We start from the raw sequence: 57,671 nt of genomic DNA, 5'->3' as shown, positions 1-57,671 counted from the left end.
CCAACCTCTCTTCCCCCCTCTCGTCATACAAGAGCGCACCTGAGCTCATCGCTGAGTTTCAGCAAGCCGCGACTCGTATTGCCGATCACTATGAAGGCCGCGAGTTCGGCAAGGCCATGCGAGAGATCATGGCGCTGGCAGACAAAGCCAATGCCTGGATTGATGAAGTGAAGCCATGGGTCGTTGCCAAAGAAGCAGGCAGCTCGGCTGAAAAACGACAGGAACTTCACGATATCTGCAGTACCGGCATCAATCTGTTCCGTTTGCTGATGATCTACCTCAAGCCTGTACTGCCAGCCATGGCAGTTAAAGCTGAGGCATTCCTCAATGTTGCCCCACTGACATGGCAGGATAGCCAGACACTGCTTCTGGATCACAATGTCAATCCATTTGCACCATTGATGACTCGCGTAGAAGCCGATAAAGTGGCGTCTATGATTGAAGCCAGCAAGGAGGTGCTAGCCCAGATGGAATCATCCAGTAAGCAATCTGAGACTGCTCCCGTCTCCTCTGGAGAGTGGTTGGAAAAAGACCCCATTGCTAACGAAATCACCTTTGATGACTTCGCCAAAGTTGATCTGCGTATCGCCAGAATCGTCAATGCCGAACTGGTGGAAGGGGCTGGCAAGTTGCTGCGTCTGTCCCTGGATATTGGTGAATCTGAGCTGCGCAATGTATTTGCCGGTATCAAGTCCGCCTATGCACCAGAAGCCCTGGTTGGCAAATATACCGTTATGGTGGCCAACCTGGCACCACGCAAAATGAAATTTGGTGTGAGCGAAGGTATGGTGCTGGCCGCTGGCCCGGGTGGTAAGGATCTGTGGATTCTGGAGCCACATGAAGGTGCTCAGCCCGGTATGCGGGTGATGTAAGCACATCATCCGGAGAACGTTTACCTTGGGTTATGATCTGATCCGGGTAAACATTCCCTGTATTCGCCTGTCCAGAAGTTCAAAACGGCGGCGCAGCTCATGCTTAGAAGATGGAGTTGGTGTCAGACTGACTCCACTTCGACCCGGGTTAAATAACGCCATTCTCCGGGCCTCAGCAGCGGGTCAAGTGTAATCATCCCCACCTGTTCTCTGTGCAACCCAACCACCTTATTACCGATGGCGGCAAACATACGTTTCACCTGGTGATACTTGCCTTCGGTTATGGTCAGTAAAACTTCTGAAGGTGAGAGAACCTCAAGCAAGGCAGGCTTTGTTAGACCCTTTTCTCCTTTCAACGTAATACCACGGGCAAACTGTGCAACTAGCTCTGCCCTCTGGTCTTCTGGCAGCGCGTCGGCTAATTGAACGCGATAGCGCTTGCCACACTCTTTCACTGGCGAGGTTAGCCGATGAGACCATTGTCCATCATCGGTAATCAGTACCAGCCCTGTAGTATCTGCATCCAGGCGGCCGGCAATATGGAGTGAATAGGCCTTGGGAATATCCAGCAACGAGAGAACCGATGGATAGACCTCGTCCACATTGGAGCAGAGCGTATCTCCGGGTTTATTGAGCATGATATAGCGAAGTCCACGCACCTTCACCAGCTCACCCAGAAGACGGACTTCACAGTCATCCGCTACTTTGAAGGCACTGTTTTTTACCACAATACCATCACAGGTCACTTCCCCTCGATGCAGACACTTTTTCGCACTGGCACGGGAAAGTTCAGTACTTTCACAGAGGTATTTATCTAAACGCATGGAGAGAGCTTGGTTTGGAAATGCCAGATAGTAATAGCAAAATAGAAAAATCGCTATACCAGTAAAAGTTAGTTCATTCAGGAGCCTTCCATCCCACCTTAAGCAAAACGACGCTTGCAAATAAAGAATGAGCTCCCCGAATAGGTTGGCTTTTCACGTCATCGGTCATAGAATACGGTACTATTTATCCCCCTTCTGTAAAACCGTACTTCCCGTATGGTCGAGGAACTCCCCATTGCTATTTTCTGAGCTGGCTCTTCATGAACGGGTGCAAAAGGCACTCTCTGAACTCGGGTTTGAACAGGCTACCCCGGTTCAGGAACAAACCCTGCCCCTGGCCATGACCGGCAAAGACCTGATGGTCAGCGCAGAAACCGGCAGTGGTAAAACCGCAGCGTTTCTGCTGCCCATGCTCAACCATATGCACACCACCCCTTCGCCCAAAACCAGCACCCGGGCACTGGTGCTCGTGCCTACCCGGGAGCTGGGCCTGCAGGTGTTAAAAGAGTGCGAAGCACTGGCTCGCTATACCTACATCAAGTCAGGACTCATCGTTGGTGGTGAGGACTACCGCCACCAGGTGAACACACTGCGGAAAAACCCCGAAATCATTATTGCCACCCCCGGTCGCCTGATTGAGCATATGAAAAACGGCAACCACGATTTCAGTGACCTGGAATACCTGGTACTGGATGAAGCGGACCGCATGCTGGATATGGGCTTCGGTCCCGACGTATTGAGCATCGTGGAAGAGTGCCACGGCGAACGCCAGACGTTCCTGTTCTCAGCAACCCTGGAAGCCCGTGGCCTGGGTGAAATGGCCTACCAGGTATTGAACGATCCTACCCGTCTGAAGCTGAATTCTGTCCGGGAAAAGCATGCCAATATCCACCAGCAGATTATTCTTTCGGACGATACCGCCCATAAAGAGAAACAGCTGATCTGGCTGCTCCAGAATGAAACCTATGACAAAGCCCTGGTGTTCACCAATACCAAAGCCCGGGCTGAGGAATTTGTCGGCAAAATCCGGGTTAAAGGCCTGAAAGTCGGCGTACTCCACGGGGATATGGACCAGCGGGAACGTAAGCACGTTATGCGCCTGCTGCAGGATGGCAAGATCAACATTCTGATTGCTACCGATGTCGCGGCCCGGGGCCTGGATATCAAAGGTGTGGAACTGGTTATCAACCTGGAAATGGCCCGCAATGGTGATGACTATGTCCACCGCATTGGCCGTACCGGGCGTGCCGGGGAACAAGGGCTGGCCATCTCCCTGATTGGACCGGACGAATGGAACCGGATGTCAGGTATTGAACGCTACCTCCGGCTGCGTTTTGAGAAACGTACCATCAAAGAACTGCCGGGCAGCTATAAAGGCCCCAAAAAGCTGAAAAGCTCCGGCAAAGCTGCCGGCAAGAAAAAACCGGCCGGTAAAAAAGGCGCTGGTAAAAAACAGTCGGCGGATAAACAACGTCACCGGGAGAAGAAGAACGTGGGCAAACGTCGTACACCGGCGGCTGAAGTCAAGCCCGCTTCTTCAACCACCACCTCAACCGATTCCGGTTTTGAACCACCCAGGCGCAGGAAGTAATACATCACATGAGCAATAACCTACCATTTTCCGCTCTTGGGCTGGATGAGTTGCTGATTCAGGCAGTCAACGAAGCGGGCTACCAGAATCCTACCCCGATTCAGGCCAAAGCGATTCCCATGGCCCTCACTGGTCGTGACCTGATGGCATCAGCCCAGACCGGTACCGGTAAAACCGCCGGTTTTACCTTGCCAATCCTGCACCGACTGGCGCAGATGAGAGCCAGTAAAGCGATCCGCGCCCTGGTGCTGGTCCCTACCCGGGAACTGGCCATTCAGGTTGACAATAGTTTCCAGACCTATGGCAAGCACACGGCTATCAAGACAGCTGCCGTCTACGGTGGCGTAGATATTGACGATCAGTTGCAGGTTCTGAAAGAAGGCGTTGATGTTCTGGTGGCGACGCCGGGTCGCCTGGTGGACATGATCAACCGGAAGCATATCCAACTGGACAGCTTGAGAATACTGGTGCTGGACGAAGCCGACCGGATGCTGGACCTGGGTTTCCGTGACGATATTCAACGCATTGTGCAAAACGCGCCGACAAAACGTCAGAACCTGTTGTTCTCCGCCACCTTTTCCAAAGACATCAAACAACTGGCCCATGAATTCATGCGCCATCCGGTCAGGATTGAACTGGAAAACCCCAACTCTGCCGCTAACACTGTGTCCCAGTCTTTCTACCCGGTAGACCAGCAGGACAAACCGGAGATCCTCAGCTATCTCATCCATGGTGGGCACTGGCAGAAAGTGCTGGTGTTTGTCCGCACCAAAAAAGCCGCCAACAAGGTTGCCGAGCTGCTGGCAGAAGACGGCATCAATGCCCAGGCCATTCACAGCGATAAAAGTCAGTACCTGCGTATCCGCACACTGGAAGATTTTAAAGATAACTATTTTGATGTCCTGGTAGCGACGGATGTGGCAGCCAGAGGCCTGGATATCGAACAACTGCCGCTGGTCATCAATTATGACCTTCCCAAAGTTCCCCAGGACTACGTTCATCGCATTGGCCGCACCGGTCGCGCTGGACAAAAAGGCAGGGCTATCTCTCTGGTTAACCCGGAAGAGAAAAAGTTATTGGCCGGTATCCAGCAGCTGATCAAAAAACCACTGGAAATAGAACCTCTTCCCTACTTTGAAGATGGTGAGGTTCGTCCCGCTGAGATTAATGAGCCCACCAGTAAAACACGCAACAAGCGAAGCAAACCTGAACTGAAAACAGGAAAGCCTGCGATAAAGCAGCGTTCGGGTAATAAATCACGGAATGGCAGCACCAGAAAACCTTCAGGTACTGCGCCAAAGAAAAGGCCTGCTGTTTTCTCCGGAAAAAAACGGAAGTCCTGACCAGAAGCGCTGATTCATTTCAGCCGGATGAAAAGCAATAAGCCGGGAATACCCTGCCTCTGCTGCCGGGTATTCCCACCGTAGAAAGCGGGAGAAAAAGGTCGCATACAATGGAAGATATTATTGAAGAACTGCGGGAATGCGCTCTGGATGTCTCAGTCCCACTGGAACTGCCGGATGAAGACCAGCTGGTGGAAGTGGAAGAACAGATTCTGATTCCCCTTCCCTACGAACTCCGGGAGTTTCTGCTGCAAGTCAGTGATGTCATATACGGTTCCATTGAACCGGTCACGGTCACCGATCCCCAATCCCATACCTATCTGCCGGAAGTTGCGGCCAATGCCTGGGCTGAAGGTCTGCCGAGAGAGCTGATCCCCATTTGTGAATGCAATGGTGAATATTATGGCATTTCCGAAGAAGGGGAAGTGGTGCGCTGGGCTGACGGTGAAGTGACTGACGACAGCTGGCCATCAATCTGGTTATGGGCCTGGGATATCTGGCTGGAGAGGTGACTGCTCCCCGCCCTATTGGGCGGGGCTTCTGATTTCTCAGGCAGCAACCGACAGTACGCCGGATTTACGCTTGCCTCCATCAACAGAAACGGACAGTCCTTCCGCTTTTAATTTCAAAATGCCCTGATTCTGGATGTTCTTCGCTGCATTCACATCCCGATCATGGGCTGCACCACACGGACAAACCCATGTTCGGATAGTCAACGGCATCGTTTCCTGTTTTAAACCACAACAAGAACAGGTTTTCGAGGATGCAAACCACTGATCTATCTTCACCAGATGTTTGCCCTCCTGCTTGGCCTTGTATTCCAGCTTGGTCAACAGGGAATGCCAGCCAGCATCAGCAATAGAACGGGCAAGACGCTTGTTCTTCAGCATGTTTTTGACCTTCAGCGTTTCCACAATCACCGCTTGGTTTTCGTCAATGAGTTGTCTGGAAAGTTTGTGCTGAAAGTCGCTACGGGCATTGGCTACACGTTCATGAGCCTTTGCCACCAGTAAACGGGCTTTAGCCCTGCCCTTGGAGCCTCTCTTGCATCGGGACAGGGCTTTTTGTTTACACTTCAGGTTACGTTGAGCATTCTTGAGGAAGCGGGGATTGCCGGTCTTATGGCCGGTACTGGTGATAGCCAGATCAGTAATCCCCATATCAATACCAACAACCTGTGATGCATTCAGATCGGTTAGTGGGTTTGGCTGCGCCAATCCATCATCGACCAGGATTGAGGCATAATACTTGCCGGTTGTTGTCTTGCTCAGGGTGATGGATTTCACCTTGCCGGTGATCTCTCTGTGTACTCTTGCCTTGAGGGGCAGACACTTGGGAACCTTGATCCAGTTTTCACCAACAGTGACAGACATGCAGTGATAGCTACTCTGCTTGCCTCTCTTTGATTTGAATCGGGGAAATCGGGCTTCCAGTTTTGGGTTAAAGAAGTTCTGGAAAGCGGTATCCAGGTTAATAATGGCCTGCTGCAAAGCAATGGAATCAGCATTCTTCAACCATGAGTACTTCCGGCTTTTCTTGGCCGTTGCCAGCAATGGCTTTAGGTGCTTCCTTGGTGAAAGGTTTTGATTCCGCACCCTGTAGTAGTGAGTCTTGATAGCCAGAGCCTTATTCCAGGCGAATCGGACAGCATCAAACTGACGGTTGAGAAAATCCGCCTGCTCTGCTGTTGGATAGATTCGTACTTTGGTGGCTCTCAGCATGGTTTGATATTTAAGTGCTCATTAATATAATCTTTATATTACTAGCTATTAATGGTCATTATAAAGTGAGTGCGCAAAACAAAGATTTGTTAAAAGACTACCTCCGACGCAGGCATAGTGTAACCAAGCTGGTTGTTCATTGTAACTGTTCAGCACCCCCACATAAATCTGGAATTTTCTGATTTTTATACCATCCTCTTAAGCACCATTTTTCCACAATATTCGCCAGCATGATTCCAGAACTACCCGCAACTATGTCGGCTGAGATTCTCTTGAAAGAGAATGCAGAGCTGCGGATGAGAGTTGCCTGTCTGGAAGAGCGATGTCGAGAATTGGAAGAAAAGGTTGGCAAGAACAGTCAAAACAGCAGCAAGCCGCCATCGTCTGATGGTTATCAAAAACCTTGTAAAAACAGTAATTCTCCAGATCATTCTGACGACCTTTCCGCAGATAAAGGTACCGATCCATCGGATGAAAAACCCAATCCTAAAAGTCTGAGACAGTCTTCTGGTAATAAAGCCGGTGGAAAGAAAGGGCATCAGGGCACTTGTCTTAAACAGGTCGATATCCCTGACTATATTGAGTACCTTCCGGTTAAAGAATGGTAACTGTTCAGCACCCCCACATAAATCTGGAATTTTCTGATTTTTATACCATCCTCTTAAGCACCATTTTTCCACAATATTCGCCAGCATGATTCCAGAACTACCCGCAACTATGTCGGCTGAGATTCTCTTGAAAGAGAATGCAGAGCTGCGGATGAGAGTTGCCTGTCTGGAAGAGCGATGTCGAGAATTGGAAGAAAAGGTTGGCAAGAACAGTCAAAACAGCAGCAAGCCGCCATCGTCTGATGGTTATCAAAAACCTTGTAAAAACAGTAATTCTCCAGATCATTCTGACGACCTTTCCGCAGATAAAGGTACCGATCCATCGGATGAAAAACCCAATCCTAAAAGTCTGAGACAGTCTTCTGGTAATAAAGCCGGTGGAAAGAAAGGGCATCAGGGCACTTGTCTTAAACAGGTCGATATCCCTGACTATATTGAGTACCTTCCGGTTAAAGAATGCAATAAATGTCAGGCGTCTCTTCTTGATAGTGAGCCGGTCAAATATATTGAACGACAGGTGTTTGAACCAGGGAGACCGGGTGAATTTGAAGTAACGGCCCATAGAGCTGAAGTAAAAATCTGCACTTGTGGTTGTCGGAATCAGGCTGAATTCCCGGAAGGTGTTACCGCTGCCGCACAATATGGCTCAGCCACACAGGCTATGGCCGTCTATCTTAACCAATACCATTTCCTGCCTTTTAAGCGCGTGTCAGAGTATTTTAATACTCTCTATAAAATGAGTGTAAGTGCAGGCACTGTCGCCAATTTTGTGGCCAGAACCTATGAAAATCTGGCTTCTACTGAAGAGGTTATTCGTGACGCCTTGCGGGAATCGTCTGTTGCCGGAGCCGATGAAACGGGTATGCGGGCCGAGGGCTCTTTGCACTGGCTACACGTTATGCGGGATGAACAATGGACGCTCTACTACTTGTCTGAAAAGCGAGGTCGTGAGGCCATGGACACGATGGGCATACTGCTAACATTTGCAGGCGTTCTGGTTCATGATCATTGGAAATCCTATTTTGCATATGCGGCAACTCACGTACTTTGCAATGCCCATCACCTGAGGGAGCTTTTGGGTGTTGTTGATAGGGACAGCAATCAACTGGCGTTGCGATTGATGAAGCTACTGAGGCTTTCCTGGCATTACTGCAAGGGCTTTAAGACCATAGGTATGCTACAGATGCCAAGTGTTGTCTGTGAACGAATCGAGAAGATTTATGACCGGTTGCTTCAGCGGGCTCTAATGAAAGAAGTCGTCTATATGGAGAAGCAACGAGAGGAGCTTAAGCGCAAGAAAGTCAAGAATACTAAAGCTTACAATCTCTTCAAACGACTCACTGAGTTCAAGGCTGAGACACTGCGCTTCATGTCAGATTTTACCATTCCCTTCGATAACAATGGCAGTGAGCGGGATGTTCGAATGGCCAAGTTAAAGCAGAAAATCTCAGGCTGCTTCAGGAGTGCAGACGGTGGTTCTATGTTTGCACGGATTCGCAGCTATTTGTCGTCTGCCAGAAAACAGGGAATGGACATATATCAATCACTTCATAGAGCTGTTCGGAATTACTGTAATATGCCTTTGCTCAGTGCTGAATAGTTACACTATATGAAAACCCGGTGCCCCCCGCCGCACAGAGGCAATCCATAAGCTGGAGGATGACATGATTCCTTGATGCGTCTCCGGGTGCTTCTGACAGCCTTTTCAGGGCCGCCAGTAACTCAACTACCAGGGTGTCGTATCTTTCCAGATCGGCCACATCCAGCGTTGATAGCACGTCTTCTCTGGCATGAGAAAGCGCTGCCATAACAGCAGTCAGCCTGGCTGATTCTGACACTGTATTCAGGCGTAAAAGGGCATCGTTGAAAAGCTCAACCACAGTGTGAGCATCTCTTGTCTCCCCCTCTGTGTAGACCGCACCTGGCAAGGCTCTGGTCAACAGGCGTGTAATCCCGGAATGCCCCCCGGAGCGAGCTTGCACGACAGGTGTTTTCCCAAACAGATCAGCGGCGTTTACCAGGGCAGCGATGGTATCTGGCGTTTGTGTTTTTGCCAGAGCAGCCAGCAACCGGGTAACAATCTTATCGTGACCAAATGCAGCAGCCATATAAAGCGGTGTTCTGCCGAATCGGTCTGCCGCGCCCAGTACCACCCTGATAGCCCCGGGCTTGTTCTCCTCCGGTAGTCCATTCAGGGCATCCAGAAACTGGTCTACAGCCTTTCTTTGTCCGAATTGTGCAGCCCAAAACAACTGAGTTCTACCGTCCGGGTCGGCTATATTCAGAACCAGTAGGATAGCCTCAGATTTGTCGGGTTCCTCGAGTATACTCAGGTTGGCTAATATCTCCGCCAGAACCTTGGTTTGTCCGCCCAGAGCAGCGTGCAGAAGCATGGTTTTCATTGCCTTGCTGGCAATCAACAGTTTTAAGCACTCCAGATGGCCGTTACGGGCAGCCACGTACAGCGCGGTGAGGCCAGCGGCATTGAGATCCGCCCCAGCATTGATCAGGGCTTCCAGGCAGTCGATGCACCCTTTCCGGGCAGCGATGTACAGCGGGGTGTCGCCATCTTCATTAGCGGCATTGAGATCCGCCCCAGCATTGATCAGGGCTTCCAGGCAGTCGATGCGCCCTTTCCGGGCAGCGATGTACAGCGGGGTGTCGCCATCTTCATTAGCGGCATTAAGATCCGCCCCGGCAGCGATCAGGGCTTGCAGGCAGTCGATGTACCCATTCTCGGCAGCAATGTACAGCGGGGTGACGCCATACTTAGTAGCAGCATTGAGATCTGCCCCGGCAGCGATCAGGGCTTGCAGGCAGTCGATGTGCCTTTCATAGGCAGCGATGCGCAGCGGGGTGCCGTAATGATCATTAGCGGCATTGAGATCCTCCCCGGCAGCGATCAGGGCTTGCAGGCAGTCGATGCGCCCTTTCCAGGCAGCGATGTACAGCGGGGTGACGTCATCATCATTAGCGACATTGAGATCCGCCCCGGCAGCAATCAGGGCTTGTAGGCAGTCGATGTGCCCTTTCCAGGCAGCGATGTGCAGCGGGGTGACGCCATTCTTATTAGCGGTATTGAGATCCGCCCCGGCATTGATCAGGGCTTGCAGGCAGCCGATGTGCCCTTTCCAGGCAGCGATGTGCAGCGGGGTGTCGCCATTCTTAGTAGCGGCATTGAGATCCGCCCCGGCATCGATCAGGGCTTGCAGGCAGTCGATGTACCCTTCCTGGGCAGCGATGAACAGTGCGGTGAAGCCATCCACACAAGCCGCATTGAGATCCGCCCCGGCATCGATCAGGGCTTGCAGGCAGTCGATATGCCCTTTCCAAGCAGCGATGTACAGCGGGGTGACGCCATTCTTAGTAGCGGCGTTGAGATCCGCCCCGGCATCGATCAGGGCTTGCAGGCAGTCGATGTGCCCTTCCTGGGCAGCGATGTGCAGCGGGTATACCCAATTCCCACGTGGCAAACCCGATGCCCGATAAGCTAACGCCGGGTCTCCCGCCAGTAACTCCTGTAACCAGGCAATCCGGTTGAAGCGACAGGCAGCCCGTATCGGTAGTTCATTCAGAGGGTTTGACCGATCCGGATGAACGTTGGTGTCAGAGACAGGCCGTGCTGTCAGCGGGCTTTGCAGTTTTTCGTGCGGGTGGGTGGTTGTCCGATTGGCCTGGTTATCCGGGGAGGTCATGGTACTTACGGTGTTGTTATGTTGCGATAATTCCCGGCCAAAAGTCTCTGCCACCGTCGCCCTTTGTACATTTCTTGTTAAGATCGATTGGCCAGCAACCGGGTCCATCCCCTCAATGGACCCGCTTATAACAGGGGTGGTTACTGGCCTTACAGGGCTTCCGTCGTCAGTTGAAACGGTACAGCCTGCACCGGTCAACCCGGTTTGATGAGCAGTGTAGGGTGGTATATCCATGGGTTGCAAGACAGGCCAGAGTGAATATCAGTTGCGGCTATATTAAGCGGAGTCGAAGTGCAGTGCTCCTGTCCTGCGACTCCGCTCAGGATGAACGGGCTGTATCGGTAGTAAAACTTTCCTCCACTGCTTGCACTGTCAGTTAGTAGCAACTGCATAGCCTTATCCGCCGATTCAGGACTGCGTACAACCCGATCGTTTTGCCACATTCTTCTGCTCCTGCTCTTGCTTCAGCCTTTGGTTCAGAACGTTGATCCGTGTGCGCATCTGGTCAATATTATCATTAAGCGATAGACGTTCATTTTCCAAAGCGGGTAGGCCAGAGAGTTTTTCAAACCTCAGTACTTTTGCTGTTTCGTAACTGTTCAGCACCCCCACATAAATCTGGAATTTTCTGATTTTTATACCATCCTCTTAAGCACCATTTTTCCACAATATTCGCCAGCATGATTCCAGAACTACCCGCAACTATGTCGGCTGAGATTCTCTTGAAAGAGAATGCAGAGCTGCGGATGAGAGTTGCCTGTCTGGAAGAGCGATGTCGAGAATTGGAAGAAAAGGTTGGCAAGAACAGTCAAAACAGCAGCAAGCCGCCATCGTCTGATGGTTATCAAAAACCTTGTAAAAACAGTAATTCTCCAGATCATTCTGACGACCTTTCCGCAGATAAAGGTACCGATCCATCGGATGAAAAACCCAATCCTAAAAGTCTGAGACAGTCTTCTGGTAATAAAGCCGGTGGAAAGAAAGGGCATCAGGGCACTTGTCTTAAACAGGTCGATATCCCTGACTATATTGAGTACCTTCCGGTTAAAGAATGCAATAAATGTCAGGCGTCTCTTCTTGATAGTGAGCCGGTCAAATATATTGAACGACAGGTGTTTGAACCAGGGAGACCGGGTGAATTTGAAGTAACGGCCCATAGAGCTGAAGTAAAAATCTGCACTTGTGGTTGTCGGAATCAGGCTGAATTCCCGGAAGGTGTTACCGCTGCCGCACAATATGGCTCAGCCACACAGGCTATGGCCGTCTATCTTAACCAATACCATTTCCTGCCTTTTAAGCGCGTGTCAGAGTATTTTAATACTCTCTATAAAATGAGTGTAAGTGCAGGCACTGTCGCCAATTTTGTGGCCAGAACCTATGAAAATCTGGCTTCTACTGAAGAGGTTATTCGTGACGCCTTGCGGGAATCGTCTGTTGCCGGAGCCGATGAAACGGGTATGCGGGCCGAGGGCTCTTTGCACTGGCTACACGTTATGCGGGATGAACAATGGACGCTCTACTACTTGTCTGAAAAGCGAGGTCGTGAGGCCATGGACACGATGGGCATACTGCTAACATTTGCAGGCGTTCTGGTTCATGATCATTGGAAATCCTATTTTGCATATGCGGCAACTCACGTACTTTGCAATGCCCATCACCTGAGGGAGCTTTTGGGTGTTGTTGATAGGGACAGCAATCAACTGGCGTTGCGATTGATGAAGCTACTGAGGCTTTCCTGGCATTACTGCAAGGGCTTTAAGACCATAGGTATGCTACAGATGCCAAGTGTTGTCTGTGAACGAATCGAGAAGATTTATGACCGGTTGCTTCAGCGGGCTCTAATGAAAGAAGTCGTCTATATGGAGAAGCAACGAGAGGAGCTTAAGCGCAAGAAAGTCAAGAATACTAAAGCTTACAATCTCTTCAAACGACTCACTGAGTTCAAGGCTGAGACACTGCGCTTCATGTCAGATTTTACCATTCCCTTCGATAACAATGGCAGTGAGCGGGATGTTCGAATGGCCAAGTTAAAGCAGAAAATCTCAGGCTGCTTCAGGAGTGCAGACGGTGGTTCTATGTTTGCACGGATTCGCAGCTATTTGTCGTCTGCCAGAAAACAGGGAATGGACATATATCAATCACTTCATAGAGCTGTTCGGAATTACTGTAATATGCCTTTGCTCAGTGCTGAATAGTTACGCTGTCCCTATCAACAACACCCAAAAGCTCCCTCAGGTGATGGGCATTGCAAAGTACGTGAGTTGCCGCATATGCAAAATAGGATTTCCAATGATCATGAACCAGAACGCCTGCAAATGTTAGCAGTATGCCCATCGTGTCCATGGCCTCACGACCTCGCTTTTCAGACAAGTAGTAGAGCGTCCATTGTTCATCCCGCATAACGTGTAGCCAGTGCAAAGAGCCCTCGGCCCGCATACCCGTTTCATCGGCTCCGGCAACAGACGATTCCCGCAAGGCGTCACGAATAACCTCTTCAGTAGAAGCCAGATTTTCATAGGTTCTGGCCACAAAATTGGCGACAGTGCCTGCACTTACACTCATTTTATAGAGAGTATTAAAATACTCTGACACGCGCTTAAAAGGCAGGAAATGGTATTGGTTAAGATAGACGGCCATAGCCTGTGTGGCTGAGCCATATTGTGCGGCAGCGGTAACACCTTCCGGGAATTCAGCCTGATTCCGACAACCACAAGTGCAGATTTTTACTTCAGCTCTATGGGCCGTTACTTCAAATTCACCCGGTCTCCCTGGTTCAAACACCTGTCGTTCAATATATTTGACCGGCTCACTATCAAGAAGACTCGACTTTAGAGTCTGTATAAAACGATAATTCGGTCAGCTTTTTATAGTGAAGCAAGCCGAAATCAGTGAACTGTTTTTCCAAGTTCGTTATTACTTCCGTTTTTTGCCTAAAAGCCTTTAGTTATGCTGCTTCTGAATTATCCGGTATTAACTGGTCGATCAGATCGCGAAAATTGAACTCATATTTTTGCTTATATCTGTTCCAGCCCTTGCGAATAGAGAACCTCGGAATAATTCCTGAAAGAGCAATTTTCATCATGCCTGCAGTGGTTGTATCCGGGCTTCTCCAGGGTATCCGAGAAATATTCAGACATGCCTGATTTTTACAAACGGTTAATAACTGCAATAATGCATAGCCTGCCATTTTCAAATGCATCCATCGAAGCAGTGTTCGCAATTTCTGCTGCCATAAATGGCAACAGCCAAAAGCATGTTTGAGTTGGTGAAACATTGGCTCTACCGGCCATCTCCGGGAATAGGCACGAAGCACCTCCAGTCCCTCAAGTTCCGGATTGGTCGAGATGAATATTCTGCTTTCGGTCAGACCTTTGTCATTTTCAAAGCGACTCCAGACGACGCGTACTTCACGACCTTTAAGGAATCTGGCGCGACAGATCAGGGTACGATAACGTATTTTGCGAAATTTGCCGTACATCCATACTGTTGCTTTTTCTTCCGGCAGTTTCTTAACCTGTTCTGTCGTCATCTTGATGCCGTACTTTTTTGGGCGCCCTCGCTTCTTTACGGTGGGTGCTGGCGGCAAAGCATAGAGGGCCCGATTTGAAGGTATCTGACCAACAACTTCTATGTTCATTTCCAGAGCTGGCTTTATCAGTGTCCAGTTCATATACCAGCAATCGGTTAGCAGGCGTAGCACTCGATCCTTCACTTCATTGCGTACCACCCTGAGCATGGCCACGGCAATTTTCAGTTTGCTGGTGTTACCTGAAGCTGGTGTCGGAAATGAGATCACCGGTATGGCGGTAAATACTTCATCTGCAGCCCGCTCAAATATGATGGCCAGGGAAACCCAACACTGCCCCCAGATGTACGTCGGCCGATTGCGTTTCTTGCTGTGTTGATGATGTGTACGACAAGCAGGGGCTTTGTCGGAAAACCGTTCGATTACCCAGTCATCAAGCCCCAGGACCACAGGTTGATTCTCAGGAGCTTTGGAGCAGACCAGACGGATCAAGTGGCGTGCCAAGTTCTTCCATTGCCACTTGCCCTGAGATAGCCAGTGGTGGTAGCTGCTCCACACACAATGAAAATCAATTGTTAACAACGCCTGTGTAACAAAGCCGTCGGCTGAAAGCATGCAACCGAACAGCAGTTCGCAGAACGTTGGTACTGCAGTTGATGATAGCGCTCCAGCAAGAAAGGTTGTATATGAAGCGAGCTCCCTGAGGATTACTTGATGATCTGAAGTGAGCATGGCAACCATCTCGAATTTCGTCATTGGGGATGGTTGCTTTTAGCAGATTATGCGCCGGAACTATTGTGCTCTTAAAACTCTAAAGTCGAGTATCAAGAAGAGACGCCTGACATTTATTGCATTCTTTAACCGGAAGGTACTCAATATAGTCAGGGATATCGACCTGTTTAAGACAAGTGCCCTGATGCCCTTTCTTTCCACCGGCTTTATTACCAGAAGACTGTCTCAGACTTTTAGGATTGGGTTTTTCATCCGATGGATCGGTATCTTTATCTGCGGAAAGGTCGTCAGAATGATCTGGAGAATTACTGTTTTTACAAGGTTTTTGATAACCATCAGACGATGGCGGCTTGCTGCTGTTTTGACTGTTCTTGCCAACCTTTTCTTCCAATTCTCGACATCGCTCTTCCAGACAGGCAACTCTCATCCGCAGCTCTGCATTCTCTTTCAAGAGAATCTCAGCCGACATAGTTGCGGGTAGTTCTGGAATCATGCTGGCGAATATTGTGGAAAAATGGTGCTTAAGAGGATGGTATAAAAATCAGAAAATTCCAGATTTATGTGGGGGTGCTGAACAGTTACGCTGTTTCTAATGATTTTTCATAAAATTTTCTGAGATCTTTCAATTTATCTATGCGCAGTTCCCCGGGGTGGGCTGATTGGGAACATTTCAGAACCTGTTCCTCCAGATCTTTAGACTGACGACCGTATTCTTTCCAGTAATCATTACACTCTTTTTTAACAAGTTCTCGTCCAAAAACTCTGCAGCCTATGCGTGCCAAGGCTTAGAGGGAAAAAATCAAGTTTTGTTTTGACGCCTTTTTCAACCAGTTTTCGGGGGCTACAGCGGAGTTGATGTGATTTTCCTGTAAATTCAGAGCACGTCAAATCTCTGTAGGCTACGTGGCCCAAGGGCTATAGTTTTTGGATGGGAACTAACAAGCTCTATCCTCTGATTAACCTCACTGTTGGTCGCAGTGGTTTGTTGACTGTCACTGATATTACCCTTGTAGGGTTGCAGCTTTTCCTTCAGTTCATTGAATTGGGAACGAAGCCCTGCCCGGACCGTGTCATAATGACTGCCGCTCAATGCTTTAAGCTCTATTCTTGCCTGCTCAAACAGCGCGTCCACTTCTGCTATCTCGTCTTGTCCCGGGTGACCGGAAAAAAAGTCCATGGTAGTGCGCGCTTTATCGAAGAGTTCTTTAACTTTTTTCTGAACAATCTCGCCTTTCTGTTCTGCTATTTTCTGCAGCCTGAGGCCCATATTCCGGTGTCTACCCAATAATTCCTGACGTTGCGCCCTGTCACGTATTGTTTCGCACCGGGCTACTGCCTCATCAAGATACCCCTTGGCTTGTGCTGCACGTTGTTCATTAAAGCCGTATGGGTCGCTTTCTGCAGTGTTAATCAACGCTTCAGCAGCATCCAGGTTTTCGATAATGTCGCTTACAGGGCCAGAGTTTGACAATGGTGCTTTTGATATTGCTGCCTGCCCATCAGCTCCCCGATTAGCCAGATTCAACACTGCTTTCTTGCCCCCGGAAATCGGCTCACTGGCAACATGACCGTTGACTTCATCAAGCAATTGCTGCATCCCTTCAGCAATGGTGCTCTCTGATTTTTTCATCAGCACGCAAAAACCGTGCCCCAAGGGCCGATCCGCAATACCACTGTTTGCTTCAGTCTGAAGCCTGAGGATCAGGCCAGTCACGATCCTGACCTTTTGCTCCTGGCTGCGCCCCTGACTATCATCCACCGGCAGCCCACAGGCATCAAAGTCTTTTTTCAGGTTACTCAAATTGAAGGACTTCGCACCTTGCTGGCGCTCTGCCCTTCGGCACATACGCTCGGCGATATTCTCAACCGCCTCACGCCCCATACCTCGTAAGAAACTGTCAATGGTGCTTAGACCGATAGTCCAGCGATCAAACTTTACCGGGGCTGTGCTGGCACTTCCGCCCTTATGACCGCCATGAAATTGGGGTTGGGACACCGCTGTGCTTTGGGCAGGCCTTCTTTCGGCAGGCATTGATGGCATATGCATGGCCAGTTTCTTCCCGACTCCAAGGTTCAATATTAGAGTTCAGAGTTTTGCCACAAGACAAAGTTCCAACATTGGATTAGACGATTTAATTATTGCCGGGGGAGGTTGATAGCCATTTTTTAAATCACTTAAACGACATTTATTAAATACTGAATAACTTCCGTATCGCCTTCAGTAGCAACGGCACAGCCTCATCATGCAGTTTTTCAGCAGCAATCATAAGCGGGGTTTTCCCAATGGCTCCACCCTCTTCTTCAACCCGGCAGGCAGAGTACAGCACTTCTCTCGCTTCTTTGCGCTTTCCATCGATCAGGAGCGTATCCACCGCGCCCAACAACAGCTTTATTACCTCAATATTTCCCAGGCTGGCTGCAATATACAACGGTGTTGCTCCCTCTGGCCGGGCTCTCTTAAGTACCGCTGTAATGGCAGAAGACCTTTTCGCTGCTGGTAATGCTTGCAACGCCCGCATGAACTGCCCCACGCTTTTATTATGCCCGCCTGCTACCGCACTCAGGAGTGGGAGGGCCTGAGTCAGCTGATTGGCAATTTGCCCGTAGCCGGAATCCATAGCTACTTTCAGTGGCGATCTATTGCGTGTATCGACTGCGCCCACCAGTGCTCCGAAGACAGCAACTTGTTCTGCTTCCGGGAAGCTTGCTAACTTATTCAGGATTTGCTCAACAACTTTGCTCTGGCCAAAGCCAGCCGCAACATGAAGCACAGTGGCCCCATTTTGGTCAGCGGCATTCACCACAGCAGTGAAAACTTCAAGCCTTTCGGTTTCCGGCAGTTTGCCCAACACATCCAGCAATAGCCCTGCAACCTCGTGATGCCCTTTGAAAGCAGCCCAATGCAGCGGTGTTGCTCGATGTGCGTCCACGGCAAGCATCACCGTTGGGATTGCATCACGCCTTTCAGATTTCGTTATTCTGTCCAGAGCTTCCAGAAAGTGTGCCACAACCGCCTGTTGATCGCTCCAGGCAGCCAGGTGAAGCGCTGTTCCCCCGTCGTTGCCGGAGAGCGTCATTACCGTGGTGACGGCCTGACACCGTTTAGATTCAGGCCAGGTCGCCAGAATTTTCAGTATCCGGTCGACAATATCGGTTTGCCCGTTCCGGGCAGCACTCAGGATGGGGAAAGCCTGCAGAAGTTCCGATACCTGTTCTTGCCTTTCGTTGACCACATAACTATATGAAAACCCGGTTTCCCCCGCCTCACAGAGGCAATCCATGAGCTGGAGGATGTCATGATTCCTTGATGCGTCTCCGAGTGCTTCTGGTAGCCTTTTCAGGGCCGCCAGTAACTCAACTACCAGTGTGTCGTATCTTTCCAGATCGGCCACATCCAGCGTTGAAAGCACGTTTTCTCTGGCATGATAAAGCACTGCCATAACAGCAGTCAGCCTCGCTGATTCTGACAATGTATTCAGGCGCAAAAGGGCATCGTTGAAAAGCTCAACAGCAGTGTGTGCATCTCTTGTTTCCCCCTCTGTGTAGACCGCACCTGGCAAGGCTCTGGTCAACAGGCGTGTAATCCTGGAATACCCCCCGGAGCGAGCTTGCGCGACAGGTGTTTTCCCAAACAGATCAGCGGCGTTTACCAGGGCAGCGATGGTATCTGGCGTTTGTGTTTTTGCCAGGGCAGCCAGCAGCCGGGTAACAATCTTATTGTGACCAAAAGCAGCAGCCATATAAAGCGGTGTTCTGCCGAATCGGTCTGCCGCGCTCAGTACCGCCCTGATAGCCCCGGGCTTGTTCTCCTCGGGTAATCCATTCAGGGCATCCAGAAACTGGTCTACAACTTTTATGTGTCCGAATTGTGCAGCCCAAAACAACTGAGTTCTACCGTTCGGGTCGGCCATATTCAGAACCAGCAGAATAACCTCAGATTTGTCGGGTTCCTCCAGTATACTCAGGTTGGCTACTGTCTCCGCCAGAACCTTGGTTTGTCCGCCCTGAGCAGCGGCCAGAAGCGTGGTTTTCATTGCCTTGTTAGCAATCAACAGTTTTAAGCACTCCACATGGCCGTTACGGGCAACCGTGTACAGCAAGGTAATAAGGTCAGCAGCATTGAGAACCGCCCCGGCATCAGTCAGGGCTTGCAGGCAGTCGATATGCCCTTTCCAGGCAGTGATGGACAGCGGGGTTTCGCCCCAATCAGTAGCGGCAGCGGCATTGAGATCCGCCCCGGCATCGATCAGGGCTTGCAGGCAGTCGATGTGTCCTTTATAGGCAGCTATGAACAGCGGGGTGACGCCATCAGCGGCATTAAGATCCGCCCCGGCATCGATCAGGACTTGCAGGCAGTCGATGTGCCCATACTCGGCAGCGATGGACAGCGGGGTGACGCCATCCTTAGTAGCGGCATTGAGATCTGCCCCGGCATCGATCAGGGCTTGCAGGCAGTCGATGTGCCCATTCTGGGCAGCCATGTACAGCGGGGTGTAGCCATTAGTAGCAGCATTGAGATCCGCCCCGGCAGCGATCAGGGCTTGCAGGCAGCCGATGTGCCCATTCTGGGCAGCGATGTAAAGCGGTGTGGCGCCATTCTTATAAGCAGCATTGAGATCCGCCCCAGCAGCGATCAGGGCTTGCAGGCAGCCGATGTGCCTATTCTGGGCAGCGATGAAAAGCGGTGTGGAGCCATTCTTATTAGCGGCATTGAGATTCGCCCCGGCAGCGATCAGGGCTTGCAGGCAGCCGATGTGCCCATTCTGGGCAGCCATGTACAGCGGGGTGACGCCATCCACCGTAGCGGCATTGAGATCCGCCCCGGCATCGATCAGGGCTTGCAGGCAGCCGATGTGCCCATTCTGGGCAGCGATGAAAAGCGGTGGTGTGGAGCCATTCTTATTAGCGGCATTGAGATCCGCCCCGGCAGCGATCAGGGCTTGCAGGCAGTCGATGTGCCCACTCTGGGTAGCGATGTGCAGCGGGGTTCTGCCATTCTTAGTAGCGGCATTGAGATTCGCCCCGGCAGCGATCAGGGCTTGCAGGCAGCCGATGTGCCCATTCTGGGCAGCGATGAAAAGCGGTGTGGAGCCATTCTTAGTAGCGGCATTGAGATTCGCCCCAGCAGCGATCAGGGCTTGCAGGCAGTCGATGTGCCCTTTCTCGGCAGCGATGTACAGCGGGGTGACGCCATACTTAGTAGCAGCATTGAGATCCGCCCCGGCAGCGATCAGGGCTTGCAGGCAGTCGATACGCCCTTTCCGGGCAGCGATGTACAGCGGGGTGTCGCCATCATCATTAGAGGCATTGAGATCCGCCCCGGCAGCGATCAGGGCTTCCAGGCAGTCGATGCGCCCTTTCCGGGCAGCGATGTACAGCGGGGTGTCGCCATCTTCATTAGCGGCATTAAGATCCGCCCCGGCAGTGATCAGGGCTTGCAGGCAGTTGATGTACCCATTCTCGGCAGCGATGTAAAGCGGAGTGCTACCAGTCCTGGTAACGACATTGAGATCCACGTCTCCGATGGAGAGTAGAGATATCAGCCGTTCTCTCTCGTTGTTCATGACGGCCCGATGCAGTGGATACCCCGACTCGTTAGTTTCTTCCACCTGTGCTGTTGGATTAACCAAACCGGCGGACTGAACTTCATTCAGTGCATCCTGCAGCAAAAGCGCAACGCTATTGTGGTTTTGTTGGCAGGCAAGCTGGAGCGGGGTATTCCCATCATTGTCAGTGGCATTCAATAACCTTTGAAAGGCTGTGGACCTTTTGGTTTCCGGCAGTCCGTCCACAGCTTTCAGCAACTGCTCCACCACCTTGTTATGCCCTTCGTGAGCAGCCAGGTGGAGCGGGGTTCTTCCCAGCCTGTCGGCCGCATTGATAACAGCCAGGTTAGAACCACCGGGCCTTTGTCCCTCAGGCAGTCGATCCAGGGCAGCCAGCAACTGCTCCACGGCTTGCTCATGCCCTTCCCGGGCAGCGACACAGAGCGGGTATACCCAACTCTCACCTGGCAAACCCGATACCGCTGCCCGATAAGCTAACGCCGGGTCTCCCGCCAGTAACTCCTGTAACCAGGCAATCCGGTTGTGGCGACAAGCGGCCAGTATCGGTGGTTCATTCAGAGGGTTTGACCGGTCTGGATGAATGCTGGTGTCAGAGACAGGTCGTGCTGTCAGCGGGCTTTGCAGTTTTTCGTGCGGGTGGGTGGTTGTCCGTTTGGCCTGGTTATCCGGGGAGGTCATGGTACTTACGGTGTTGTTATGTTGCGATGATTCCCGGCCAAAAGTCTCTGCCACCGTCGCCCTTTGTACATTTCTTGTTAAAATCGATTGGCCAGCAACCGGGTCCATCCCCTCAATGGACCCGCTTATAACAGGGAGGGTTACTGGCCTTACAGGGCTGCCGTCGTCAGTTGCAACGGTACAGCCTGCACCGGCCAACCCGGCTTGGTGGGCAGTGTAGGGTGGTATATTCATCGGTTGCAAGGCAGGCCAGAATAAATATCAATTGCGGCTGTATTAAGCGGAGTCGAAGTGCAGTACTCCTGTCCTGCGACTCCGCTCAGGATGAACGGGCTGTATGGGTAACAAAGCTTTCTTGCACTGCTTGCACTGTGAGTTAGTAGCAACTGCATAGCCTTATCCGCCGATTCAGGACTGCGTACAACCCGATCGTTTTGCCACATTCTCCTGCTCCTGCTCTTGCTTCAGCCTTTGGTTCAGAACGTTGATCCGTGTGCGCATCTGGTCAATATTATCATTAAGCGATAGACGTTCATTTTCCAAAGCGGGTAGGCCAGAGAGTTTTTCAAACCTCAGTACTTTTGCTGTTTCTAATGATTTTTCATAAAATTTTCTGAGATCTTTCAATTTATCTATGCGCAGTTCCCCGGGGTGGGCTGATTGGGAACATTTCAGAACCTGTTCCTCCAGATCTTTAGACTGACGACCGTATTCTTTCCAGTAATCATTACACTCTTTTTTAACAAGCTCTATCCTCTGATTAACCTCACTGTTGGTCGCAGTGGTTTGTTGACTGTCACTGATATCACCCTTGTAGGGTTGCAGCTTTTCCTTCAGTTCATTGAATTGGGAACGAAGCCCTGCCCGGACCGTGTCATAATGACTGCCGCTCAATGCTTTAAGCTCTATTCTTGCCTGCTCAAACAGCGCGTCCACTTCTGCTACCTCGTCTTGTCCCGGGTGACCGGAAAAAAAGTCCATGGTAGTGCGCGCTTTATCGAAGAGTTTCTTCGCGACTCCAAGGTTCAATATCAGAATTCAGAGTTTTGCCACAAGACAAAGTTCCAACATTGGATTAGACGATTTAATTATTGCCGAGGGATATTGATAGCCACTTTTTAAACGACTTAAACGACATTTATTAAATACTGAATAACTTCCGTATCGCCTCCAGTAACAACATCACAGCCTCATCATGCAGTTTTTCGGCAGCGATCATAAGCGGGGTTTTCCCAATGGCTCCACCCTCTTCTTCAACCCGGCAGGCAGAGTACAGCACTTCTCGCGCTTCTCTACGTTTTCCATCGGTCAGGAGCGTATCCACCGCGCCCAACAACAGCTTTATTACCTCAATATTTCCCAGGCTGGCTGCAATATACAACGGTGTTGCTCCCTCTGGCCGGGCTCTCTTGAGTACCGCTGTAATGGCAGAACACCTTATCGCTCCCTCTGGTAATGCTTGCAACGCCCGCATGAACTGCTCCACGCTTTTATTATGCCCGCCTGCTACCGCACTCAGGAGTGGGATGGCCTGAGTCAGCTGATTGACAATTTCCCCGTAGCCGGAATCCATAGCTACTTTCAGTGGCGATCTATTGCGTGTATCGACTGCGCCTACCAGTGCTCCGAAGACAGCAACTTGTTCTGCTTCCGGGAAGCTTGCTAACTTATTCAGGATTTGCTCAACAACTTTGCTCTGGCCAGAGCCAGCAGCCACATGAAGCGCTGTTCCCCCGTCGTTGCCGGAGAGAGTCATTGCCGTGGTGACGGCCTGACACCGTTTAGATTCAGGCCAGGTCGCCAGAATTTTCACTATCCGGTCGACAATATCGGTTTGCCCGTTCCGGGCAGCACTCAGGATGGGGAAAGCCTGCAGAAGTTCCGCCACCTGTTCTTGCCCCTGGTTGGCCACATAACTATATGAAAACCCGGTTTCCCCCGCCGCACAGAGGCAGTCCATAAGCTGGAGGATGGCATGATTCCTTGATGCGTCTCCGGGTGCTTCCGGGCACCTTTTCAGGGCCGCCAGTAACTCAACTACCAGGGTGTCGTATCGTTCCAGATCGGCCACATCTAGCGTTAACAGTACGTCTTCTCTGGCATGATAAAGCACTGCCATAACAGCAGTCAGCCTCGCTGATTCTGACACTGTATTCAGGCGCAAAAGGGTATCGTTGAAAAGCTCAACAGCAGTGTGTGCATCTCTTATTTCCCCCTCTGAGTAGACCGCACCTGACGAGGCTCTGATCAACAGGCTTGTAATCCCGGAATGCCCCCCGGAGCGAGCTTGCACGACAGGTGTTTTCCTAAACAGATCAGCGGCGTTTACCAGGGCAGCGATGGTATCTGGCGTTTGTGTTTTTGTCAGGGCAGCCAGCAACCGGGTGACAATCTTATCGTGACCAAAAGCAGCAGCCATATAAAGCGGTGTTCTGCCGAATCGGTCTGCCGCACCCAGTACCGCCCTGATAGAACCGGGCTTTTTCTCCTCCGGTAGACCATTCAGGGCATCCAGAAACTGGTCTACTACTTTTATGTGTCCGAATTGTGCAGCCCAAAACAACTGAGTTCTACCGTCCGGGTCGGCCATATTCAGAACCAGCAGGATAACCTCAGATTTGTCGGGTTCCTCCAGTATACTCAGGTTGGCTAATATCTCCGCCAGAACATTGGTTTGTCCGCCCTGAGCAGCGGCCAGAAGCGTGGTTTTCATTGCCTTGCTAGCAATCAACAGTTTTAAGCACTCCACATGGCCGTTACGGGCAGCCGCGTACAGTGCGGTGAAGCCATCCACTGGAGCGAGATTTAGATCCGCCCCAGCAACGATCAGGGCTTGCAGACAGTCGATGAGCCCTTGATCGGCAGCGGTGTGCAGCGGGGTCCAACCATTGCTGGTAGCGGCATTAAGATCCGCCCCGGCATCGATCAGGACTTGCAGGCAGTCGATGAGCCCTTCCTGGGCAGCCATGTACAGCGGGGTGCAGCCATTCTTAGTAGCGGCATTGAGATCCGCCCCGGCATCGATCAGGGCTTGCAGGCAGTCGATGTGCCCTTCCCGGGCAGCTGCGATGTACAGCGGGGTGAAGCCATATCTAGTAGCGGCATTGAGATCCGCCCCTGCAGCGATCAGGGCTTGCAGGCAGTCGATGTGCCTATTCTGGGCAGCGATGTAAAGCGGTGTGTCGCCATTCTTATTAGCAGCATTGAGATCCGCCCCGGCAGCGATCAGGGCTTGCAGGCAGTCGATGTGCCCTTTATAGGCAGCGACATACAGCGGGTATACCCAATTCTTGCCTGACAAACCGGATGCCGCTACCCGATAAGCTAACGCCGGGTCTCCCGCCAGCAACTCCTGTAACCAGGCAATCCGGTTGTAGCGACAGGCGGCCAGTATCGGTGGTTCATTCAGAGGGTTTGACCGGTCTGGATGAATGCTGGTGTCAGAGACAGGCAGTGCTGCCACCGTAGCCCTTTGTACATTTCTTGTTAAGATCGATTGACCAGCAACCGGGTCCATCCCCTCAATGGACCCGCTTATAACAGGGGGGGTTACTGGCCTTACAGGGCTTCCGTCGTCAGTTGAAACGGTAAAGCCTGCACCGGCCAACCCGGTTTGATGGGCAGTGTAGGGTGGTATATTCATGGGTTGCACGGCAGGCCAGAGTGAAATCAGTTGCAGCTATAGTTAAACGGAGTCGAAGTGCAGTGCTCCTGTCCTGCGACTTCGCTCAGGATCAACGGGCTGTATCGGTAGTAAAACTTTCCTGCACTGCTTGCACTGTCAGTTAGTAGCAACTGCATCGCCTTATCCTGCCGATTCAGGATTGCGTACAACCCGATCGTTTTGCCACCTGCTCCTGCTCCTGCTCTTGCTTCAGCCTTTGGTTCAGAACGTTGATCCGCGTGCGCATCTGGTCAATATTATCATTAAGCGATAGACGTTCATTTTCCAAAGCGGGTAGGCCAGAGAGTTTTTCAAACCTCAGTACTTTTGCTGTTTCTAATGATTTTTCATAAAATTTTCTGAGATCTTTCAATTTATCTATGCGCAGTTCCCCGGGGTGGGCTGATTGGGAACATTTCAGAACCTGTTCCTCCAGATCTTTAGATTGACGACCGTATTCTTTCCAGTAATCATTACACTCTTTTTTAACAAGCTCTATCCTCTGATTAACCTCACTGTTGGTCGCAGTGGTTTGTTGACTGTCACTGATATTACCCTTGTAGGGTTGCAGCTTTTCCTTCAGTTCATTGAATTGGGAACGAAGCCCTGCCCGAACCGTGTCATAATGACTACCGCTCAATGCTTTAAGCTCTATTCTTGCCTGCTCAAACAGCGCGTCCACTTCTGCTACCTCGTCTTGTCCCGGGTGACCGGAAAAAAAGTCCATGGTGGTGCGCGCTTTATCGAAGAGTTCTTTAACTTTTTTCTGAACAATCTCGCCTTTCTGTTCTGCTATTTTCTGCAGCCTGAGGCCCATATTCCGGTGTCTACCCAATAATTCCTGACGTTGCGCCCTGTCACGTATTGTTTCGCACCGGGCTACTGCCTCATCAAGATACCCCTTGGCTTGTTCTGCACGTTGTTCATTAAAGCCGTACGGGTCGCTTTCTGACGTGGTAATCAACGCTTCAGCAGCATCCAGGTTTTCGATAATGTCGCTTACAGGGCCAAAGTTTGACAACATTGCTTTTGATATTGCTGCCTGCCCGTCTGCTCCCTGACTAACCAGATTCAACGCTGCCAGCCTGCCCTTCAGGTCTTTGAACAATCCACCCTCTTGCTCCTCCATGGACAATCGGCTCATTAACACTTTGAGATCGTGTAATTGATCGTCAGCTTGCATCAGCACATCTTCATTCAGGGCTGCACCCTTCTCATTATTAAGCTCCTGGGTTTTTATTAACTGCTCGATATTATTAATCTTCTGTCGCTTAACTGCTTGTTTGCTGGTATTGAATAAATCCCTGAGCTGACTCTCTTGCTCTAGCAATTCAGTCCGTTGTAATCCCGCAGGCTGACTATCAATCAAGGTACTTATCTGGCTTAACCTGTCTTCTATATGGTTAAAAAAATCCATAATCTGGTCAGTATCGGGCAGCGCTTTGTGCTTACTGTATTTGAAATCATTAAGGTCGGTGGTCAACGCTTCAATATCATTGAGAATACCGAAATACGTTTTCATATCGCCCAGCTGGCGACTGAATGATTCCAGACGCTCCACCAGCTGCAGACGCTGTTCCTCACCGGCAAGCGCCAATTCACCGACGGACCGGGATAGCCTGGCAATGTCCCGCTCAATCGACTGTATATCCCTGCTGCTCCCTATATCAGCATCTTCCAGCTGATCCAGACGACGGTGAAAATCCTTAACCTGAAGCTCCTCAAATTGCTTGCCGACCTCGCTGAATTTTCCGGAATAATGTTTACGCCCCAACGGTTCCAGACTGGCCAGTTCTGCTTTGATCCACTGCATCTGATTTCGACACTCTGTTACCTGATCATCCGCCCAGGGTTCCCCCTGCAAACGGTCAATTTGAGCACCCAGATACGCCAGCTTTGTGCCGGTCTCAAGGGATAAGGCATCATAGGAGGGCGGCGGTGCCAGCGGTGGTGCTGCCGGATCGGGTTGACCGGCAGGAGACCCACTGAATGCCGGCAAGACACCGTCTTCTGCCACGATTTTGCCAGCACCATTACTGACACCCTCGCCAACACCTTCATGGGATGCCCCCCCGGTAACCGGCTCGCCGGCAATATGGCCGTTGACTTCATCAAGCAACTGCTGCATCCCCTCCGCGATAGAGCTTTCTGATTTTTTCATCAGCGCGCAAAAACTGTGCCCCAGGGGCCGATCCGCAATACCACTGTTTGCTTCAGTCTGGAGCCTGAGGATCAGGCCCGTCACAATCCTGACCTTTTGTTCCTGGCTGCGTCCCTGGGTACCATCCAACGGTAGCCCGAAGGTACCAAAATCTTTTTTCAGGTTACTCAAATTGAAGGATTTCTTACCCTGCTGGTGTTCTGCCCTTCGGCACATACGCTCGGCGATATTCTCAACTGCCTCACGCTCCTTGCCCCGCAGGAAAGTGTCGATTGCGCTTAAACTGATCGTCCAGCGATCATACTTGACCGGGGCTGCACTGGCACTGTCACCCTCTCCATGAAATTGCAGTGGGGACACAGTGGCGCTCGGGGCAGGCATTGATGGCATATGCATAGCCGGTTTCTCCTGGGCTTTAAGGTTCAATATCAGGGTTCAGAGTGCTGCCACAGGATAGAGTTCCAACATTGAATTAGACGATTTAATTATTGCCAGAGAATTTTAATAGCTTCCTTTAAAAGGCAATTGTCATATAATGACAAATAACTTCCGTATCGCCTCCAGTAGCAACTTCACAGCCTGATCATGCCGGTTGCTGGCAGCGATTCTGAGCGGTGATATCTCCATTATGGCCCCACCCTCTTGTTCAACCCTGCAGGCAGAGTACAGCACTGCCCTGACTTCCTGGCGCTTGCCATCAGCCAGCAGGGTAGACACAGCGCCCAACAACAGCTCGATCATCTCGATATTTCCCTGACTGGCTGCAATATACAACGGTGTTGCTCCGTCTGCCCGGGTTGCCTTTATTGCCGCCATGATGGCAGAACACCTTGCTGCCCCCGGTAACGCTGCCAACGCTTGCATGAACTGCTCCACACTTTTGTTATGCCTGCCAAGGACTGCACTCAGGAGCGGGAAAGCCTGAATCAACTGATCAACGATTATCTCGTAGCCGTTATCGACAGCTGCAAACAGCGGTGATCTATTGTGTGTGTCGAGCACGCCTGCCATTGCTTCAAAGACAGCTATTTGTTCTGCTTCCGGGAAGTCATCCAAAGTAATCAGGAATTGCATTACCACTTCTTCGTGCCCTTCGAAAGCAGCCCAATAAAGGGCAGTGTTTCCATTTCGGTCGGTGGCACTTACCACAGAGGTGAAGGTTTTCAGTCTTTCTGTTGCTGGCAGTCTGCCCACAGCATTCAGCAATTGCGCCACAACCTGGTAATGCCCGCGGCAAGCAGCCCAATGCAGCGGTGTTACTCCATGCACGTTCACGGCATGCATCACCTTCCGGATGGGATTAGTGCTTTCATGTTCCGACATTCGGTTCATGTTTTTCCGCCAATGTGGCACTACCTCCCATTGATCTCTCTGGCCAACCATGAGGAGCCCTGTTCCCCAGTCTTTTTCGGAGACCCTCATCACCGTCATGACTGCCAGGCAACGTTGAGATTCAGGCCAGGTCTCCAAAATACTCAAAATCCGGGCGACAATGGCCGTTTGTCCGTTCCGTGCAGCACTCAGGATAGGGAAAGCCTTCAGAAGTACCGTTACCTGCTCTTGCCCTTCGCTGGCCACATAGGTATAGGAAAGTCCGGCTTCACCGTCCTCACAGAGGCAATCCATGACCTGGAGTATTGCATCATTCCTTGAAACGTCTTCTGGTACTTCTGGCAACTTTATCAGAGCCGCCAGTATGTCAGCCACCAGCGGGTGGTGACTTTCCAGAGTATTCACATCCAGATCCAATAGCACGTCTTCTCTGGCATGATCAAGCACGGCCATGACCGTATTCAGTTTCGTCTCTTTCGGCAATGTTTTCAGGCGTAATAGGGAATCGTTGAAAAGCACGACGACAGTGTGTGCATCGCTTGTTGTTCCCCCTGTGCAGACTGCATTCGGGAAGGCTCTGGCCAGCTGGTTTTCGATCTGGAAATGCCCGAAAGAACGAGCTTGCGAAACAGGTGTTTTACCAAACAGGTCGGCTGCGTTTATCAGGGCCGCGATGGCCCATGGCTTTTCTGTTTTTGCCAGTCTATGCAAAGCAACCAGCAACTGGCTAACAATATTAGCCCGGCCAAAAGCAGCAGCCATATACAACGGTGTTCTACCCAATCTGTCTGCAGCACTCAGCATTGCCATGGTAGCTCTGTTTTTTTTCTCATCCGGCAGGCCTTTCAAGGCAATCAGAAACAAGGCGACTACTTTTTCGTGCCCGAATTGTACAGCTTGGCACAGCAGAGTTTTACCGTTCTGGTCAGCCACATTCATTACCTGCATGATGGCTTCAGATTTTGCCGGTTCCTTCTGTGTTTTCAGTGTGTCCAGTATCTCCTCCAGAACCCTGGTTTGCCCCTCCCGGACCGCGTTCAGAAGTACCATATTCACTCCCTTGCTATAAAGCAGCAGCTTCAGGCAATCCTTCTGCCTGTTTCTGGCTGCATAGCGTAGGGACGTCCAGCCATGGTAATCTTTCTCGTTGACCAGTATGCCGGGAACCGTCAGTAACGCCTTGACGCACTCCAGATGACCGAAAAGGACAGCCAACATAAGGGACGTACGCCCCTTATTGTTCTTTTCATTGACCAGAATACCGGGCACACGCAGTAACGCCTTGACGCACCCGACGTGACCGTAACGGGCAGCAAGGAGCAGAGGTGTCCAGCCATCGTTATTCTTTTTATTGGGCAGAATGTTATTGGCCAGAATGTTATTACCCAGAATGCCCGGGGTGGCCAGTAACAACCTTTCCAGGCACTCAATGTTGCCCTCTTTTGCGGCCCGGTGCAGGGAAATCTCCCCGTCTTTCTGCAGAGAATCCCGCTGCCCACACTCAACGTTATGATGGTGGGTGGACATCAGTTTGGCATTATTATCCGGGGGGCAAACAGAACTTTCGCTACTGCCCTGTGGCGATAATTCCCGGCCGAAAGTTTCTGCCACCTCAGCCCTTTGTACATTTCTTGTTAAGATCGATTGGTCAGCACCTGAGTCCATCCTCTCAACGGACCCGCTGATGACAGAGGTGATTATTGATCTTGCAGGGCTCTCGTCGTCAGATGAAACGGTATAGCTTGCACCAGACAACCCGGCCTGATGAACAGTGTAAGGTGATGTATTCATGGGTAGCAAGACACACCACAGCGAATTTAGTTCCGGCCATTACCATTGGATTTTCGATTTATGGCCAACACATGACCACTGTCCAACAATGAAAGAACCTGAAAAAACCAGTGACATCGGCAGATAAAAGCCAAGACAGGACTATTACAAATATATTTTATGATGTTATATTGTAAATTACCTTTTCTGAAAGCCTGTGGTTCAGTTCCATTTATTGAGATGAATTTCAGCACAGATAAAGGGAATAAAGTGGCAAGGACGACACTTTTTATGAATAGCCATAAAAAAATGCCAAAAAATAAAACAACAAGGGTTGCAGTTTCCCAGCAGTTCCTTCAATGTAATAGTTGTAGGATTTAAGCTGTATGGAAGCGACCAAGAAGGAAATGGAAGCTATGCTGGTAGGTACAGTCAAGTGGTTTAATAACCCTAAAGGGTATGGATTTATCCAGGCTCAAGAAGCAACAGAGAATCAGGATGTTCTCATTCATTACTCTGTTATTGAGATGGACGGCTTTAAAACCCTGAAAGCAGGCCAGGTTGTCAGCTTTGAGATCGGTCACGGCCCTAAAGGTCTGATCGCCACTAAAGTCGTTCCGGATAACGGCAATGCCACTACCAACGAAAGTACTCAGAGTGCAACTCAGGAAGAGTCATTCCCGGTTTAAACTGGATATGAACTGCCCGAATGCTCTTTTGAATGAAAGACAGTAGCGTGTTATTCTCCGCAATACTTTCGTTGTGGAGAAACCCCAATTATGTCAAAAGACTGTTTGTTGCTATTATTTCCAGTCACCCTTTTATAAAAAGAATCCTTGACTGATTAGCTGGTGAACAGGTCTGCTTTTTTCAGTTTATGCTGGTTAATAAAAAGCCATAAGTGCATTTCCTGATTCGCCTATGAATAGTCATACAGATTTTCGCTATCTTTATTGTGTTTTCGTGGAGATGATCTTATTGACCCTTTTGAAAGATCCATGTTTTCATCAACCATTGACTGATAAATCCAAGACAAGGTAGTACAGTGCTGATGGACAGTTCCCCCTTCCTTCTTTCCAGCTCCCTGATGATTGTTGCAGTGATTGCCTGGTATCTATGGCTTACTTTCAGCCCTTTCAAAGCCAAAACCAACGCCCTTCTTTTCGAGCAGGATAAACGTGCTTTTTTTGGCCAGCTGGATATTGCTGTTCGCAGTCACTTGATGGTTTTGCCTTCTTTGCCCGTTGGCGACGTTCTTGAATCTGATAAGTTCGGACGCACCGCAAGGGAACTTGATATCAAAAGAAACCACCGGTTTGATTTTGTGCTCTATCATCGCAAAAAGATGGAAGTCTGTTGTGTGATCAACCTCATTCCCTACAATGCAAAGTCCAACTCAAAAAAATTCAAGCTACTTCGTCAGCTCTGTGAAGCGGCAGAACTGCCACTGCTCGAATATGACATGAAGCCCTGGCGGGATGTTACCGAATTGAGACGCACCGTTCTTGCCAGCTGTGGATTTGAAGAGGAAGGCACTCCGGATTACGAACTGCCGCCCCCAAGAGAAGTGATTGCCGAAGTCGAGACCATGATTGATCCTCAATGCCCAAAATGTCATAGCTCCATGAAACTGCGTACGCTTAAAAAAGGCCCTCAGGCCGGGCTGGGCTGCTGGGTTTGCAGTACCTACCCCAGCTGCAAGGGGGCCAGAATGGTTCACTCCTGATGAGCAGCACTGGCTACGTCAGTTCGACGAAGCCAGAACCGTTCAGAGCGATCAGGCAGACTTAAGAATCAGGGTGGCCAGAGGCGGCAATGTCAGAGTTAGACTGTAGGGCAAATGATGCATCGGGCTTTCTTCTGCTTCAAGCCGCTCTCCTGGCGAAACACCACTTCCTCCAAAGCGCACATCATCGGTGTTCAACACCTCAGAATATCGACCTGCCCCAGGAACACCGATGCGATAATGCTCGCGCACGACCGGTGTCAGATTACAAATAATCTGCACTGAGTTCCCTTCATTATCATAACGACGAAGGCTCTTTTCGAATTCCGAACTGCTGAACTATCCTTGGTGGATATAATTAGCCATCGCCAGCATTGACCATGAATATAGGCCGAATCTCAGATCTCATCAGTAATGACACCTGCTTTGAGATGATCCGTGAGAACCGCTGGCCAGATGGCACTGTTCTCTGTCCGCACTGTGATTCTGAGAATGTCAAAAAGAATGGACACGACAATGTGCAGGTAGAGTGCCAGCACTATTACTGTAAGTCCTGTAAGCGCTACTTCGATGACCTGACAAATACGGTTTTCGCAGGACACCACCGACCACTCAAAGTCTGGATTGCCTGTCTCTATTTAATGGGGCTGAACGTCTCCAACAGCCAGATAGCTCAGGAACTTGATCTGTGTGTCAGTGATGCACACCATATGACCACAGTCTTACGAAATGGTGTTGTTGACCGAAAGCCTGAAGTGATTCTTGATGGCGAAGTTGAATTCGACGAGGTCTACATTGTAGCTGGTCACAAGGGACACCCTGAAGCATTAAAAAAATCTGGATCGTCCACCGAGAAAAAGAAGGCTTAAAGGCGCTCCGGGCCGTGGGACTCTTGAAAAAGACAAACCGCCGGTATTGGGAATGATTCAAAGGGGAGGTCAGGTCATTATCAACATGCTGTCGAACGTTAAGAAGGCGACAATCGAACCATTTATCAAGAAACACGTAGCCCCACAGAGCCAGATTTATACCGATGAATACAACATCTATGATGACCTTGAAAGCTGGGGCTTCAGACATAAAACGGTCTGTCACGGCAAAGGTGAGTATGCTCGTGATGATGACAAAGACGGTATTTACGAGGTGCATGTTAATACTATGGAGGGGTTTTGGTCACTTCTACGCTCGTGGCTAAGGCCTCACAGGGGAATATCCCAAGAGGCTTTACCCCTTTACCTTGGCTTTTTTGAGTTTTTGCATAATATTGGCCGAAGAGGCAAAAGTCTTCTTCAGCCCTTAGTCAACTTGCTGGTTACATAGCAGTCTGGAATTGGAAAAGAGCCACGACGAAATACCAGAACACTCTGACTGCTGTCATCTCCACTTGTCCAGGCAAAGCCATCCGCTTGAAGATCCCGTTCATACATCGCGGGCTCTGAACCATGAAGCTGATTAAGGGTTTTAACCAGCTTCTGAATACCCACATTAAACCCCTCCGGACTCTCCAACAGATGCCAATCCAGAGCAGCATTCTGATTCCACTCATTATGGGTACCCAGCTCAGCTCCCATAAACAGCAGCTTTTTACCGGGGTGAGCATACATAAACGCCAGATAAGCCCGCAAGTTGGCAAAACGCTGCCAATCATCACCCGGCATACGGGTCAAAATGGTGCCCTTACCATGAACCACTTCATCATGGGACAGGGGGAGAACAAAATGCTCACTCCAGGCATAGACCGTACTGAACGTCATCTGTCCATGGTGGTGCTGGCGGTAGACAGGATCGAGCTTCATATACTCAAGGGTGTCATTCATCCACCCCATGTTCCATTTGAAATCGAAACCGAGGCCACCCTCTGAAACCGCTTTGGAAACACCAGGCCAGCTGGTTGATTCCTCCGCAATGGTCATCACATCCGGGAACGCAGCATGTACCTTTTCATTGAACTTTTTCAGGAAAGCCACCGCTTCCAGATTCTCATTACCACCGTGAATATTGGCTTCCCACTCACCGTGATTTCGTGAGTAATCGAGATACAGCATGGAGGCTACTGCATCTACCCGGAGCCCATCAATATGGAACTCATCCAGCCAGTAAAGTGCATTACTGATCAGAAAATCCTGAACCCAGGGCTTACCAAAATCATAAATGCAGGTTTGCCAGTCAGGGTGCCAACCCCGACGAGGGTCTGGATGTTCATAAAGTGATGAACCATCAAACCCGGCAAGCCCATGCTCATCGTTGGGGAAGTGCGCAGGCACCCAATCCAGAATGACGCCAATACCCTGCTGGTGACACCGATCCACAAAATAGCGAAAATCATCTGGCGAACCATAACGGCTGCTGGGCGCATAAAGACCAACGGGCTGATAACCCCAGGATTCAAACAACGGATGCTCTGACACCGGCAGCAACTCAATATGAGTAAAGCCCAGGTCAGTAACATAAGGGATCAACGTATCGGCCAGCTCACGGAAATTCAGGAAGTCGTTATTCTCTTTCCTTTTCCATGAGCCCGCATGCACCTCGTAGATAGAGAATGGCCGTTCCTTGTCGTCTTTCTCCTTTCTTCGGCTCATCCATACCCGGTCATTCCAGGAATAGTTTTCGCTACCCTGCACCACTGAAGCCAGACCCGGCCACTGCTCGATATGTCGGGCAAACGGATCAGTTTTCAGTGGCAACCGATTGCCATGGTAATCACGGATAGCGTATTTATACTGATCACCAGGCTGAACGCCGGGCACAAACAACCGCCAGATACCATCATCAGCACTGGCCATTGGATGGAGCCGGTCATCCCAACCATTAAAACTTCCCACGATAGCCACAGACCGGGCATAGGGTGCATAGACCTTGAACAGCACACCCTGTATGTTCAGTCTGCTATTGACCTTATGGTCAATCACCCGGGCTCCCAGGTGTCGATAAAGACTTTCAGGCTCAATATCTGACTGGGAGAGAATATAAGTCCCAAAAGAGTAAGGGTCATAAATCACAAAACGGTGGCCATTGGCCCAATGGATCGCCAATTGGTAAAGAAACGTTTTTTTTCTTCTCGGCAGATGCAGCTCAAACACACCTGCTCCATTACGATTCATCTCGCCCAGTAACTTGCCGGTACGGTGATCAAAAACCTCAACCCTCGTTGCATCGGGGCGCCAGGCACGAATGATCAGGCCTTTTCCTTCGGGATGAGGGTGTAACCCCAGCTCATCAAAAGGGGTCGCACACTGACTGTTGGCCAGATCCGATACCACCGGCGTTATGATGCTTGTCGGGATCGAAGATGTTGGGGAAACTGCGATATTCATAGCGCGGTCCGGTAAACCTCAAGGTAATCCAGAGCTGACTGCTCCCAGGTAAAAGACTCCGACATGGCATTATCCATCAACCGAGTCATTAACGGCCCATCCTGATAAACAGCAAGGGTCTGATTGAGACACTGCAACAGCGCCTCACTGTCTGCCGGACCAAACATAAATCCGGTTGCGTCCTCTACCTCTGACTCATGGCCTTTGACTGAGTCCACCAGCCCGCCAACAGCCCGTACAATGGGCAGAGTACCGTACTTCATACTGTACATCTGGTTGAGGCCACAGGGTTCAAACAGAGAAGGCATCAGGAAGAAATCAGAACCTGCTTCAATCAGGTGTGCCAGCCCGTTGTCATAAGCCGCAACAAAACGGCATTTGTCGGGGAAAGCACCGGCCAACCGGCTCAGTTCAGCAGCGGTAGCCCGGTCACCGGATCCCTGGAGAACGACCTGAACATCATCCTGTAAAAACTGCCACAGGGCTGGTATCAGATAGGCAAAACCTTTCTGCTCGGCAAGGCGGCTAACCAGACCGTACAAAGGTTTATCGGTGATCACCGGCAACTGCAACCGTTCCTGTAAAGCCTGCTTACAAACCTGCTTGCCAGAAAGGTCCTGCCGGGAATAATTGGCGGGCAGCAACGTGTCCGTTTCAGGATTCCACTCCTGATAATCACAGCCGTTAAGAATACCGGAAAAATCCTGCTTTCTTCGCCGGATGATCCGGGCCAGACCATGGGATCCAGGATCTGTCTGCAGCTCTTCAGCATACCTTGGACTCACCGTAGTGATTTTATCCGCAAAGGCAATACCACCCTTGAGCAGATTAATATGTCCATGATCTTCAAAAAAATCCGGGGTATACCAGTGGCGGTCGATACCCAGGACGCTCAGCAAGGCTGCGTCAGTATGCTGTTGATAGGCACCATTATGAATGGTCAGGACTGTCCGGGTGCCGGCAAAGAAAGCATGTCCGGACTTATGGGTTTTCAGGTAGTAAGGCAAAAGTGCCGACTGCCAGTCATGGCCATGAATAATATCCGGCCGGAAGTTCAATATCTGGCAGGCCTCAAGCGCCGCCTTGCAAAAGAAAGCAAAACGCTCAGTATTATCACCAAAACCTTCACCCTCATGGGTGTAAAGACCACTGCGATCAAAGTAATGGTTATGCTCTATCAGGTAAACAGGCACACCATCAAACGCCCCCTGTCTTATGGCAAAACCCATTTTGCCCTGTGAACCGGGATAAACCTCACCAACGCCAACAACCTCCGTTGTTAACGCTTCCAGCGCCTGACGATAGGCAGGCATAATCACCCGGACATCATTTCCGAGCTTGCGCATCCAGGGCCCGAGAGCGCCGGCTACATCCGCCAGGCCTCCGGTTTTGACAATACCTGCCAGCTCTGAAACCGCAAAAAGGATTTTCAAATCAGAACCCAACTTTCGCTCCTCTGGGAATAACCACCAGCCCGGAATCGGTTACCTTGAAGCGTTTCATATCCTCTTCCCGATCAACACCGATGCGGGTCCCCGGTGCAATTTCTACACGCTTGTCAACAATCACCCGGTTCAATACGACGCCTTCACCAATGGTGACATTGGGCAGAATAACCGATTCGGTAATGCGGGTATTGTCTCCGATTTTGACGTTGTAACCTACCACACTGCGATCCATGTCGATGTCATGGAATACGCAACCCACACCCACCATGGAGTTGTTGATCAGGCCTTCACGCTCATTACGGTTAAAAGCGATCAGAGCCGGTGGATAGGGTGGAATATAAGTACGGATTGGCCAGTCCTGGTTATGCAGGTCGATCGGCGGCTCACCGGTCAACAGATCCATATTCGCTTCCCAGAATGAATCAAGAGTACCCACATCTCGCCAGTAGCCATTGTTTTTACCCCCGGGAACGGCATTTCTGGAAAAGTCATAGACCATAACCCTGGCCCGGGGATAGAGGGATGGAATGATGTTTTTACCAAAGTCGTGGTTTGACTCTTCATTGGCATGATCATCCAGCAGCTCTTTCACCAGGCAGTCCTTAGTGAACACATAGTTACCCATTGAGGCCAGGACAAAGTCCGGGTTTCCGGGAATGGTCTTAACGTCATCCTTAGGCTTTTCGGCAAAGCCGATCATACGACCATCTTCGTCAACCTCAATAATACCGAAGTGATGAGCCTGATCAACCGGTACAGGAATCGCAGCAACGGTCAGGTCGGCACTGTGCTGCTCGTGATACTGAACCATATCCCGCACATCCATGGTGTAGATATGATCACCACCAAAGACACAAACCAGGTCAGGGTTGTGCGACTCAATGTGATTGAGGTTTTGATACACCGCATCCGCTGTGCCCTGGTACCAGTCACTGCCGGTATTCATCTGGGCTGGCAGCGTATCAATAAACTTGTCCGCCAGACCGGCAATACGCCAGCAACGTTGCAGGTGCTTGCTCAGTGAGTGCGACTTGAACTGAGTAATCAGGTAAATCTTGTGAAGATCGGAATTCACAAAATTACTCAGAACAAAGTCGATGATTCGATATTGTCCGCCAAAAGGAACCGCAGGCTTTGCTCTCATACCCGTAAGTGGAGCAAGCCTGGACCCCCTTCTCCCCCGGCCAGAATCATGGAAAGGACTGATGCCATGGTCGATTTTCCTGTTATCTGCATTATGATTTGAAAGTATTAAGGTCAATCCCTGACCCACTCCGGGCTATTGCATAAAGCCCCCCCCCGGAAGAATCCCCCACTTGCCTGAAAGCCCGCCTCACCTATCGCCGGCCTCAGGCAAAGTATTTCGATGTCTGGTTCAACTCACATCAAACACCATTTGCCTTAAAGACGTCGGCGACCATCTCCTGAGCTTCATTCTGCAGATGGGAAAGGTGATCTTTCCCTTCAAAGCTTTCGGCATAAATCTTATAAACGGCTTCGGTTCCGGAGGGCCTGGCTGCAAACCATCCCCGCTCGGTAACCACTTTCAAACCACCAATCGCTGCGCCATTGCCCGGCGCATGGGTCAACCGGGCGATGATTGGATCACCCGCCAGTTTTTCCGCTTTGACCTGCTCCGGACTCAATGCCGCAAGCACTTTTTTCTGGGCATCATTGGCGACGGCATCCAGCCGCTGATAGACCGGAGCACCGTATTGTCGGGTCAGCTCCTGATAGTGCTCGCCGGGATCACGCCCGGTAACGGCGGTAATTTCTGCTGCCAGCAGCGCCATGATGAAACCATCTTTATCGGTACACCAGGTATGACCATTCCGGCGCAGGAAACAGGCTCCGGCACTCTCCTCTCCGGCAAATGCCATAGTGCCTTCTGAGAGGCCATCAACAAACCACTTAAAGCCAACAGGTACCTCCGTCACTGTACGCCCCAGACCATTGGCAACACGATCGATCATGGCACTGGAGACCAGAGTCTTCCCGATAGTCGCGTCTGGTGACCACTGAGGACGGTGGGTGTAGAGATACCGGATGGCAACGGCCAAGTAATGGTTGGGATTCAACAGCCCATGACCACGGGTCACAATGCCATGGCGATCAAAGTCCGGATCATTCCCGAAAGCAATATCAAAATCATCTTTGAGATTGATCAGCCCCGCCATGGCCGAAGCAGATGAACAATCCATACGGATACGGCCATCCTTATCAAGATGCATAAAGGAAAAGGTCGGATCAATATTCTGACTGACCAGCGTCAGATCAAGGCCATAGCGCTCAGCAATAGGCGCCCAATATTGCAACCCTGAACCACCCAGAGGATCCACACCGATGCTCAGTTTACCGCTGGCAATGGCGTCCATATCCAGAACGTTTTCCAGGTCATTCACATACGGGGTAACAAAATCATACTGGTGAACCTTGCCAGACCTGAGCGCCTGTGCAAAAGTGATTCTGTTAACGCCAGAAAGGTTTTCAGCGATCAGCTCATTGGCTCGCTTTTCCACCCAGCCGGTTATATCACTGCCTGCCGGACCACCATGAGGCGGGTTATATTTAAATCCCCCATCTTCCGGAGGGTTGTGGGAAGGTGTGATGACCACCCCATCGGCCAGTTTAGCGCCATTAGCTGGTAAAGAACGACTACGGTTATAGGCAACAATGGCATGAGAAATCACAGGTGTTGGTGTGTAACCACGCTCCCGATCAATCATGACGTCCAGATCATTCGCAGCAAACACTTCCACTGCGCTGATTAACGCGGGTTCAGAAAGCGCATGGGTGTCCATACCAACAAAAACCGGACCTCCTATGCCCTGAGCACGGCGATATTCACAAATTGCCTGACTGACCGCCAGAATATGGGCTTCATTAAACGAACCATTAGAAGAGGTTCCACGATGACCCGAAGTACCAAAAGCGACACGCTGACTGTTTTCTGCCTGATCGGGCTGTATCGTGTAATAGTCACTGACCAGCCGGGGAATATTAACCAGAAGATCATCGGTTGCGGGTTGGCCTGCGCGCGGATGCATGGCGGTTCCTCAATAATAAAATGGCAGAACAGAGAAAACCGTCCACCAATACAAAAAAGTAGGGAATAAGTATGTAAGTATGTGATTATGCTCACAATACCGACTATTCTATATGAATGCATTGCCGTATATTACGGATTTACTACAACCTCATTATGATGAGATAATAAAAAGTTATTTATAATAATTCTTTCACCATCACAACACTGTGCCCTGGTACTTCATACCACCCCTGATGCAAAATCACCGTCTCCCGGAAAGCCTCTTTATTATCCAGGTTTGTGGATAACACTCTTTGCCACCGAACGTTATGGCCAGTCTCCGGTAAGTTAAAGCGCCGGGTATCCGCCTCATTATTAATCAACAGCACCAGACTGGGCTGACTTTCCACAGGACAGCGATATCGCATCACCAGTGCATGACCACGCTCGTCTGGCAGCATGGCTGCAGTCAGAGGCATACCCTGAGCATTGAACCAGTCGAGTACGGGGCTGTGCCACGACTGGTCATCTGCCCGATAACGGACTCCCAGCAATGGCTCTGACTTTCGTAAATGAATAAGCATTGAAGAGAACTGCTGTAGCTCAGCGCCATCAGGATTCTCATCACTATTATTACCGTTATTATTGCCATTAAGGGCCGCCAACCACGACCAGTCAACCCAGCCAATCGGGTTATCCTGACAGTAAACATTATTATTGCCGAACTGACTGTTACCAAACTCATCACCCGCCATCAGCATGGGGATACTCCGGGAAAGCATCAGTGTTGTCAGCAGGTTTTTCCGTACACGTAGCCGGCGCTTTTGAATAGCGGGATCACTGGAAGCACCTTCAACACCATAATTCCAGGAGAGATTATGCTGATCACCATCCCGGTTGCTCTCACCATTAGCCAGATTGTGTCGGTGCTCAAACGACACCAGATCATGCAGAGTAAAACCATCGTGACTGCAGATATAATTGATACTGCCAGCAGGTCTATCATAACCAAAAAGATCACTGGAGCCCGTTAGACGCCAGGCAATATCAACCACCTGATCCTTGTCACCACGCCAGAATGATCGGATACCGTTACGATAGCGGTCATTCCACTCATGCCAGTCCCTTGGAAAACCCTTCAGACGGTAGCCTTCAGGCCCAAGGTCCCAGGGCTCTGCAATCATTTGCCGGGTTGCAAGAATGGGGTCCTGAAATATCGCCTGAAAGAATACACTATGGGCATCGAACTTCCGATGTCGTCTGGCCAGGGTCGGGGCCAGGTCAAAACGGAAACCATCGATCTGATAGTGCTCAGCCCAATATCTAAGGCTGTCCATCACCAGTTTGATGGTTTGCGCACTGTCAAAATTCAGTGTATTTCCACAACCACTGTAGTTGGTGGTCACCAGATGACCACCATGGTGATCCAACAGGTAGTAATCTTTCTCAGCCAGCCCTCTCAGACTCAGGCTTGGCCCATCGGATCCCGCCTCACAGGTATGGTTATAAACAACATCCATCACTACCCGGATACCGGCACGGTGCAATTCACGAACCATTGTCTTCAATTCAACCACTGGATCGTTAATAGCATACGACGGTTCTGGTGCCATAAAGCAGAGCGGGTTATAGCCCCAGTAATTTTTTAACCCCAGCTTCCGTAATCTTGGCTCGCTGAGAAAACTGGTAACAGGCAAAAGCTCCAGCGTATTGATTCCCAGGTGCTTGAGATAAGCAATAACCACTGGATGACACATACCCAGATAGGTTCCTCTCAACGCTTCTGGAATATCCGGGTGCTGACGGGTAAAGCCCTTTACATGGCTCTCGTAAATAATACTCTCCTCATGGGAGAGCCCGGGCCTGGCAACAGACTGCCAGTCAAAGTGATCTGTCCTGACCACGGATTTAGGAACCAGGTGTCCATTATCCTGATCGTTAAACAACCAATGATTTCTGTCCTTACCTGAGTAGTCATAAACCGCTGGCTGCCAGTTAATGACTCCTTTAACCTCGCGGGCATAGGGGTCCATCAGCAGCTGATTAATATTAAAACGCAACCCTTCATCAGGCGCCCAGCGGCCATCGGCCCGATAGCCATAGGCCTGACCTTCCTGTAACCCTGTAGCCAATACATGCCAGATGCCCTTGTCCTGTCTCTTGATCACAAATAGCTACCTTGTTCTATCATTTCTCACTGATAAAACAGGTCATGCTTCCACTTTCTCCTAAACCATGGTCAGAACTAACTTTTGGATGTGCTGATTTGGGCGATACTCGACGTACAAAACGACTTGTCAAAGTTGCTGCCGAGCTTTCAGCTCATACCGGTAATTCTTTGTCATCTTCATGCGAAGGTTATACCGCACTGGTAACTGGAGCTTACCGGCTGATTGAGAATGAGGCCGTAAAGCCTGAAGCAATAGCTGAGGCAGGCTTTCAGGCAACTGCCAAAATAGCGAGACAGTCTCGCCTACTTCTGGCTCTCGAAGATACAACAACCCTGGGTTATAAACATGCTGTCAGATCCGAGCTTGGTGATCTTGGAGGTCCTGAAGGCTCTAAAACCAGAGGATTCCACGTCCACTCTGTCTTCTTGGTTGATGCGGATACAGAGCGAAGCATTGGGCTTATTGATCAAGAACGATGGGTTAGAGAGGACGTTCAGCGGGGGAAAAAGAACCAACGTCGTCAGCTACCTTACGAGGGAAAGGAAAGCTTTAAGTGGCAAAGAGCCTCTGAAAACACAGAACAAAGGATGGGGGGTAAAATGCCTGACATCATCAGTGTTTGCGACCGGGAGGCGGATATATACGAATATATGCACTACAAACTGGATAACCGACAGCGGTTTGTTGTAAGAGCTACACAAAACAGAATCCTGGTGGATGGCGAACTCTTATTATTTGATTCCTTAGCTCAGACTGAAGTGTTGGGGAAATATACGATAGTGGTTCCTCAAAAAGGAGGTAGAAAGAAGCGAAAGGCAACGCTGCAGGTCAAAAGAAAGAAGATGACAATACAGGCGCCGCAAAGGCCAGGCGGCAGGCCGGAACCGGTAACTATGAATATTGTGTCGGCTGAAGAGATTGGCAATGACTCCGAAGACCGTTTGCACTGGGTACTATTGACAACTGAAGATATTGAAACATTCGAAGACTGTCGCTCTATCATTCGATTTTACGAGCTCCGATGGCGAATAGAAGAGTTCCATAAGGCTTGGAAATCGGGAGCAGGAGTAGAAAGGCTTCGTCTGCAATCTCCGGATAACATTGAACGACTTGCGGTCATATTAATGTTTGTCGCTGTCAGACTAATGCAAATCCGTGAAGCATTAATGTTACCGAATGACAGGCAGCACAAAGACAGAAAGCTTTGGAGTGAAAAAACACTCGCGAATGAGGTGGTCAGTGATGATGAATGGCAGGTTCTCTGGCTAACCTATGAAAAAAAAGCGTTGCCCGATAAGCCGCCAACAGTCACTTGGCTGCTTCAAACGATTGCTCGGCTTGGTGGTTGGGGTGATTCAAAGCATACAGGGCAGCCCGGCTGGTTAGTGGTATGGGAAGGCTGGGCGAAATTGCAGGATCGGGTAAAAACCTGGCAGATAGCCCGGCAGTTCAGCGCTGGAGAGATGTGATCAAGAGTCAGGCCCTTGTCAGGGCCGTACATGGGAATACGTTGCTCCACCCCGGTGCTGTCAAACAGGCACAGCATCACGGTTGAGGCTTCCGGTGCATACACCGCAAAGTTCACGCCTGCAGCTGCAGCAGGAAGCACTGGATGCTGTTGCTGATCAAGTTGCTGATCAAGTTGCTGATCAAGAAAGTTGGCTCCCAGAGGGTGACAACTGCCCGGTCCAAATGATTCTATCGTTATTCGTGGCTGATTCATGTATCGGAGACATCAACGTATTGAGATATGCTAAATCTTAATTTGATTCAGTCGTGCAATCTATCTATTAAATCAAGTGCAAATAAACAGTCGCTAATGGCGGTAGCGTCATCACTAATGAGTGCAGTTGATGGTGCATGGGCAAAGGCTCCGTGGTCAGCGGCAATTGATTCACAACACCACTGCCGGAAAACTCACAACGGTCGGAATTAAACGCCTCTATCCATACACCTGCCTCCGGGACTCCCAGCCGGTAATGCTGCCTGACCACGGGTGTAAAATTACAAATGACCACAATCGGTGAGTCGCCGGGTAACTCGCTGGATGTGTGCCGACTGAACGCGATGACTGACTGCAGCTCATCATCGGTAATCAACCACTGAAAGCCCGTTGGTTCATAATCGGAACGCCACAGGGCAGGTAACGACTGATAAGCCGAATTCAAATACCTTACCATGGTACTTACGCCACTGGAAAATGTACTTTCCTCCAGTAAATACCAATCCAGTTGATCATCATGATTCCACTCCTGCCTTGAGCCTATCTCTGCCCCCATAAACAGCAGTTTTTTGCCAGGATGCCCAAACATATAGCCATAGAGGGCTCGAAGATTGGCAAACTGCTGCCACTCATCTCCGGGCATTCGGCTAAGCAGCGTACCCTTACCATGAACGACCTCATCATGCGACAGTGGTAGAATAAAATGCTCGCTGTAGTTGTACACCATGCTGAATAATATCTGATCATGGTGATAACGGCGATGCTCAGGGTAGCGGGTCATATAATTCAGGGTGTCATTCATCCACCCCATATTCCACTTGTAACCAAATCCAAGCCCATTGTCGTAAGTTGGCATGGAGACTCCCGGCCAACTGGTAGACTCTTCAGCAATCATCATCGCATCGGGGTAGTTCAGATAAACCGCTTCGTTTAACTCCTTGATAAACCGGACTGCCTCAATATGCTCATTGCCCCCCAGAATATTAGGCTCCCACTCCCCTTCCCCCCTTGAGTAATCGAGATAAAGCATTGACGCCACTGCATCTACCCGCAGGCCATCCACATGAAACTGCTCAAACCAGAACAATGCATTACTGATCAAAAAGTTCCTGACAGCAGAACGCCCGTAGTTATAAACATGTGTCTGCCAATCCGGATGCCACCCCCTGCGAGGGTCTTCATACTCATAAAGATGAGTGCCATCAAAACTGGCCAGGCCATGGCTATCTGAGGGAAAGTGCGCGGGCACCCAATCCAGAATGACGCCAACACCCGCATCGTGAAACCGGTCTATTAATGCTTTCAGGCCATCCGGATCACCGTAACGGCTGGTTGCAGCAAACAAACCTACCGGCTGATAACCCCAGGAGCCGTTAAAAGGGTGTTCATGAAGAGGGAGAAATTCAACATGGGTAAAGCCCATTTCTTTCACATAAGGCACCAGTTGTTCGGCCAGCTCGACATAATTAAGCCGCTGCCCAGCCTTTCCTTTTTTCCAGGAGCCCAGATGTACCTCATAAATACTGACAGGACGGTCCAACCCCTGGCACTGATGCCAATCCTTGCTCTGCCATTGATATTTTCGGGCATCATAGACAATGGACGCATTCCCCGGTGGCTGCTCTGCATAAAAAGAAAAGGGGTCTGCTTTATGTGGTAGAAGTTGCCCATTGTGATCTTTCAGCTCAAATTTATAGAGGTCGCCCTGTTTCACGTCCGGAATAAATAACCGCCAAATGCCGCTGTGGCTGCTGGCCATTGGATAAAGCCGACCATCCCAGTGGTTAAATGAACCGATAACACTGACACTGCGGGCATGAGGAGCATATAGACGAAACATGACGCCTTGCCAGCCATGACCTGAAAGCGTAACCGACTGGAGGTGGGCACCCAGTGTATGGTGCAACCAATGGTGACGGATTACCGGCTCTGTACTGCAAAGGTGAGAAAATTGATAAGGATCGTCAGCCCTGAACTGGTGATGCTGGGCATTGGTGACCAGGAGGTGGTATGCCTGAGGCTCTGAAATATCCACAAATGAGCGTTCAAACAGTCCCGGTGCAATAGGAGTAGTGGTGCCCAAGCTATTGCCTGTCAGCTCATCAATAATGTCCACAGCAATAGCATCTGGCCGCCATATTCTTACTACTAACCCTTTGCCGGTCCTATCAGGGTGCCAACCGAGCAAATCAAATGGTCTTGCACAACAGGTATTCAGAAGATCATCAAGCAGGGTATCCCGGCTGTCAGAATCCACTCGGATATCGTCAGGAGAACCAGACATAATCAGCCCCCGAATCTGACGACACTATACGTTTATATCCCATTTTATATCCCATTTATATCCCATTTATATCCCATTTATATCCCATTTATATCCCATTTATATCCCATATAGTCCTGCAATAGTCGACAATGGACCGATCTGATGAAAATTTACCCATGGATGCAGTATTAATGATCGCCATGCGCCACCAGTGGGGGGGATTTTTCCAGGCTTGAACAATCCGGTCGTGGGCATCACTGTATGACTGATAGTCCGCCAGGGTCAGGAAGTAATCGGAATCCAGAAGAGATTCCACCAACGGCCGAAAGGCGCCTGGCTCGTCAGGACTGAGATCTCCCGATGCCAGCCAGTCAATAACAGCCTTTAGTTCTTCATTGTGCTGATAGATGTCCCGGGGGTGATAACCCCTTTGCCGCAAATCACTGACTTCATCCACCGTCTTCCCGAAAATGAAGATATTGTCCTCTCCCACCTCTTCAGCAATTTCGACATTAGCGCCATCCAGCGTTCCTATGGTTAACGCGCCATTCAGGGCAAATTTCATATTTCCGGTACCTGAAGCCTCAAAGCCGGCGGTTGATATCTGCTCAGACACATTGGCCGCCGGAATGATTTTCTCAGCCAGACTGACACGATAATTGGGCAGGAAAACCACCTTCAACTTATCCCGAATGCGGCGGTCATTATTGACCCGGTCGGCCACCCGGTTAATGGCATAGATAATGTTTTTTGCCACCAGATACCCCGGCGCTGCTTTTGCTGCAAAAATAAACACCCGATGCGGCACATCCAGATCCGGGTCCTGGAGCAAGCGACGGTAAATGGCCATAATATGCAAAAGATTCATTTGCTGCCGTTTATATTCATGCAGACGCTTGATTTGTACATCAAAGATCGCCTCAGGGTTAACTTTCACCCCACACAGATTAGCAATAACATCCGTCAGGTGTTTCTTATTATCCAGTTTGATTCGGGCATATTTTTCCTGGAATTGGGGATCATCAGACCAGGCCTTTAACTCGCTTAATTGTGCAAGATCACCGCGCCAGTCACCGTTGAGCGTCTGATCAATCAGTTCAGCAAGTGCAGGATTACAGTTAGCCACCCAGCGTCTGGGGGTTACGCCATTGGTCACATTAACAATTTTCTCAGGCCACAGCTGGTCAAATTCAGGGAACAGCTTTGCCTTCACCAGCATGGTGTGCAGCGCAGCAACACCATTGACTTTATGGCTGCCAATCACTGATAAGTACGCCATACGCACCATCTGTGGTTCCGCAGGGTTTGTGGGTTCTTCAATAATGGACAGACGGGATTTCATCTGATGGTCACCCGGCCACTGTTTTTCTACCTCATTATTCAGGAAGTGGTAGTTCAGTTTATAGATCAACTGCATATGCCTGGGTAAAACCCGTGCGATCAGCCCCTGGGGCCAGGTTTCCAGGGCTTCGGGTAGCAACGTATGGTTGGTGTAGCAGAAAACGCTGCGGCATATTTCCAAAGCCTTGGTAAACACAAAATCCTCTTCATCCATGAGGATTCGCAACAGCTCAGGTACCGCAATGGCCGGATGGGTATCGTTCAGCTGGATCACGACTTTACTGGTAAATGCTTCCCAGCCTTCATGCTCTCGCTTGTAGCGGGCAATGAGATCAGCCAGCGAGCAGGCTACAAAAAAATACTGCTGGATCAGTCTCAGCTCTTTACCTTCAGGATGGCTGTCGTTTGGATAGAGCACCTGGCTGATATTTTCGGCAAGGATTTCCCGGAACCTGGAATCCTGATAACGACCGGCATCAAAGCTGTCCAGGTCGAACCCTTCTGTTGCTCTACCCTCCCAGAGGCGCAGGGTGTTAACACGTGCCGTATTATAACCGGTAATGGGCAAATCCCAGGGGACGCCCAGTACTTCCTGGGTATCCTCCCAACGCTTATTGCCATTAACCTCCCTGACCGTGCCGTATAAACGTACAACTTGCTTTCTTTTGGGTTTTTCAATGCCCCAGGGAAAGCTGTCTTCCCGCCAGGCATCGGGACTTTCGACCTGTTTACCACCAACAAAACCCTGCTTGAAAAGACCAAAGCGGTAGTTAATACCATAACCAAAAGCGGGCACGTTCAAAGTGGTCAATGAGTCAAGAAAACAGGCTGCCAGTCGTCCAAGCCCACCATTACCCAGCGCCGGATCCGTTTCGTATTCCAGAACATCCGAAAGGCTCACGCCAAAGCTGGCCATGGCTTTCTCCGTCTGCTCATAGATCCCCAGATTATGCAGGTTGTTACCCAGCAGGCGCCCCACCATGAATTCCAGTGACAGATAGTAAACCCTTCGGGCTCCGTTTTCTTTTTCATCCCTGCGGGTATACCTTGTGCGATCCAGATTGATCTCCCGGGCAAGCAGGCTTAAGGCTTCCCAGTAATCTCCCGGGGTTGCTTCTTCCAGATCAACCCCGAGAGACTGCTCAAGATGATGTCGAATTCCCTGTTCAATCTGAACGGTATCCATATTACCTACTGCGCTCAGATCCACAGTTGTTCTACCCATGGCAAACACTCTCTTTTGGCAGCTCAAGCTTTTCATAATTGATTAAGTAAGCCGGGGGATTTCACAGAAATAGCTTGAGAGAATAACTAAAGACTATAAATCGGGGCACAGGAGCCCATGAATTTGGAATCCTATGCAAACAGAACCTGAAAACAATAAAAGATCATGAGTAAGTTATAGTTGCCTGACTTCAATTAGGCGTACTTTTGTCTGTTTTTTTTCGCGTTATATCAATTTAAACGTTATAAACGACGATAGATAACTGACTTACATAAAAAAACAACGACAGCCCTTTAAAAAAACCAAACCAAAGAAAAAAAGCATTAAAAGTAAATTTATAATAATCAGAATTGTGCCCTGGTGGCGGTATTAAATATTCTTACTGGCATACTCGTACGCAGCGATTATTATTGGTCAGTACCCGTTTCATTCATCCGGCTAAAACCTGACCGGTTATTTAGTGTACAACCCAATCAACCATGGTTCTTCCAACCTGTTAACAATTTCCTTTACCCGAATAACCAGCAGCTATTAAGCCGTCTGGTTTACCCGGAGATATCAGAAATGATCCCTTCGCTGATTAAAAAACTTTTCCCGGTTATTCTGACTGCACTGTCACTGATCTTTGCCGGTAACGTATTGGCCTTCAGCTCTGACGAACTATTAATATGGGTTGGTGGAGACAAAGCCTATGAAGGCATTCGCAAAGTGGGAGCCCGGTTCACGAAAGACACGGAGATAAAGGTCAAAGTTGAAATCCCGGAAAACATCACCGACCGTTTCCAACAGGCGGCTGCCTCAGGCAGTGGGCCTGATATCGTTTTCTGGGCCCATGACCGCTATGGGGAGTGGGCCAAAAGTGGCTTGTTAGCGCCTATCACCCCATCACCGGAATTCAAGAACGGCGTGAACCCCATTGGCTGGGAAGCCATGACCAGTGAGGGAAAAATCTACGGCTACCCTATCTCTCTGGAAGCCATCAGCCTTATCTACAACAAAGCGATTCTGCCAACACCGCCTGCCACCTTTGAAGAAATGTTTCCCCTGGCCAAGAAACTGGAACAGCAGCCAATCCCCAACAAGAAAAATGAAAAAGGCATCATCACGATCATGTGGGACCAGGATCAACCCTATTTCACCATGCCACTGCTGGCCGCCGACGGTGGTTATGTTTTTCTGAAAACGGCCACAGGCTATGACGTCAAGAAAACCGGTGTCAATGATAAAGGCGCTATGGAAGGTGCCAAAATGCTGGTGAATTTGATTGATAAGGGCGTGATGCCCCGGGGGGTGGACTATGGCGTCATGGAAGCCAATTTCAACCAGCAGAAAGTCGCCATGATGATTACCGGCCCCTGGGCCTGGGCCAACCTGGACAAGAGTAAAATCAGCTATGGTGTTGCACCACTGCCCAAACTGAATGGCAAACCGGCAAGAGCATTTGTTGGCGTATGGGGGGCAGCACTGAACAATGCCAGCCCCAACAAGTCCATTGCCAACGAATTTCTGGAGAATTACCTGCTCACCGAACAGGGGTTGACCGTCATGAACAGTAACGTTCCCCTTGGGGCCGTGGCTAATAAGGCGATGATGAAAAAACTGATGAAAGACCCCCGTATTGCGGCAACTTACCAGAATGTCGAACAGGGCCTGATCATGCCCAATGTGCCGGAAATGGGTAAATTCTGGTCGGCAATGGAGCTGTCTCTTGATCACAAATAGCTACCTTGTTCTATCATTTCTCACTGATAAAACAGGTCATGCTTCCACTTTCTCCTAAACCATGGTCAGAACTAACTTTTGGATGTGCTGATTTGGGCGATACTCGACGTACAAAACGACTTGTCAAAGTTGCTGCCGAGCTTTCAGCTCATACCGGTAATTCTTTGTCATCTTCATGCGAAGGTTATACCGCACTGGTAACTGGAGCTTACCGGCTGATTGAGAATGAGGCCGTAAAGCCTGAAGCAATAGCTGAGGCAGGCTTTCAGGCAACTGCCAAAATAGTGAGACAGTCTCGCCTACTTCTGGCTCTCGAAGATACAACAACCCTGGGTTATAAACATGCTGTCAGATCCGAGCTTGGTGATCTTGGAGGTCCTGAAGGCTCTAAAACCAGAGGATTCCACGTCCACTCTGTCTTCTTGGTTGATGCGGATACAGAGCGAAGCATTGGGCTTATTGATCAAGAACGATGGGTTAGAGAGGACGTTCAGCGGGGGAAAAAGAACCAACGTCGTCAGCTACCTTACGAGGGAAAGGAAAGCTTTAAGTGGCAAAGAGCCTCTGAAAACACAGAACAAAGGATGGGGGGTAAAATGCCTGACATCATCAGTGTTTGCGACCGGGAGGCGGATATATACGAATATATGCACTACAAACTGGATAACCGACAGCGGTTTGTTGTAAGAGCTACACAAAACAGAATCCTGGTGGATGGCGAACTCTTATTATTTGATTCCTTAGCTCAGACTGAAGTGTTGGGGAAATATACGATAGTGGTTCCTCAAAAAGGAGGTAGAAAGAAGCGAAAGGCAACGCTGCAGGTCAAAAGAAAGAAGATGACAATACAGGCGCCGCAAAGGCCAGGCGGCAGGCCGGAACCGGTAACTATGAATATTGTGTCGGCTGAAGAGATTGGCAATGACTCCGAAGACCGTTTGCACTGGGTACTATTGACAACTGAAGATATTGAAACATTCGAAGACTGTCGCTCTATCATTCGATTTTACGAGCTCCGATGGCGAATAGAAGAGTTCCATAAGGCTTGGAAATCGGGAGCAGGAGTAGAAAGGCTTCGTCTGCAATCTCCGGATAACATTGAACGACTTGCGGTCATATTAATGTTTGTCGCTGTCAGACTAATGCAAATCCGTGAAGCATTAATGTTACCGAATGACAGGCAGCACAAAGACAGAAAGCTTTGGAGTGAAAAAACACTCGCGAATGAGGTGGTCAGTGATGATGAATGGCAGGTTCTCTGGCTAACCTATGAAAAAAAAGCGTTGCCCGATAAGCCGCCAACAGTCACTTGGCTGCTTCAAACGATTGCTCGGCTTGGTGGTTGGGGTGATTCAAAGCATACAGGGCAGCCCGGCTGGTTAGTGGTATGGGAAGGCTGGGCGAAATTGCAGGATCGGGTAAAAACCTGGCAGATAGCCCGGCAGTTCAGCGCTGGAGAGATGTGATCAAGAGTCAGGCAATGGAGACGGCACTGCGCAATATTACCAGTGGCAGACAAAACTACCGTGAAGCGCTGAACGACGCTGCTAAACGCATCATCAGCTAACCGTCTCCTGTCTGCCAAGAGAGGCCAGTACGCCATGAGCACGTTGAGCACACCGGGACGCACACCAAGAACCACCAGAACTAGCGGTGCCTATCTGGTCATCGCCATTGTTGCCGTTATCGACCTGGTGCTGTTATACGGTGTGACCTTGATGTATGCCCAGGGAAAACTGGCTTTTGCCATGCTGATGCTGGTTCTTGCATCGGTTGGCTCATGGGTTTTTATCAGCAGAAAAGGGTACAACTATCGCTACGTCTACCCCAGCCTTCTGGGGGTTGTCACCTTCATCGTCTTTCCGCTGATTTACACTGTTAACGTCGCCTTTACCAACTACAGTTCCAATCACCTGCTTTCCCTTGAACGGGCCAGGGCTATACATCTTGCGAAAACCTACCGTACGGGCGGTGAATCCTTTGCTTTCAAAATGTATCAGGAAGGCCCCGGCTTCCAGCTGATGCTGACCAATGCTGCGGGCGGTGAGAAGCACTACCTGACAGAGCCCTTTACCGACAGTAATGTGCCACAGGAACTGAAAGCCTTTGAATCCAGACATGTGCCACCCGGAGCCGTACTCCCTATCCGGGAAGTTATCAAAAAACGCGTGCTCCTTCAGAGGCTGGATATTGTGCTGCCGGATGGCACCGAGCTGGCCATGACCAGCCTGAGAAAGTTCAGCGCGATAGCCAGGGTTTACCGGCCAGATGACCACTTTGACCAGCAATACCCCGAACAAAGCCTTGCCCTGATCGATAACCGCACTGGTGAAACCATCTATCCTGACATGGAGACGGGGTATTACACCAATGAAGCCGGTACCGAGCAGATTGGTCCGGGTTTTACCATCTACACGGGCTGGGATAATTTTGTTCGGGTTTTTACTGATCCGGGGATTCAGGGACCGTTCCTGAAGATCTTCACCTGGACCGTTATTTTTGCCGCGCTCTCCGTGGCCTTTACCCTGGTCATCGGCCTGTTAATGGCCTGCCTGGTGCAATGGGAGCCGCTTAAAGGGAATGGTATTTACCGGTTGCTGTTGATCCTGCCTTACGCGGTACCGGCCTTTATTTCCATCCTGATTTTCAGAGGGCTGTTTAACCAGAACTTCGGTGAAATCAATCTTCTGCTGGATATGCTCTTCGGGATTAAACCGGAATGGTTCAGTAATGAGCTGTTGGCCAAATCCATGGTCATCATCGTCAATACCTGGCTGGGCTACCCCTACATGATGATCCTCTGTATCGGACTGCTGAAAAGTATTCCGGATGATCTTTATGAAGCTTCGGCTATTGATGGTGCTACCCCAGCCCAGAATCTTTTCCATATTACCATTCCAATGATCATCAAGCCGCTGATTCCACTACTGATTGCCAGCTTTGCCTTTAACTTTAACAACATGGTGCTGATCAACCTGTTAACCGATGGCGCTCCGGATATGCTCCATGCCACTACCCCGGCCGGGGCTACTGATATTCTGGTGAGTTACACCTTCCGTATTGCCTTTGGTTCCTATGGTCAGGATTACGGTTTGGCCTCTGCCATTGCCACCGTGATCTTTCTGATGGTGGGCTTTATTGCCTGGGTAAACCTGAAAGCTACACGACAATTGCAGTAGTCAGGAAGCTTTTTTTTTGAACCACAAAGACACGGAGACACAAAGGGAGCCTTTTTTGTTTGCCGGGCAAGGCCCGGGCAAGCCCTTTAAAACTTTGTGCCTTTGTGGTTCCCATCCTTTAAAAGTCTTTCGTAACGAAGGTTAAGAAAGGAGAAGTCATCATGGCAATGGTGCAACCAAGAAATCTGAACTACCGGGTCTGGACGGCCCGTATTGTGATGTGGCTTTTCCTGCTGGTTATCATGTTCCCATTTTTCATGATTATCTCGGTTTCCCTGCGCACCGGCAATTTTGCCACGGGCTCTCTGATTCCGGAAAACCCCAGCCTTGAACACTGGTATCTGGCACTGGGAATCCCTTGGGAGAATGTCGATGGCTCTATTACGCAACCGCCTTTTCCGGTGCTGACCTGGTTGTGGAACTCCATCAAGGTGGCAACCGCCAGCTCTGCCCTGATACTGATTCTGGCAACAACCGGCGCCTATGCCTTTGCCCGGCTGCGGTTTCGGTTTAAACAGCAGATGCTGACGGCCATGATGATCCTGCAGATGTTCCCGGCTGTGCTTGCGCTCGTTGCCATCTACTCGCTGTTTGACCAGATTGGCGATTACATCCCCTGGCTCGGCCTGGATAGCCTGGGCTCCGTCACACTCGCCTATCTGGGGGGCATGGCGCTGCATATCTGGCTAATCAAAGGGTATTTTGAAACCATCGACAACTCCCTGGAAGAAGCCGCAGCTATTGATGGGGCAACGCCCTGGCAGGCCTTCCGTTTTGTGCTGCTGCCGCTGTCAGTCCCCATTCTGGCGGTTGTTTTTATCCTGGCATTTATTGCCAGTATTGCCGAATACCCCGTGGCATCCGTACTGCTGCAGAGCATGGATAATCTCACGCTGGCGGTGGGTTCAAGACAGTACCTGAACCCACAGAATTATCTCTGGGGCGACTTTGCCGCCGCTGCCGTTCTTTCCGGCTTACCCATTACTATTATTTTTCTCGCCTGCCAGCGCTGGATTGTCGGAGGGCTCACCTCGGGAGGCGTCAAAGGTTAAAAAACGTTTTCCGTCAACCGCTTTCCGTTGCCCGTAAATGTAATCCGACTTCTGCGGGCAGCGGGAAGCGGGTAGCGATCTTTTAAAAGGTGTCCTATGGCAGAAGTCAAACTCGTCAACATTGCGAAAAGTTATGACCAGGGACAAACCTGGACCCTGAAAGACATCAACCTGAACATTGGTAATGGTGAGTTTATCGCTTTCATTGGCCCATCCGGTTGTGGCAAATCTACGCTGCTGAGGATGATCTGTGGGCTGGAAGATATCACCTGCGGCGAACTAAGCATTGATGGCGAGAAAGTGAATAACTGGCCACCCAATGAGCGGCGTGTGGGCATGGTCTTTCAGTCTTACGCCCTTTATCCCCATATGTCCGTTGCAGAAAACATGGCCTTTGGTCTGAAGCTGGCCAAGGCAAATAAAAGCGTGGTGGATGAGCGGGTTGATGAAGCCGCCCGAATCCTGCAACTGCAGGCGCTTCTGGAGCGTAAACCCAAAGCCATGTCCGGAGGTCAGCGACAGCGGGTCGCTATTGGCCGCTCCATTGTGCAACAGCCCAGGGTCTTCCTGTTTGATGAGCCTCTGTCAAACCTGGACGTTGCCCTGCGTGTGCAGATGAGGCAGGAGATCGCCCGATTACATCGCCGACTGAAAACCACCTCCATCTACGTCACTCATGATCAGGTGGAAGCCATGACCCTGGCTGATCAGATCGTGGTATTGAGTCCCCTGGCACAGGGAGCGGCCAGCAACCTTGAACAGGTGGGCAAACCGCTGGAACTTTATCACCACCCGGCCAACCTGTTCGTTGCCGGCTTTATTGGCTCACCGAAAATGAACTTCTTTGACGGGGTCATTGAGAAAAGTGGCGCAGAAGAGACGCTGATTCGCCTGACTACCGGCGAAACACTGAAAGCCTTTGCCGATACCAGCAAAGCCGATCCGGGCTCCCGTGTCGTGTTGGGTATCCGGCCGGAACATACCCTGGTGGAAACCGACAGTGGCAATGCCGTTGATGGGCGGATTGAAGCGCTGGAGCGCTTGGGCGCCGAGTCATTTATCTATATGAACCACGACACCATCAGAGAGCACTTTATTGTGCGGGTGGAAGACTCCCTCCGCCGGGAAGAAGGCAGCAAAATACGTGTTGAGCTGCCACCTGAACACTGTTATCTGTTCGATGCCAACGGTATTGCCTTCCACCGGACCCGGGCACCGGAAATCGATCAATAATCAACCGGCAACGTGATAAACTCAACTCGTTCCCATGCTTTCAGGCCTTGTGGGTCCTGAGGGTGTCGCAAAACCCTCCGAAAACCTCGTTCCCACGCTCCGCGTGGGAATGCATACGGATCTGGCAGCATGAGAAAGAGCCACTGCCTGGTAGGGTTTTCGAGGGCTCCATGCGAGTATGGTATCTGTGGCGGGACCGGTATGCATTCCCACGCGGAGCATGGGAACGAGATGTCCAGAGTGTCCACAGGGTTTTGCGACAACCTCTCCTGCGTGGGAACGAGTCGATTCAAACGGTCTATACTCTCATCGTTAATACCTCCCGCCGTCATCAACGGTTGTGTTCCGTTACCCATGAAAGAGTCCACCATGCACGAGATAAAGCAGATTGATGCTCTGGCAGAGCTGTGTGGTATCCCCGCCCACTATATTGATGCCGCCGGCAATCCAGTCACCCTTGAGACGGACTATAAACTCAATGCGCTAAAAGCCATGGGCATTGCCGCTGGTAACGAGCTGGAAGTTCAGGCTTCCATTGATCGTATTCTGAGAAAGCAATGGTCACCGTTGATTCCTGTCGTTCACGTAGTTCACTGCGGAGACCCTTTTACGGTTCCCATTCAGGTTGATGAACGCCAGCGCAATGACTCGCTACGTGGTGAAATCATTCTGGAAGACAGCCGTGCAATTCCGCTCAGCGTAAACCTGTCAGAACTTCCGGAAGAAGACCGGCTATCGGTGGACCAACAGGAACGAATCCGTCTACTCTGCCCTTTACCGGAAGACCTGGTTGCAGGCTACCATGAGTTATCCGTTACCCTGGGATCCCATCAGGAAAGTTGCCGCCTGATCGTCGCGCCACAGACCTGCTATGAACCCGATATCCTCAGTTTTGAACAACCTGGGCGTACTGAAAAAATCTGGGGAGTCAGTGTTCAGCTCTATACCCTTCGTTCAGAAAACAACTGGGGAATGGGGGATTTCAGTGACCTTAAACAGCTGGTGAACCAACTCGGACCACAAGGGGCGGATATTATCGGCCTGAATCCTATTCACTCACTCTATCCATCCAACCCTCTCCATTGCAGTCCTTACAGCCCGTCGAGCCGGAACTTTATCAATCCTCTGTATATCGATGTTACAGCGCTGAAGGAGTATCAGGATTCCGCAGAAATACAGCAATATGTAAACAGTGACGATTTTCTGAGCCAGTTGCGCAAAGCAAGAGACTGCTCACATGTGGAGTATAACCGGGTTGCCTCACTGAAATTTTCTGTCCTGGAAATGGCCTTCCGCCATTTTGAAAAACACGACAAAGCACATCAATCCTATAAATCAGCCAACTTTGCCCATTATTGTGCAGAAAAAGGGCAAGACCTTGAGCTTCAGGCCACCTACGAAGCACTCTTTGAGCATTTCAGATCCAGCGATATCAATAGCTGGGGCTGGAACTGTTGGCCTGTGGACTATCAGGATCCTGACAGCTCACATGTGAAGAATTTTGTTGCTCAATCAAAAGAACGAATTCGATTTTATATGTACTTGCAGTGGATTGCGGAACAGCAGTTGGCTGAGGCTCAGCAGGCCGCTATTGAGTCCGGAATGCGTATCGGTATCTACCGGGACCTTGCCGTCGGCGTTGACCATGGCGGCGCCGATGTCTGGGCACACCGGGACCACTATGTTCTCAATGCCAGCGTCGGGGCGCCACCGGACACCGTAGCGCCACAGGGACAGAACTGGGGACTCCCACCCTTTGACCCAAACCGGCTGCAGGAGCTGGCGTATAAACCGTTTATCGATATGGTCAATGCCAATATGCAGCACTGTGCGGCACTGCGCATTGACCATGTGATGGGGATACTCCGGCTCTGGTGGTGCCCCCCGGATAAAACCGCAGACTATGGCGTTTACGTCAACTATCCACTGAAGGACCTGCTGGGCATCATCAAACTGGAAAGCCAGCGACAGCAATGCCTGATTTTTGGTGAAGACCTGGGCACCGTACCGCCGGAAATAGAAGCAGCGCTTCCTGCAGCCCATTGCTACTCCAATGAAGTGGTGCTCTTTTCCAGAGTCGACGACCATTTTCTGATGCCAGAAAAGTACAAACCACGAGCCCTGACCTGCATATCCAATCACGACATTCCCACCCT

At 50.3% G+C, this 57,671-nt stretch carries 37 protein-coding genes and 2 pseudogenes (2 of these 39 only partly in view); 18 read left to right on the top strand and 21 right to left on the bottom strand.

The window, feature by feature from the left end; all coding sequences use genetic code 11:
* Positions 1 to 872 carry the 3' end of a methionine--tRNA ligase gene (gene metG / locus MJO57_RS10350; RefSeq protein WP_252025113.1) on the top strand. The gene continues 1,222 nt to the left of window position 1, outside the view, so the window shows 872 of its 2,094 coding nt (coding positions 1,223-2,094); its start codon lies beyond the left edge, outside the window; it ends in the stop codon at positions 870 to 872.
* Positions 873 to 994: 122 nt separating this feature from the next.
* Here metG and rsuA read toward each other — a convergent pair whose 3' ends face one another.
* Positions 995 to 1,696: a 16S rRNA pseudouridine(516) synthase RsuA gene (gene rsuA, locus MJO57_RS10345; protein WP_252025111.1), complete on the bottom strand. Its 702-nt coding sequence runs from the start codon at positions 1,694 to 1,696 to the stop codon at positions 995 to 997.
* Positions 1,697 to 1,931: 235 nt separating this feature from the next.
* Here rsuA and MJO57_RS10340 point away from each other — a divergent pair, with 235 nt between their 5' ends.
* From MJO57_RS10340 to MJO57_RS10330, 3 genes are all read left to right on the top strand, one after another.
* Positions 1,932 to 3,287: a DEAD/DEAH box helicase gene (locus tag MJO57_RS10340; RefSeq protein WP_252025109.1), complete on the top strand. Its 1,356-nt coding sequence runs from the start codon at positions 1,932 to 1,934 to the stop codon at positions 3,285 to 3,287.
* An 8-nt stretch (positions 3,288 to 3,295) separates the two neighbouring features.
* Entirely contained in the window at positions 3,296 to 4,630 is a 1,335-nt protein-coding gene (locus tag MJO57_RS10335) for a DEAD/DEAH box helicase (RefSeq protein ID WP_252025107.1), read from the top strand.
* 110 nt (positions 4,631 to 4,740) lie between these two features.
* Entirely contained in the window at positions 4,741 to 5,142 is a 402-nt protein-coding gene (locus MJO57_RS10330) for an SMI1/KNR4 family protein (protein WP_252025105.1), read from the top strand.
* 36 nt (positions 5,143 to 5,178) lie between these two features.
* Here MJO57_RS10330 and MJO57_RS10325 read toward each other — a convergent pair whose 3' ends face one another.
* A complete protein-coding gene (locus MJO57_RS10325; protein ID WP_252025103.1) occupies positions 5,179 to 6,351 on the bottom strand; it encodes a transposase in 1,173 nt (390 codons plus the stop codon).
* Positions 6,352 to 6,581: 230 nt separating this feature from the next.
* On the opposite strand from MJO57_RS10325, the gene MJO57_RS10320 reads away from it, so the two are divergent.
* Together MJO57_RS10320 and MJO57_RS10315 are read left to right on the top strand one after the other, a co-directional pair.
* A complete protein-coding gene (locus tag MJO57_RS10320) occupies positions 6,582 to 6,959 on the top strand; it encodes a DUF6444 domain-containing protein (RefSeq protein ID WP_252025101.1) in 378 nt (125 codons plus the stop codon).
* Positions 6,960 to 7,044: 85 nt separating this feature from the next.
* A complete protein-coding gene (locus MJO57_RS10315; RefSeq protein ID WP_252017330.1) occupies positions 7,045 to 8,559 on the top strand; it encodes an IS66 family transposase in 1,515 nt (504 codons plus the stop codon).
* On the opposite strand, the gene MJO57_RS10310 is transcribed toward MJO57_RS10315, so the two are convergent.
* Positions 8,546 to 10,708: an ankyrin repeat domain-containing protein gene (locus MJO57_RS10310; RefSeq protein WP_252025099.1), complete on the bottom strand. Its 2,163-nt coding sequence runs from the start codon at positions 10,706 to 10,708 to the stop codon at positions 8,546 to 8,548. The genes MJO57_RS10315 and MJO57_RS10310 overlap by 14 nt on opposite strands.
* A 626-nt stretch (positions 10,709 to 11,334) precedes the next feature.
* On the opposite strand from MJO57_RS10310, the gene MJO57_RS10305 reads away from it, so the two are divergent.
* Positions 11,335 to 12,849, top strand: a complete 1,515-nt coding sequence (locus MJO57_RS10305) for an IS66 family transposase (RefSeq protein WP_252017330.1) — start codon at positions 11,335 to 11,337, stop codon at positions 12,847 to 12,849.
* Here the strand turns inward: MJO57_RS10305 and MJO57_RS10300 are convergent.
* The 9 genes from MJO57_RS10300 to MJO57_RS10260 form a co-directional block, all read right to left on the bottom strand.
* Entirely contained in the window at positions 12,836 to 13,435 is a 600-nt protein-coding gene (locus tag MJO57_RS10300) for a transposase (RefSeq protein WP_252025097.1), read from the bottom strand. The two genes, MJO57_RS10305 and MJO57_RS10300, sit on opposite strands and share 14 nt — an antisense overlap.
* Positions 13,436 to 13,598: 163 nt before the next feature.
* Positions 13,599 to 14,936, bottom strand: a complete 1,338-nt coding sequence (locus MJO57_RS10295) for a transposase (RefSeq protein WP_252017304.1) — start codon at positions 14,934 to 14,936, stop codon at positions 13,599 to 13,601.
* Between the two features lie 55 nt (positions 14,937 to 14,991).
* Positions 14,992 to 15,405: a DUF6444 domain-containing protein gene (locus tag MJO57_RS10290; RefSeq protein WP_252025095.1), complete on the bottom strand. Its 414-nt coding sequence runs from the start codon at positions 15,403 to 15,405 to the stop codon at positions 14,992 to 14,994.
* A gap of 381 nt (positions 15,406 to 15,786) precedes the next feature.
* On the bottom strand, positions 15,787 to 16,794 hold the full coding sequence (locus MJO57_RS10285; RefSeq protein WP_252025093.1) for a hypothetical protein: 1,008 nt from the start codon (positions 16,792 to 16,794) through the stop codon (positions 15,787 to 15,789).
* Positions 16,795 to 17,101: 307 nt separating this feature from the next.
* Positions 17,102 to 21,211 carry an ankyrin repeat domain-containing protein gene (locus MJO57_RS10280; RefSeq protein WP_252025091.1) on the bottom strand — a complete coding sequence of 1,370 codons (4,110 nt, stop codon included), beginning with the start codon at positions 21,209 to 21,211 and terminating at the stop codon, positions 17,102 to 17,104.
* A 354-nt stretch (positions 21,212 to 21,565) separates the two neighbouring features.
* On the bottom strand, positions 21,566 to 22,186 hold the full coding sequence (locus tag MJO57_RS10275) for a hypothetical protein (protein ID WP_252025089.1): 621 nt from the start codon (positions 22,184 to 22,186) through the stop codon (positions 21,566 to 21,568).
* Positions 22,187 to 22,298: 112 nt separating this feature from the next.
* Positions 22,299 to 24,800, bottom strand: coding sequence for an ankyrin repeat domain-containing protein (locus tag MJO57_RS10270; RefSeq protein ID WP_252025087.1), 2,502 nt, complete (start codon positions 24,798 to 24,800; stop codon positions 22,299 to 22,301).
* 175 nt (positions 24,801 to 24,975) lie between these two features.
* Positions 24,976 to 27,378: a hypothetical protein gene (locus tag MJO57_RS10265; protein WP_252025085.1), complete on the bottom strand. Its 2,403-nt coding sequence runs from the start codon at positions 27,376 to 27,378 to the stop codon at positions 24,976 to 24,978.
* Positions 27,379 to 27,510: 132 nt separating this feature from the next.
* The gene (locus MJO57_RS10260; RefSeq protein WP_252025083.1) at positions 27,511 to 29,925 is read right to left on the bottom strand and encodes an ankyrin repeat domain-containing protein; all 2,415 of its coding nucleotides are present in this window, start codon (positions 29,923 to 29,925) and stop codon (positions 27,511 to 27,513) included.
* 545 nt (positions 29,926 to 30,470) lie between these two features.
* On the opposite strand from MJO57_RS10260, the gene MJO57_RS10255 reads away from it, so the two are divergent.
* Both MJO57_RS10255 and MJO57_RS10250 read left to right on the top strand, forming a co-directional pair.
* Positions 30,471 to 30,773 carry a cold shock domain-containing protein gene (locus MJO57_RS10255; RefSeq protein WP_305881912.1) on the top strand — a complete coding sequence of 101 codons (303 nt, stop codon included), beginning with the start codon at positions 30,471 to 30,473 and terminating at the stop codon, positions 30,771 to 30,773.
* 398 nt (positions 30,774 to 31,171) lie between these two features.
* The gene (locus MJO57_RS10250) at positions 31,172 to 31,810 is read left to right on the top strand and encodes a DUF2726 domain-containing protein (RefSeq protein ID WP_252025081.1); all 639 of its coding nucleotides are present in this window, start codon (positions 31,172 to 31,174) and stop codon (positions 31,808 to 31,810) included.
* A 51-nt stretch (positions 31,811 to 31,861) separates the two neighbouring features.
* On the opposite strand, the pseudogene MJO57_RS10245 reads toward MJO57_RS10250, so the two are convergent.
* Positions 31,862 to 32,104, bottom strand: a pseudogene (locus tag MJO57_RS10245) (alpha amylase C-terminal domain-containing protein); the annotation flags it as partial.
* 86 nt (positions 32,105 to 32,190) lie between these two features.
* Between MJO57_RS10245 and MJO57_RS10240 the strand changes: the two are divergent.
* Positions 32,191 to 32,679, top strand: a complete 489-nt coding sequence (locus MJO57_RS10240; protein WP_252018121.1) for a transposase — start codon at positions 32,191 to 32,193, stop codon at positions 32,677 to 32,679.
* On the top strand, positions 32,648 to 33,130 hold the full coding sequence (locus MJO57_RS10235; RefSeq protein ID WP_252026893.1) for an IS1595 family transposase: 483 nt from the start codon (positions 32,648 to 32,650) through the stop codon (positions 33,128 to 33,130). The genes MJO57_RS10240 and MJO57_RS10235 overlap by 32 nt, the downstream gene beginning before the upstream one ends.
* Here the strand turns inward: MJO57_RS10235 and glgB (MJO57_RS10230) are convergent.
* From glgB (MJO57_RS10230) to glgX, 5 genes are all read right to left on the bottom strand, one after another.
* On the bottom strand, positions 33,100 to 35,127 hold the full coding sequence (glgB, locus tag MJO57_RS10230) for a 1,4-alpha-glucan branching protein GlgB (RefSeq protein WP_252025077.1): 2,028 nt from the start codon (positions 35,125 to 35,127) through the stop codon (positions 33,100 to 33,102). The genes MJO57_RS10235 and glgB (MJO57_RS10230) overlap by 31 nt on opposite strands.
* Complete coding sequence (locus MJO57_RS10225; RefSeq protein WP_252025075.1) at positions 35,124 to 36,572, bottom strand: glycogen synthase; 1,449 nt, start codon at positions 36,570 to 36,572, stop codon at positions 35,124 to 35,126. The genes glgB (MJO57_RS10230) and MJO57_RS10225 overlap by 4 nt, the downstream gene beginning before the upstream one ends.
* Entirely contained in the window at positions 36,562 to 37,719 is a 1,158-nt protein-coding gene (gene glgC, locus MJO57_RS10220; RefSeq protein WP_252025073.1) for a glucose-1-phosphate adenylyltransferase, read from the bottom strand. The genes MJO57_RS10225 and glgC overlap by 11 nt, the downstream gene beginning before the upstream one ends.
* Before the next feature lie 241 nt (positions 37,720 to 37,960).
* Positions 37,961 to 39,622: a phosphoglucomutase (alpha-D-glucose-1,6-bisphosphate-dependent) gene (gene pgm, locus MJO57_RS10215; RefSeq protein ID WP_252025071.1), complete on the bottom strand. Its 1,662-nt coding sequence runs from the start codon at positions 39,620 to 39,622 to the stop codon at positions 37,961 to 37,963.
* Positions 39,623 to 39,800: 178 nt separating this feature from the next.
* On the bottom strand, positions 39,801 to 41,771 hold the full coding sequence (gene glgX / locus MJO57_RS10210) for a glycogen debranching protein GlgX (protein WP_252025069.1): 1,971 nt from the start codon (positions 41,769 to 41,771) through the stop codon (positions 39,801 to 39,803).
* A gap of 44 nt (positions 41,772 to 41,815) precedes the next feature.
* Here glgX and MJO57_RS10205 point away from each other — a divergent pair, with 44 nt between their 5' ends.
* Positions 41,816 to 43,243, top strand: a complete 1,428-nt coding sequence (locus MJO57_RS10205) for an IS4 family transposase (RefSeq protein ID WP_252017676.1) — start codon at positions 41,816 to 41,818, stop codon at positions 43,241 to 43,243.
* A gap of 38 nt (positions 43,244 to 43,281) precedes the next feature.
* On the opposite strand, the pseudogene MJO57_RS33225 reads toward MJO57_RS10205, so the two are convergent.
* The 3 genes and pseudogenes from MJO57_RS33225 to MJO57_RS10195 all read right to left on the bottom strand — a co-directional run.
* A pseudogene (locus MJO57_RS33225) lies at positions 43,282 to 43,497 on the bottom strand (hypothetical protein); the annotation flags it as partial.
* 67 nt (positions 43,498 to 43,564) lie between these two features.
* Complete coding sequence (gene glgB / locus MJO57_RS10200; protein ID WP_252025067.1) at positions 43,565 to 45,781, bottom strand: 1,4-alpha-glucan branching protein GlgB; 2,217 nt, start codon at positions 45,779 to 45,781, stop codon at positions 43,565 to 43,567.
* 88 nt (positions 45,782 to 45,869) lie between these two features.
* Positions 45,870 to 48,329, bottom strand: coding sequence for a glycogen/starch/alpha-glucan phosphorylase (locus MJO57_RS10195; RefSeq protein ID WP_252025065.1), 2,460 nt, complete (start codon positions 48,327 to 48,329; stop codon positions 45,870 to 45,872).
* Between the two features lie 360 nt (positions 48,330 to 48,689).
* Here MJO57_RS10195 and malE point away from each other — a divergent pair, with 360 nt between their 5' ends.
* The 6 genes from malE to malQ all read left to right on the top strand — a co-directional run.
* A complete protein-coding gene (gene malE, locus MJO57_RS10190) occupies positions 48,690 to 50,051 on the top strand; it encodes a maltose/maltodextrin ABC transporter substrate-binding protein MalE (protein WP_252025063.1) in 1,362 nt (453 codons plus the stop codon).
* 38 nt (positions 50,052 to 50,089) lie between these two features.
* Complete coding sequence (locus tag MJO57_RS10185) at positions 50,090 to 51,517, top strand: IS4 family transposase (RefSeq protein WP_252025061.1); 1,428 nt, start codon at positions 50,090 to 50,092, stop codon at positions 51,515 to 51,517.
* 135 nt (positions 51,518 to 51,652) lie between these two features.
* A complete protein-coding gene (malF, locus tag MJO57_RS10180) occupies positions 51,653 to 53,230 on the top strand; it encodes a maltose ABC transporter permease MalF (RefSeq protein ID WP_252025059.1) in 1,578 nt (525 codons plus the stop codon).
* A gap of 161 nt (positions 53,231 to 53,391) precedes the next feature.
* On the top strand, positions 53,392 to 54,282 hold the full coding sequence (gene malG / locus MJO57_RS10175; RefSeq protein ID WP_252025057.1) for a maltose ABC transporter permease MalG: 891 nt from the start codon (positions 53,392 to 53,394) through the stop codon (positions 54,280 to 54,282).
* A gap of 96 nt (positions 54,283 to 54,378) precedes the next feature.
* Positions 54,379 to 55,515: an ABC transporter ATP-binding protein gene (locus MJO57_RS10170; protein ID WP_252025055.1), complete on the top strand. Its 1,137-nt coding sequence runs from the start codon at positions 54,379 to 54,381 to the stop codon at positions 55,513 to 55,515.
* Positions 55,516 to 55,869: 354 nt separating this feature from the next.
* A protein-coding gene (gene malQ / locus MJO57_RS10165; RefSeq protein WP_252025053.1) for a 4-alpha-glucanotransferase crosses the window boundary here: on the top strand, positions 55,870 to 57,671 show its 5' portion. Its footprint extends 415 nt past the window's final position; 1,802 of the gene's 2,217 nt are visible here — the first part of the coding sequence; its start codon is at positions 55,870 to 55,872; its stop codon lies beyond the right edge, outside the window.

Origin of the sequence: Endozoicomonas sp. SCSIO W0465, assembly GCF_023716865.1 — a bacterium.
GTDB lineage: Bacteria > Pseudomonadota > Gammaproteobacteria > Pseudomonadales > Endozoicomonadaceae > Endozoicomonas.
This window is presented reverse-complemented; position numbering and strand designations above follow the sequence as displayed.

Excerpts from the sequence above, each read along its gene's own strand:
- MJO57_RS10170 (WP_252025055.1), top strand. The coding sequence starts at position 54,379 with ATGGCAGAAGTCAAACTCGTCAACATTGCGAAAAGTTATGACCAGGGA.
- MJO57_RS10290 (WP_252025095.1), bottom strand. The coding sequence starts at position 15,405 with ATGATTCCAGAACTACCCGCAACTATGTCGGCTGAGATTCTCTTGAAA.
- MJO57_RS10265 (WP_252025085.1), bottom strand. The coding sequence starts at position 27,378 with ATGCATATGCCATCAATGCCTGCCCCGAGCGCCACTGTGTCCCCACTG.
- MJO57_RS10205 (WP_252017676.1), top strand. The coding sequence starts at position 41,816 with ATGCTTCCACTTTCTCCTAAACCATGGTCAGAACTAACTTTTGGATGT.
- MJO57_RS10335 (WP_252025107.1), top strand. The coding sequence starts at position 3,296 with ATGAGCAATAACCTACCATTTTCCGCTCTTGGGCTGGATGAGTTGCTG.
- MJO57_RS10255 (WP_305881912.1), top strand. The coding sequence starts at position 30,471 with ATGGAAGCGACCAAGAAGGAAATGGAAGCTATGCTGGTAGGTACAGTC.
- glgB (WP_252025067.1), bottom strand. The coding sequence starts at position 45,781 with ATGTCTGGTTCTCCTGACGATATCCGAGTGGATTCTGACAGCCGGGAT.
- pgm (WP_252025071.1), bottom strand. The coding sequence starts at position 39,622 with ATGCATCCGCGCGCAGGCCAACCCGCAACCGATGATCTTCTGGTTAAT.
- MJO57_RS10330 (WP_252025105.1), top strand. The coding sequence starts at position 4,741 with ATGGAAGATATTATTGAAGAACTGCGGGAATGCGCTCTGGATGTCTCA.
- MJO57_RS10325 (WP_252025103.1), bottom strand. The coding sequence starts at position 6,351 with ATGCTGAGAGCCACCAAAGTACGAATCTATCCAACAGCAGAGCAGGCG.
- MJO57_RS10315 (WP_252017330.1), top strand. The coding sequence starts at position 7,045 with ATGATTCCAGAACTACCCGCAACTATGTCGGCTGAGATTCTCTTGAAA.
- MJO57_RS10185 (WP_252025061.1), top strand. The coding sequence starts at position 50,090 with ATGCTTCCACTTTCTCCTAAACCATGGTCAGAACTAACTTTTGGATGT.
- MJO57_RS10320 (WP_252025101.1), top strand. The coding sequence starts at position 6,582 with ATGATTCCAGAACTACCCGCAACTATGTCGGCTGAGATTCTCTTGAAA.
- MJO57_RS10285 (WP_252025093.1), bottom strand. The coding sequence starts at position 16,794 with ATGGGGCGTGAGGCGGTTGAGAATATCGCCGAGCGTATGTGCCGAAGG.
- MJO57_RS10250 (WP_252025081.1), top strand. The coding sequence starts at position 31,172 with ATGATTGTTGCAGTGATTGCCTGGTATCTATGGCTTACTTTCAGCCCT.
- malG (WP_252025057.1), top strand. The coding sequence starts at position 53,392 with ATGGCAATGGTGCAACCAAGAAATCTGAACTACCGGGTCTGGACGGCC.
- rsuA (WP_252025111.1), bottom strand. The coding sequence starts at position 1,696 with ATGCGTTTAGATAAATACCTCTGTGAAAGTACTGAACTTTCCCGTGCC.
- MJO57_RS10295 (WP_252017304.1), bottom strand. The coding sequence starts at position 14,936 with ATGACGAAATTCGAGATGGTTGCCATGCTCACTTCAGATCATCAAGTA.
- glgB (WP_252025077.1), bottom strand. The coding sequence starts at position 35,127 with ATGAATATCGCAGTTTCCCCAACATCTTCGATCCCGACAAGCATCATA.
- MJO57_RS10305 (WP_252017330.1), top strand. The coding sequence starts at position 11,335 with ATGATTCCAGAACTACCCGCAACTATGTCGGCTGAGATTCTCTTGAAA.
- MJO57_RS10195 (WP_252025065.1), bottom strand. The coding sequence starts at position 48,329 with ATGGGTAGAACAACTGTGGATCTGAGCGCAGTAGGTAATATGGATACC.
- MJO57_RS10240 (WP_252018121.1), top strand. The coding sequence starts at position 32,191 with ATGAATATAGGCCGAATCTCAGATCTCATCAGTAATGACACCTGCTTT.
- malF (WP_252025059.1), top strand. The coding sequence starts at position 51,653 with ATGAGCACGTTGAGCACACCGGGACGCACACCAAGAACCACCAGAACT.
- glgC (WP_252025073.1), bottom strand. The coding sequence starts at position 37,719 with ATGAGAGCAAAGCCTGCGGTTCCTTTTGGCGGACAATATCGAATCATC.
- MJO57_RS10270 (WP_252025087.1), bottom strand. The coding sequence starts at position 24,800 with ATGAATATACCACCCTACACTGCCCATCAAACCGGGTTGGCCGGTGCA.